At 74.0% G+C, this 57,671-nt stretch carries 51 protein-coding genes (2 of these 51 running past the window's edge); 17 read left to right on the top strand and 34 right to left on the bottom strand.

The genetic code is table 11. The features are described from left to right. Window positions 1-79 carry the 5' portion of a GntR family transcriptional regulator gene (locus AC3YNX_RS10445; protein WP_489995414.1) on the bottom strand. Its footprint begins 611 nt before the window's first position, so the window shows 79 of its 690 coding nt (coding positions 1-79); it begins with the start codon at window positions 77-79; its stop codon lies off the left edge, out of view. Between the two features lie 163 nt (window positions 80-242). Here AC3YNX_RS10445 and AC3YNX_RS10440 point away from each other — a divergent pair, with 163 nt between their 5' ends. Genes AC3YNX_RS10440 through AC3YNX_RS10430 form a run of 3 tightly spaced genes read left to right on the top strand, consistent with a single transcriptional unit; the run spans window position 243 to window position 3,169 of the window. Then, on the top strand, window positions 243-1,169 hold the full coding sequence (locus AC3YNX_RS10440; RefSeq protein WP_489995413.1) for a sulfurtransferase: 927 nt from the start codon (window positions 243-245) through the stop codon (window positions 1,167-1,169). A 30-nt stretch (window positions 1,170-1,199) separates the two neighbouring features. Next, window positions 1,200-2,036, top strand: a complete 837-nt coding sequence (gene thiM, locus AC3YNX_RS10435; protein ID WP_127782514.1) for a hydroxyethylthiazole kinase — start codon at window positions 1,200-1,202, stop codon at window positions 2,034-2,036. A gap of 23 nt (window positions 2,037-2,059) precedes the next feature. After that, window positions 2,060-3,169, top strand: coding sequence for an LLM class flavin-dependent oxidoreductase (locus AC3YNX_RS10430; RefSeq protein ID WP_489995412.1), 1,110 nt, complete (start codon window positions 2,060-2,062; stop codon window positions 3,167-3,169). 20 nt (window positions 3,170-3,189) lie between these two features. Here AC3YNX_RS10430 and AC3YNX_RS10425 read toward each other — a convergent pair whose 3' ends face one another. From AC3YNX_RS10425 to AC3YNX_RS10410, 4 genes are read right to left on the bottom strand one after another with little or no spacing between them, the layout of a single operon-like run. Beyond that, window positions 3,190-3,900 (bottom strand): hypothetical protein, encoded by a 711-nt coding sequence (locus tag AC3YNX_RS10425; RefSeq protein WP_489995411.1) that lies wholly within the window; start codon window positions 3,898-3,900, stop codon window positions 3,190-3,192. 12 nt (window positions 3,901-3,912) lie between these two features. Continuing rightward, window positions 3,913-4,842: an RluA family pseudouridine synthase gene (locus AC3YNX_RS10420; RefSeq protein ID WP_489983975.1), complete on the bottom strand. Its 930-nt coding sequence runs from the start codon at window positions 4,840-4,842 to the stop codon at window positions 3,913-3,915. Beyond that, window positions 4,835-5,566, bottom strand: coding sequence for a signal peptidase II (gene lspA / locus AC3YNX_RS10415; protein WP_489995410.1), 732 nt, complete (start codon window positions 5,564-5,566; stop codon window positions 4,835-4,837). Before lspA ends, AC3YNX_RS10420 begins: the two co-directional genes overlap by 8 nt. Before the next feature lie 16 nt (window positions 5,567-5,582). Next, window positions 5,583-7,121, bottom strand: a complete 1,539-nt coding sequence (locus AC3YNX_RS10410; protein ID WP_127782509.1) for a potassium/proton antiporter — start codon at window positions 7,119-7,121, stop codon at window positions 5,583-5,585. Between the two features lie 79 nt (window positions 7,122-7,200). On the opposite strand from AC3YNX_RS10410, the gene AC3YNX_RS10405 reads away from it, so the two are divergent. Next, window positions 7,201-8,124, top strand: coding sequence for a hypothetical protein (locus AC3YNX_RS10405; protein WP_489995409.1), 924 nt, complete (start codon window positions 7,201-7,203; stop codon window positions 8,122-8,124). 109 nt (window positions 8,125-8,233) lie between these two features. Here AC3YNX_RS10405 and ileS read toward each other — a convergent pair whose 3' ends face one another. The 20 genes from ileS to mraZ form a co-directional block, all read right to left on the bottom strand. Continuing rightward, window positions 8,234-11,350: an isoleucine--tRNA ligase gene (gene ileS / locus AC3YNX_RS10400; protein ID WP_489995408.1), complete on the bottom strand. Its 3,117-nt coding sequence runs from the start codon at window positions 11,348-11,350 to the stop codon at window positions 8,234-8,236. Window positions 11,351-11,593: 243 nt separating this feature from the next. Beyond that, the gene (locus AC3YNX_RS10395) at window positions 11,594-12,409 is read right to left on the bottom strand and encodes a hypothetical protein (protein ID WP_489995407.1); all 816 of its coding nucleotides are present in this window, start codon (window positions 12,407-12,409) and stop codon (window positions 11,594-11,596) included. 13 nt (window positions 12,410-12,422) lie between these two features. After that, the gene (wag31, locus tag AC3YNX_RS10390; RefSeq protein WP_489995406.1) at window positions 12,423-13,448 is read right to left on the bottom strand and encodes a DivIVA-like cell division protein Wag31; all 1,026 of its coding nucleotides are present in this window, start codon (window positions 13,446-13,448) and stop codon (window positions 12,423-12,425) included. A gap of 75 nt (window positions 13,449-13,523) precedes the next feature. Next, window positions 13,524-13,814 (bottom strand): YggT family protein, encoded by a 291-nt coding sequence (locus AC3YNX_RS10385; protein WP_127782504.1) that lies wholly within the window; start codon window positions 13,812-13,814, stop codon window positions 13,524-13,526. Window positions 13,815-13,893: 79 nt separating this feature from the next. Next, window positions 13,894-14,496, bottom strand: coding sequence for a cell division protein SepF (locus AC3YNX_RS10380; protein ID WP_489995405.1), 603 nt, complete (start codon window positions 14,494-14,496; stop codon window positions 13,894-13,896). A gap of 88 nt (window positions 14,497-14,584) precedes the next feature. Beyond that, entirely contained in the window at window positions 14,585-15,343 is a 759-nt protein-coding gene (locus AC3YNX_RS10375) for a YggS family pyridoxal phosphate-dependent enzyme (RefSeq protein ID WP_489995404.1), read from the bottom strand. Beyond that, entirely contained in the window at window positions 15,340-16,053 is a 714-nt protein-coding gene (gene pgeF / locus AC3YNX_RS10370) for a peptidoglycan editing factor PgeF (RefSeq protein ID WP_489995514.1), read from the bottom strand. Before pgeF ends, AC3YNX_RS10375 begins: the two co-directional genes overlap by 4 nt. Window positions 16,054-16,067: 14 nt before the next feature. Continuing rightward, complete coding sequence (ftsZ, locus tag AC3YNX_RS10365; protein WP_127782501.1) at window positions 16,068-17,315, bottom strand: cell division protein FtsZ; 1,248 nt, start codon at window positions 17,313-17,315, stop codon at window positions 16,068-16,070. Window positions 17,316-17,580: 265 nt separating this feature from the next. After that, complete coding sequence (locus tag AC3YNX_RS10360) at window positions 17,581-18,495, bottom strand: cell division protein FtsQ/DivIB (RefSeq protein ID WP_489995403.1); 915 nt, start codon at window positions 18,493-18,495, stop codon at window positions 17,581-17,583. After that, window positions 18,492-19,955 carry a UDP-N-acetylmuramate--L-alanine ligase gene (gene murC, locus AC3YNX_RS10355; RefSeq protein WP_489995402.1) on the bottom strand — a complete coding sequence of 488 codons (1,464 nt, stop codon included), beginning with the start codon at window positions 19,953-19,955 and terminating at the stop codon, window positions 18,492-18,494. The genes AC3YNX_RS10360 and murC overlap by 4 nt, the downstream gene beginning before the upstream one ends. Then, a complete protein-coding gene (murG, locus tag AC3YNX_RS10350; RefSeq protein WP_127782499.1) occupies window positions 19,952-21,058 on the bottom strand; it encodes an undecaprenyldiphospho-muramoylpentapeptide beta-N-acetylglucosaminyltransferase in 1,107 nt (368 codons plus the stop codon). Before murG ends, murC begins: the two co-directional genes overlap by 4 nt. Then, window positions 21,055-22,662, bottom strand: coding sequence for a putative lipid II flippase FtsW (gene ftsW, locus AC3YNX_RS10345; RefSeq protein ID WP_489983963.1), 1,608 nt, complete (start codon window positions 22,660-22,662; stop codon window positions 21,055-21,057). Before ftsW ends, murG begins: the two co-directional genes overlap by 4 nt. Continuing rightward, on the bottom strand, window positions 22,659-24,146 hold the full coding sequence (gene murD / locus AC3YNX_RS10340) for a UDP-N-acetylmuramoyl-L-alanine--D-glutamate ligase (RefSeq protein WP_489995401.1): 1,488 nt from the start codon (window positions 24,144-24,146) through the stop codon (window positions 22,659-22,661). The genes ftsW and murD overlap by 4 nt, the downstream gene beginning before the upstream one ends. After that, complete coding sequence (gene mraY / locus AC3YNX_RS10335; RefSeq protein WP_127782497.1) at window positions 24,143-25,222, bottom strand: phospho-N-acetylmuramoyl-pentapeptide-transferase; 1,080 nt, start codon at window positions 25,220-25,222, stop codon at window positions 24,143-24,145. Before mraY ends, murD begins: the two co-directional genes overlap by 4 nt. Beyond that, window positions 25,219-26,757, bottom strand: coding sequence for a UDP-N-acetylmuramoyl-tripeptide--D-alanyl-D-alanine ligase (locus tag AC3YNX_RS10330; protein ID WP_489995400.1), 1,539 nt, complete (start codon window positions 26,755-26,757; stop codon window positions 25,219-25,221). Before AC3YNX_RS10330 ends, mraY begins: the two co-directional genes overlap by 4 nt. Further along, window positions 26,754-28,337, bottom strand: coding sequence for a UDP-N-acetylmuramoyl-L-alanyl-D-glutamate--2,6-diaminopimelate ligase (locus AC3YNX_RS10325; protein WP_489995399.1), 1,584 nt, complete (start codon window positions 28,335-28,337; stop codon window positions 26,754-26,756). Before AC3YNX_RS10325 ends, AC3YNX_RS10330 begins: the two co-directional genes overlap by 4 nt. 80 nt (window positions 28,338-28,417) lie before the next feature. Next, entirely contained in the window at window positions 28,418-30,250 is a 1,833-nt protein-coding gene (locus tag AC3YNX_RS10320) for a peptidoglycan D,D-transpeptidase FtsI family protein (protein ID WP_489995398.1), read from the bottom strand. Window positions 30,251-30,309: 59 nt separating this feature from the next. Beyond that, window positions 30,310-31,212: a cell division protein FtsL gene (gene ftsL, locus AC3YNX_RS10315; protein ID WP_489995397.1), complete on the bottom strand. Its 903-nt coding sequence runs from the start codon at window positions 31,210-31,212 to the stop codon at window positions 30,310-30,312. Next, window positions 31,209-32,201, bottom strand: coding sequence for a 16S rRNA (cytosine(1402)-N(4))-methyltransferase RsmH (gene rsmH / locus AC3YNX_RS10310; RefSeq protein WP_489995396.1), 993 nt, complete (start codon window positions 32,199-32,201; stop codon window positions 31,209-31,211). Before rsmH ends, ftsL begins: the two co-directional genes overlap by 4 nt. A 201-nt stretch (window positions 32,202-32,402) precedes the next feature. Further along, complete coding sequence (gene mraZ, locus AC3YNX_RS10305) at window positions 32,403-32,834, bottom strand: division/cell wall cluster transcriptional repressor MraZ (RefSeq protein WP_127784700.1); 432 nt, start codon at window positions 32,832-32,834, stop codon at window positions 32,403-32,405. 485 nt (window positions 32,835-33,319) lie between these two features. Between mraZ and AC3YNX_RS10300 the strand changes: the two genes are divergently transcribed. The 3 genes from AC3YNX_RS10300 to AC3YNX_RS10290 are packed head-to-tail and all read left to right on the top strand — an operon-like array spanning window position 33,320 to window position 37,896. Then, window positions 33,320-34,477 carry an AAA family ATPase gene (locus tag AC3YNX_RS10300; protein ID WP_489995395.1) on the top strand — a complete coding sequence of 386 codons (1,158 nt, stop codon included), beginning with the start codon at window positions 33,320-33,322 and terminating at the stop codon, window positions 34,475-34,477. Further along, window positions 34,478-35,650: a DUF58 domain-containing protein gene (locus AC3YNX_RS10295; protein ID WP_489995394.1), complete on the top strand. Its 1,173-nt coding sequence runs from the start codon at window positions 34,478-34,480 to the stop codon at window positions 35,648-35,650. It begins immediately after the preceding gene. Next, complete coding sequence (locus tag AC3YNX_RS10290; protein WP_489995393.1) at window positions 35,647-37,896, top strand: transglutaminase TgpA family protein; 2,250 nt, start codon at window positions 35,647-35,649, stop codon at window positions 37,894-37,896. The genes AC3YNX_RS10295 and AC3YNX_RS10290 overlap by 4 nt, the downstream gene beginning before the upstream one ends. 204 nt (window positions 37,897-38,100) lie before the next feature. On the opposite strand, the gene AC3YNX_RS10285 is transcribed toward AC3YNX_RS10290, so the two are convergent. From AC3YNX_RS10285 to AC3YNX_RS10270, 4 genes are all read right to left on the bottom strand, one after another. Next, window positions 38,101-38,514 carry an SCO2097 family morphological protein gene (locus tag AC3YNX_RS10285; protein WP_489983954.1) on the bottom strand — a complete coding sequence of 138 codons (414 nt, stop codon included), beginning with the start codon at window positions 38,512-38,514 and terminating at the stop codon, window positions 38,101-38,103. A 161-nt stretch (window positions 38,515-38,675) separates the two neighbouring features. Further along, window positions 38,676-39,917, bottom strand: coding sequence for a DNA polymerase IV (gene dinB / locus AC3YNX_RS10280; RefSeq protein WP_489995392.1), 1,242 nt, complete (start codon window positions 39,915-39,917; stop codon window positions 38,676-38,678). 14 nt (window positions 39,918-39,931) lie between these two features. Continuing rightward, window positions 39,932-40,702, bottom strand: a complete 771-nt coding sequence (locus tag AC3YNX_RS10275) for a class I SAM-dependent methyltransferase (RefSeq protein WP_489995391.1) — start codon at window positions 40,700-40,702, stop codon at window positions 39,932-39,934. A gap of 80 nt (window positions 40,703-40,782) precedes the next feature. Then, window positions 40,783-41,274 carry an SAV_6107 family HEPN domain-containing protein gene (locus tag AC3YNX_RS10270; RefSeq protein ID WP_489995390.1) on the bottom strand — a complete coding sequence of 164 codons (492 nt, stop codon included), beginning with the start codon at window positions 41,272-41,274 and terminating at the stop codon, window positions 40,783-40,785. Window positions 41,275-41,473: 199 nt separating this feature from the next. Between AC3YNX_RS10270 and AC3YNX_RS10265 the strand changes: the two genes are divergently transcribed. The 5 genes from AC3YNX_RS10265 to AC3YNX_RS10245 are packed head-to-tail and all read left to right on the top strand — an operon-like array spanning window position 41,474 to window position 46,348. Beyond that, entirely contained in the window at window positions 41,474-42,040 is a 567-nt protein-coding gene (locus tag AC3YNX_RS10265; RefSeq protein WP_489995513.1) for a GNAT family N-acetyltransferase, read from the top strand. Between the two features lie 19 nt (window positions 42,041-42,059). Then, on the top strand, window positions 42,060-43,661 hold the full coding sequence (locus tag AC3YNX_RS10260; RefSeq protein WP_489995389.1) for a phytoene desaturase family protein: 1,602 nt from the start codon (window positions 42,060-42,062) through the stop codon (window positions 43,659-43,661). Then, window positions 43,658-44,554, top strand: coding sequence for a carotenoid biosynthesis protein (locus tag AC3YNX_RS10255; RefSeq protein WP_241249799.1), 897 nt, complete (start codon window positions 43,658-43,660; stop codon window positions 44,552-44,554). The genes AC3YNX_RS10260 and AC3YNX_RS10255 overlap by 4 nt, the downstream gene beginning before the upstream one ends. Further along, complete coding sequence (locus tag AC3YNX_RS10250) at window positions 44,517-45,206, top strand: LppM family (lipo)protein (RefSeq protein WP_489983949.1); 690 nt, start codon at window positions 44,517-44,519, stop codon at window positions 45,204-45,206. The genes AC3YNX_RS10255 and AC3YNX_RS10250 overlap by 38 nt, the downstream gene beginning before the upstream one ends. Beyond that, the gene (locus tag AC3YNX_RS10245; protein WP_489995512.1) at window positions 45,203-46,348 is read left to right on the top strand and encodes a glycosyltransferase family 2 protein; all 1,146 of its coding nucleotides are present in this window, start codon (window positions 45,203-45,205) and stop codon (window positions 46,346-46,348) included. The genes AC3YNX_RS10250 and AC3YNX_RS10245 overlap by 4 nt, the downstream gene beginning before the upstream one ends. Here the strand turns inward: AC3YNX_RS10245 and AC3YNX_RS10240 are convergent. From AC3YNX_RS10240 to metF, 3 genes are all read right to left on the bottom strand, one after another. Beyond that, complete coding sequence (locus AC3YNX_RS10240; RefSeq protein WP_127782483.1) at window positions 46,336-47,004, bottom strand: CDP-alcohol phosphatidyltransferase family protein; 669 nt, start codon at window positions 47,002-47,004, stop codon at window positions 46,336-46,338. The two genes, AC3YNX_RS10245 and AC3YNX_RS10240, sit on opposite strands and share 13 nt — an antisense overlap. 26 nt (window positions 47,005-47,030) lie before the next feature. Beyond that, window positions 47,031-47,843 carry a potassium channel family protein gene (locus AC3YNX_RS10235; RefSeq protein ID WP_489995388.1) on the bottom strand — a complete coding sequence of 271 codons (813 nt, stop codon included), beginning with the start codon at window positions 47,841-47,843 and terminating at the stop codon, window positions 47,031-47,033. An 89-nt stretch (window positions 47,844-47,932) separates the two neighbouring features. After that, window positions 47,933-48,841 (bottom strand): methylenetetrahydrofolate reductase [NAD(P)H], encoded by a 909-nt coding sequence (gene metF / locus AC3YNX_RS10230; RefSeq protein WP_489995511.1) that lies wholly within the window; start codon window positions 48,839-48,841, stop codon window positions 47,933-47,935. Window positions 48,842-48,994: 153 nt separating this feature from the next. On the opposite strand from metF, the gene AC3YNX_RS10225 reads away from it, so the two are divergent. From AC3YNX_RS10225 to AC3YNX_RS10210, 4 genes are all read left to right on the top strand, one after another. After that, window positions 48,995-50,068 carry a polyprenyl synthetase family protein gene (locus AC3YNX_RS10225; protein WP_127782482.1) on the top strand — a complete coding sequence of 358 codons (1,074 nt, stop codon included), beginning with the start codon at window positions 48,995-48,997 and terminating at the stop codon, window positions 50,066-50,068. Further along, a complete protein-coding gene (gene crtI, locus AC3YNX_RS10220) occupies window positions 50,068-51,582 on the top strand; it encodes a phytoene desaturase family protein (RefSeq protein WP_489995387.1) in 1,515 nt (504 codons plus the stop codon). Before AC3YNX_RS10225 ends, crtI begins: the two co-directional genes overlap by 1 nt. Before the next feature lie 191 nt (window positions 51,583-51,773). Then, entirely contained in the window at window positions 51,774-53,240 is a 1,467-nt protein-coding gene (locus tag AC3YNX_RS10215) for an alpha-(1->6)-mannopyranosyltransferase A (RefSeq protein ID WP_241249798.1), read from the top strand. 26 nt (window positions 53,241-53,266) lie between these two features. After that, window positions 53,267-54,199 carry a phytoene/squalene synthase family protein gene (locus AC3YNX_RS10210; RefSeq protein ID WP_489995510.1) on the top strand — a complete coding sequence of 311 codons (933 nt, stop codon included), beginning with the start codon at window positions 53,267-53,269 and terminating at the stop codon, window positions 54,197-54,199. Here the strand turns inward: AC3YNX_RS10210 and AC3YNX_RS10205 are convergent. Then, window positions 54,168-54,536, bottom strand: coding sequence for an Rv2175c family DNA-binding protein (locus AC3YNX_RS10205; protein WP_127782478.1), 369 nt, complete (start codon window positions 54,534-54,536; stop codon window positions 54,168-54,170). The genes AC3YNX_RS10210 and AC3YNX_RS10205 overlap by 32 nt on opposite strands. 217 nt (window positions 54,537-54,753) lie before the next feature. Between AC3YNX_RS10205 and pknB the strand changes: the two genes are divergently transcribed. Then, window positions 54,754-56,895 (top strand): Stk1 family PASTA domain-containing Ser/Thr kinase, encoded by a 2,142-nt coding sequence (pknB, locus tag AC3YNX_RS10200; RefSeq protein ID WP_489995386.1) that lies wholly within the window; start codon window positions 54,754-54,756, stop codon window positions 56,893-56,895. Between the two features lie 37 nt (window positions 56,896-56,932). Here the strand turns inward: pknB and AC3YNX_RS10195 are convergent, their stop codons facing one another. Continuing rightward, on the bottom strand, window positions 56,933-57,671 hold the 3' portion of the coding sequence (locus AC3YNX_RS10195) for a CynX/NimT family MFS transporter (protein WP_127782476.1). The gene runs 548 nt beyond the window's last position; only the last 739 of its 1,287 coding nucleotides appear in the window; the start codon falls outside the window, past its right edge; the stop codon is at window positions 56,933-56,935.

Here is a 57,671-nt window from a genome sequence, read left to right as displayed (position 1 = left end):
ACGTCTGGTCGGAGCGACCCTCCACCGACTCGGGCACCAGTGCCTCCAGGGCGGCCATCGGGTTGCCGTCTGCGTCCATGGCTCCTCACCGCTCGTGGATGGATCCCGCGTCGGGGACCGATCATTATGCAGCGCTGTCCGACTCGTCCGCGGGAGCGCACCGAAAAGGCTGCGCATCCCAGCGTATACACTCGTCGACACTGCCGCCACGGCAGGCCTGAACCCCCTCGAGGAGGACCCGCATGACTCCCCCGTCGCCACCGGCCGACCAGTCCCCGCTGGTCAGCGCCGCTGAGCTGGCCGACCAGCTCGGCCGGCCCGGGCTGGTGGTGCTGGACGTCACGGTGGAGCTGCCCGCGCCCCGCTTCGACGGCGACTACCGGGCCGTCTCCGGTGCCGCGGGCTGGGAGCGCGCCCACCTGCCCGGCTCCCGCCACGTCGACCTGCTGCACCACCTCTGCGACCCCGCGGGCCCCCGCCACCACACCCGGCCCGCCGCTGCTCAGCTGGCCGCCGACCTGGCCGAGCTGGGCATCGACGCCGACGCCACCCTGGCGCTCTACGACCGCGGCGCCACCACCTGGGCCGCCCGCGCCTGGTGGGTGCTGCGCAACGCCGGGATCAGCGCCCGCGTGCTCGACGGCGGGCTCACCGCGTGGACCGCGCAGGGGCTGCCGGTGGAGCACGGCGCTGCCACCACCACAGCCGCCCAGCCCGTCCCCGGGCACCCCGCGCAGCTGACCGATCTCGGCCTGTGGGCCGACCGCGACGACGTGCAGGCCCTGGCGCAGGGGCGGGCGCCGGGCAGCCTGGTGTGCGCGCTGTCGGCTGAGCACTTCGCGGCCACCATCCCCACTCGCTACGCCCGGCGCGGCCACATCCCCCGCAGCGTGAACCTGTCCGCCCGGACGGTGCTGGACGCCGAGGGGAGGCTGCTCGCGGCCCCACAGCTGCGCACCCTGGCCGAGACCGCGCCGGCGGCAGCCGGAGCCACCGCGCTGACCGGCGCCGAGCCGGTGGTCGTGTACTGCGGCGGCGGGGTGTCGGCCTGCCTGACCGCGCTGGCGCTCACCGTCGCCGGAATCAGCCCCGTGCGGGTCTACGACGGCTCGCTGGAGGAGTGGAGCGCCGACCCGTCCCTGCCGCTGGAGACCGACCCGCCCGTCTGACCCGCCCCACCCCGACCCGTGAGGAACTCGATGTCCGCCACCCCTGTCGCCGTCACCGCCGACGACCTGGCCGCCGCGCTGGAGAACCTGCGCGCCACCACTCCCCTGGTGCAGTCCCTGACCAACGTCGTCTCGGCCAACATCGTCACCAACGTGCTGCTGGCCGCCGGCGCGAGCAACGCCCACATCGACAACGTGCACGAGGCAGCCGGGTTCGCGCAGGTGGCCAGCGCGGTGCTGGTCAACCTGGGCACCCCGGACGACGGCACCGCCGCCGCGTTCACCCTGGCCGCCGAGGCCGCCCGTGTGGCGGGCACTCCCTGGGTCCTGGACCCGGTGGGCGTGGGCGGACTGCCGTGGCGCACCGAGCTGGCGGCCGGGCTGCTGCGCCAGGGCCCTACCGCCATCCGCGGCAACGGCTCGGAGATCACCGCCCTCGCCGGGCTGGGCAGCTCCACCCGCGGCGTGGACAGCGGCTCCGACTCCGGTTCCGCCGTGCCCGCCGCGGTGGCCCTGCTGGAGCACGCCGCGGCGGTGTCGGCCTCGGGCCCGGTGGACTACGTGGTGGGCCGCACCGCCGCCGGCGAGCTGGCCGGCGTGCGGGTGCTGGGCGGCAGCGCCCTGCTCACCAAGGTCACCGCCACCGGCTGCTCCCTCGGCGGGCTGGCCGCCGCCTACCTCGCCGCCGCGCCCACCCCGCTGGTCGGGCTGGTGACCGCGCACGCCCACGTCGCGGTGGCCGCCGAGCGGGCCGCGGCCACCGCGTCCGGGCCCGGCTCGTTCGCCGTGGCCTACCTCGACGCGCTGGACAGCGTGGGTCCGGACGACCTGCGCACCCACGCCCGCGTCGAGGCCCTCTCCCTCTGACCCTCCACCCCGGAAGACGGCACATGAGCATCAAGACCCTCTGGTACCTCACCCCCGCCGACGGCGACCTGCCGTGGAGCCCCGGCGGGCTCTACCCGGTGGAGCTGCAGCGCTACCTCACCCTGGCGCGCACCATCGACGACGGCGGCTTCCACGGCGCCCTGGTGGCCACCTGGCCCAACGACCCGTTCGTCTCCGCCAGCTTCGCCGCCGCCCACACCACCCGGATGCGCTTCCTGGTGGCGGTCTACGCCAACATGATCCCCGCGCGGCTGCTGGCCGAGAAGGCGCTGGCCTTCGACACCTTCAGCGGTGGCCGGCTGATGATCAACTCGGTGAACGGCCGGGAGAACATCCTCACCAAGTACGCGATGGACGTCGCCCACGACGACCGCTACCGCCTGGGCGAGCAGTACTGGGCCGACTTCCGCCGGTACTACGCCGAGGGGTCGCACTCCAACTTCCCCAACACCCCGCTGAGCCTGCACCCCACCCAGGCCGAGGGCATCGAGCTGTGGGGTGCCGGGGACTCCCCCGCCGGTCTGCAGAACTCCGGCCGGGTGCTGGACTCCTACCTGACGATGCTGCGGGAGACGTCGTTCATCGAGTCCAAGTTCACCGCGGCCCGCGCCGCCGCGGCCGAGGAGGGGCGGCAGTTCCGCGACTTCGGGGCCCTGTCCGGGGTGATCGTGCGGCCCAGCCGCGACGAGGCGCTGGCCCGGTTCCGCCACCTGTTCGAGAAGGCCGGCATCGACCAGGTGACCGACGTGCTGGACAAGGCGGTGCGCCGACGCACCCACGGCGCGCAGGACCTGCGCACCTTCACCGCACCGGACCCGCAGCGGCAGGGCTGGGTGGACACCATCGTGGCGGGCAAGCTGCCCGAGCCCGACGACCTGTACCTGGGCGACGGCCTGCACGCCGGCATCACCGCGTGGTCACCGCTGGACATCTTCGGCACCGGCTCCTCGGCGGTGTACTACGTGGGCACCCCGGACGAGATCACCGACTCGGTGACCACGCTGCGCCGGCGCACCGGGCTGACGTCGCTGATCCTGGCCGGCTGGCCGCTGATCGACGAGGCCCGCAACGTGGCCGAGCACCTGCTGCCGCGCTTCGCCGCCATCGACTGAGCCGGCTCTCGCCCCGGCGTTCAGGGTGCGGGGACGTCCCCGTCGTCGGGGCCCGGCTCGGCCACCTCGGTCTGCTCGGGCAGCAGCGCCCGCACCGACACGCGCTGCACGGTCACGTCGGCATCGGTCATCTCCACCGCCCGCACCGCCGGCTGCTGGGCCACTGCGCGCAGCTGGTCGGCGGTGCCGCGCAGCAGCAGCGACAGCACGCACGCGCAGCCCGAGCGCAGCCGCGCCGCGGAGAGCTGGTCCACCGCCTGCTCGCGTCCGGTCTCGTCGCGGGCCAGGGTGTCCAGCTCGCTGGCCGCCACGTTCTGCAGCGCCCGCAGCTCCTGCGCACGGTCGCGCTGGTCCACCACGCTCACGGTGACCTGCGGGGTCTGCACGCGCTCCACCGGCACCCGGAAGATGGCTTGCGCCAGCCGGGCGTCGCCGGGCAGGGCGGCGGCCTCGGCGGTGGTCAGCTCGGCCCGCAGCGACACCAGTCCCCAGCGCGCCTGGTCAGCCTCCCCGGCACCGGCCAGGGAGCTCTCCGCGCGGAGGAGGTACTCGCCGACCGGCTCCCCGCTGGCCGGGCCCAGCCCCACCCCGGAGGTGCCGGCGCGGCGGACGTCGCTGCTGGCGCCGAGCACCAGCACCACCACCAGCAGCACCACCACGGCTGCGGCCCAGCCGGCCAGGGGGCGCAGCGCGTCCCACTGCTGCCGCCGGCCCGACTGCTGCGAGGTCATGACCAACCGGCCTCAGGCGCTGGCGCGCAGCAGGTCCAGGGCGTGCTGCAGGTCGTCGGGGTACTCGCTGGTCACCTGCACCCAGTGGCCGTCCACCGGGTGGGCGAAGCCCAGCGAGTGCGCGTGCAGCCACTGCCGGGTGAGGCCCAGGCGAGCGGAGAGGGTGGGGTCAGCGCCGTAGGTGATGTCGCCGCAGCAGGGGTGGCGCAGCGAGGCGAAGTGCACCCGGATCTGGTGGGTGCGCCCGGTCTCCAGGTGCACGTCCAGCAGGCTCGCGGACGGGAACGCCTCGACGGTGTCGTAGTGGGTGACGCTCTCCTTGCCGTCGGCGATCACCGCGAAGCGCCAGTCGTGCTTGGGGTGGCGGCCGATGGGCGCGTCGATGGTGCCGCTGCTCGGGTCGGGGTGGCCCTGCACCACCGCGTGGTAGCGCTTGTCCACGGTGCGCTCCTTGAACGCCCGCTTGAGCACCGTGTAGGCGTGCTCGGAGGCGGCCACCACCATGACGCCGGAGGTGCCCACGTCCAGGCGGTGCACGATGCCCTGCCGCTCGGCCGCACCGGAGGTGGCGATGCGGTAGCCGGCGGCCACCAGCCCGCTGATCACGGTGGGGCCGGTCCAGCCGGGGCTGGGGTGCGCGGCCACGCCCACCGGCTTGTCCACCACGATGATGTCGTCGTCGGAGTGCAGCACGGTGAGCCCGTCCACCGGCTCGGCGTGCGGGATCGGCTCCCGCTCGGGCTCGGGCAGGGTCACCTCCAGCCAGGAGCCGGAGACCAGCCGGTCGGACTTGCCCGCGGGGCTGCCGTCCAAGGTCACGGCGCCGGCGGCGGTCAGGGTGGCCACGGTGGTGCGGGAGAAGCCGAGCAGCCGGGCCAGGCCGGCGTCCACACGCAACCCGTCCAGGCCGTCGGGCACAGGCATGGAGCGGGTCTCAGCCACGGGTGGAGCCATTCTCGTCGGTGTCAGGATCGATATCGGTCGTCGTGTCGCCAGAGCTGGTCTCGCTGGGCTCGGTCTCGCTGGGCTTGGTGTCACTGGCCTGGGTGTCGCCGGCCTTGGTGTCACTGGCCTGGGTGTCACTGGCCTTGCTGTCGCTGACGCGGGTCCCGTCGGGCTCGCGGCCCAGCACCGCCATCAGCACCAGCAGGGCACCACCGACGACGATGCAGGAGTCGGCCAGGTTGAACACCGGCCAGTACTCCCCTCGGTCGGAGAACACCGACACGAAGTCCACCACGTGGCCCTGCAGCACCCCCGGCGCCCGGAACAGGCGGTCGATCAGGTTGCCCAGCGCGCCGCCGAGGATCAGCCCCAGCCCCCAGGCCCAGCCTGTCGAGCGCAGCCGGCGCGCCATCCGGATGATGACCACCACCACGATCGCGGCCACGATGGTGAGCAGCCAGGTCATGCCCGTGGCCAGGGAGAACGCCGCACCGGGGTTGCGGACCAGCACCAGGTACACCGACCCGCCGAGCAGCCGCACCGGCCGGCCCGGCTCCACGTTGGCCACCACCGCGATCTTGGAGGCCAGGTCGCCGAGCACGATCAGCGCCGCCACCGTCACCAGCAGGCCGATGCGCTTGCGGCCCGCCGCCACCGGCGGCTCGGCAGACTTCTCGTCCACGGCCGGGGGACTTTCCTTCGCGCTCACAGCGCCCATCATCCCCGATGCCCGCGCACTACCCGGTCACACCCCGCCAGCGGGCCAGGCGTCCACCTGCGTCGACGGCGCGGATGCGCTGCTCGGTGGCCTCCCGCACGTCCGACGTGGCCACCACCAGCACCTGGTCACCGCGGCGCAGCCGGGTGCCCGGCTCGGGGGTGAACGCCTCCCCGTCGCGCACGATGAGGCTCACCGAGGAGCCCTTGGGCAGCCGCAGCTCGCCCAGGTACACCCCGTGCAGCTTGGACCCGGGCGGGATCTGCACCTGCATCAGGTCCGCACCCATGGCCTCCAGGGGCGCGGCGTCGATGGAGATCTCCTGCAGCTCGCCGGTGACGGTCACCTTGAGCCACTTGGCCACCCAGGGCAGCGACCAACCCTGCACCAGGGTGAACACCACCACCAGCACGAACACCACGTCCACCAGCCGCTCGGCCCCGGGCACCCCGTTGACCAGCGGGATGGTGGCCAGCACGATCGGCACCGCCCCGCGCAGCCCGGCGAAGGCCAGGAAGCCCTGTTCTCGCCACGGCACCCGCAGCGGCCAGGCCGCGGCCAGCACCGACAGCGGCCGGGCCAGCACCAGCAGCACCAGGCCGATGAGCAGCGCGTCGCCGACGGCGCTGGGCAGCCGGCTGGGGTCGACGTAGAGGCCGAGCAGCACGAACACGCCGATCTGGGCCAGCCAGCCGGTGCCCTCGGCGAAGGAGCGGGTGGCACCACGGTGGGGCAGGTTGGTGTTGCCCAGCACCAGCGCGCAGACGTAGGCAGCCAGCAGCCCCGACGTGTGGGCGGTCTGCCCGGCCGCGAAGCTGAGCACGCAGAAGGCGATGGCGGCGAGCGGGTAGAGGCCGGTGGAGGGCAGCGCGATGCGGCGCAGCACCCAGGCAGCGGCGAAGCCCAGCGCGGCCCCCACCGCCGCACCGCCCGCCAGCTCGAAGACCACCGTCAGCGGGAAGTACCAGGGAATGGTCTGGGTGCTGGCCAGCAGCGACACCGCGATGACCACGGGCGCGTCGTTGAGCCCGGACTCCAGCTCCAGGGCACCCACCAGCCGTCGGCGCACGGCCAGGTTGCGCAGCACGCTGAACACTGCGGCCGCGTCGGTGGAGGACAGCACCGCACCCCACAGCAGGGCGATCCGCCAGTCCAGGCCCAGCAGGTAGTGCACTGCCACACCCACCACGCCGATGCTCACCGCCACGGCCACGGTGGACAGCGACACCCCGAGGCCGAGGTTGGGGCGCACCGACTTCCACCGCGTGCTCAGCCCGCCCTCGGTGAGGATCAGCACCAGGGCCGCGATGCCGAGCTCCTCGGTGAGCACCGCGTTGGAGAACTCCACGCCGAGCCCGTCGGTGCCGATCAACAGACCGATGCCCAGGAACAGCAGCAGCGCGGGCATGCCCACCCGGGAGGACGCCTGCACCCCGAGGATTCCCACCAGCAGCACCAGTGCACCTGCGCCGAGGAGGTACTCCAGGTGCACGCGGATACCGCCCTCCGGTTCGGGGATCACACAATTTGTCGTTATTATCCCTGCCGCAGCGGTCATTCGTCCAAATTGAGGTGCCGACACGGCGTACCGCGGTGCACTGCCCGACCCGGCAGCGACGGTCACTACCGTGGGTCGGGTGAGCACTCCCCGCACGGCCCTCGTCGCCGTCCTCGCCTGCCTGAGCCTGCTGACGGCCTGCTCCTCCTCGTCCAGCCCGCCCGCGCCCAGCAGCAGCGCGGCGCCGGCCACCAGCGAGGTAGCCGTCCCGGTGCCCGGGGTGTCGGTGACGGTGCGCAACCCGGGCGCCGAGCCGCGCACCACCCTCACCACCCGCACCACCGACCAGACCCGCCAGCAGGTGTCCATGACCGCCACCTCGTCGGTGGTGCAGACCGTGGGTGACAGCGAGCCGCTGGACCAGACCGTCCCCGACGTCACCCTCCCCCTGGAGGTCAGCCAGCAGGGCCCGGCCGACGCCACCCACACGCTGCTGCTGCGCAACGGCACCCCCACCTCCCCCGACGCCACCCTGGCCAGCACGCTGGCCAAGGCCGCGGGCAGCACCTCCAAGCTGGAGGTGGGCACCGACAACGCGCCGAAGCAGCTGGTGCTCGACCCACCGGCGGAGCTGGACGACGCGGGGCGCTCGGCCCTGGAGCAGGCCCTGCGCCAGCTCACCCAGTTCATGCCGGTGCTGCCCACCACGCCGGTGGGGCCGGGCGCGGTGTGGACGGTGAGCCTGCAGGTCAACAGCCTGGGTCTGCTGCTGCGCCAGGACACCACGTTCGCCCTGCAGCAGGTGAACGGCTCGGTGCTCACCCTCGGGGTGGAGCTCGCCCAGGTGCCGACGTCACCGGCGTGGCAGCTGCCCGACGGGCAGGGCACCCTGGACATCACCTCCTACCAGGTGGGCGGCACCGGCTCGCTGACGATGGACCTGGCCAAGCCGCTGCCCACGGCCGGCACGATGCGGCTCGCCGGTGACCAGGTGTTCACCCGGGCCACCGACAACCTCAAGCTCGGCCAGCGGGTGGACAGCAGCGTGAGCTGGCAGAGCTGACCTGCAGCTCGGCGACGACCGCCGCCGCAGGCGAGGTGATCTGGGGCACGACCGCGCCGGGGGGTGGCCTGGTCGGCGCAGCTGGCGCCGCACCGACCAGGCCCGCCCGCTACCGGGCCGCCAGCTCCAGCCGGGCCCGCACCCCGTCACCGAGGTCCACGCCCTCGGCCAGCTCGTCCACCAGCTCCAGCTCCACGGCCAGCACCTCGGCCGTGATCAGGTCGCGGTGGCGCTGCGCCCACTCGCGCCGGCCGGCCGGCACCGCCAGCTGCAGCCGAATGCGGTCGGAGACGGCGAAGTCGGCGGACCGGCGGGCCTCCTGCAGCTCGCGCACCCGGTCCTTGGCCCAGCCCTCGGCCTCCAGCTCCTCGGTGACGTTGGTGTCCAGCACCACCAGCCCCTCCCCGCCGGGCAGCGCCGCGGTCGAGCTGGGCTCCACGGCCACCAGCCGGTCGGTGTACTCCCCCGGCAGCAGCTCCACGCCACCGGCAAGCACGGTCCCGTCGGCGCGCTGGGTCCAGTCACCGGCCTTCACCGCCTTGATGACCTGCTGCACCTGCTTGCCGATGCGCGGGCCGGCCGCGCGGGCGTTGACCACCAGCTCGAAGCGGCCGTGCTGCTCCACGTCGCTGCTCAGCTGCACGTCCTTGACGTTGACCTCCTCGGCCACCAGGTCGGTGTACGGCGCCAGCCGGGCCGAGTCCTTGGCCGCCACGGTCACCGAGGGCAGCGGCAGGCGCACCCGCAGCTTGTTGGCCTTGCGCAGGCTGAGCACCGTGGAGCACACCGCGCGGACCTCGTCCATGGCCGCCACCAGGTCGGGGTCGGCGGGCAGCTCGGTCTCGGTGGGCCAGTCGGTGAGGTGCACCGAGCGCTCGCCGGTGAGGCCGCGCCAGATCACCTCGGTCATCAGCGGCAGCAGCGGCGCCGCGAGGCGGCAGACCACCTCCAGCACCGTGTGCAGGGTGTCCACCGCGTCGGTGTCACCGGCCCAGAACCGCGGTCGGGAGCGGCGCACGTACCAGTTGGTGAGCGCGTCGCAGAAGCCGCGCAGCTCCTCGCAGGCACCGGCGATGTCGTTGGCGTCCAGCGCCGCGGTCATCTCGGTGCGGCAGGCCGCCAGCTTGGCCAGCACGTAGCGGTCCAGCACGTGCGGGGAGGTGGTCCGCCAGGTGCCCGGCTTCTCCGCGTACAGCTGCAGGAAGCTCCAGGCGTTCCACAGCGGCAGCAGCGCCTGGCGCACCCCCTCGCGGATGCCCTGCTCGGTGACCACCAGGTTGCCGCCGCGCAGCACCGGGGAGGCCATCAGGAACCACCGCATGGCGTCGGAGCCGTCCCGGTCGAACACCTCCCGGACGTCGGGGTAGTTGCTCTTGGACTTGCTCATCTTGGCGCCGTCGTCGCCCAGCACGATGCCGTGGGCGAGCACGGCGCGGAAGGCCGGCCGGTCGAAGAGCGCGGTGGCCAGCACGTGCAGCGTGTAGAACCAGCCGCGGGTCTGGCCGCTGTACTCCACGATGAAGTCGCCCGGGTAGTGGCTCTCGAACCACTCGCGGTTGTCGAACGGGTAGTGCACCTGGGCGAAGGGCATGGAGCCGGACTCGAACCAGCAGTCCAGCACCTCCGGCACCCGGCGCATCGTCGAGCGGCCCGTGGGGTCGTCGGGGTTGGGCCGGGTGAGCTGGTCGATGTGCGGGCGGTGCAGGTCGGCCGGGCGCACGCCGAAGTCGCGCTCCAGCTCGTCCAGGGAGCCGTAGACGTCGGTGCGCGGGTAGGTGGGATCGTCGGAGACCCACACCGGGATGGGGCTGCCCCAGTAGCGGTTGCGGCTGATGGCCCAGTCGCGGGCGCCCTCCAGCCACTTGCCGAACTGGCCGTCGCGGATGTGCTCGGGCGTCCAGCTGATCTGCTGGTTGAGCTCCACCATGCGGTCGCGGATCTCGGTGACGGCCACGAACCAGGACGACACCGCCTTGTAGATCAGCGGGCTGTCGCAGCGCCAGCAGTGCGGGTACGGGTGGTCGTAGGTCTCCTGGCGCAGCAGCCGGCCAGCCGCCTTGAGGTCGCGGATGATCGGGGTGTTGGCCTCGAACACCTGCAGGCCCTCGTACGGGGGCACCTCGGCGGTGAAGCGGCCGCGGGAGTCCACCGGGACCACGGGCGTGATACCGGCGGCGTCGGTGACCACCTTGTCCTCCTCGCCGAAGGCCGGGGCGATGTGCACGATGCCGGTGCCGTCGGTGGTGGTGACGTAGCCCGCGGACAGGATGCGGTGGGCGTTGTCCTGGCCGGCGAAGAAGCCGAACGGCGGCTCGTAGGCCAGGCCGAGCAGCTCGGTGCCGGGGTGCTCGGAGAGCACCTCGGGGTCCTCGCCCAGCTCGCGGGCGTAGGCGCCCAGGCGCTCCTTGGCCAGCACGTAGCGCTGCCCGTCCACGGCTACCTGCACGTAGGTGATCTCCGGGTTGACCGCCATCGCCAGGTTGGACGGCAGCGTCCACGGCGTGGTGGTCCACACCAGGGCGCTGGCCCCCTCGAGCGGCGAGCCCGGGGCGTGCAGCGGCATGGCCACGGTGACGGCGGGGTCCTGGCGCTGCCGGTAGACGTCGTCCATCTTGGTCTCGGTGGCGCTGAGCGGGGTCTCGCAGCGCCAGCAGTAGGCCAGCACCCGGAAGCCCTCATAGACCAGGCCCTTGTCCCACAGCGACTTGAACGCCCACATCACCGACTCCATGTAGTCGGTGTCGAGGGTCTTGTAGTCGTTGTCGAAGTCCACCCAGCGGGCCTGCCGGGTGACGTAGGCCCGCCAGTCCTCGGTGTACTGCAGGACGGAGGTGCGGCAGGCATCGTTGAAGACGTCGATGCCCAGCTTCTCGATCTCGGACTTGTGGGTGATGCCGAGCTGCTTCTCCACGTGGATCTCGGCGGGCATGCCGTGGCAGTCCCAGCCGAAGCGGCGGTCCACTCGCCGGCCCCGCATGGTCTGGTAGCGCGGGACCACGTCCTTGACGTAGCCGGTGAGCAGGTGGCCGTAGTGCGGCAGGCCGTTGGCGAAGGGCGGGCCGTCGTAGAAGACGTAGTCCTCGGCACCGTCGCGCTGGGCGATGGAGGCGCGGAAGGTGTCGTCGACGTCCCACTCTGCCAGCACCCGCTGCTCGAGCTGCGGAAAGCTGGGGCCCGTGCCGGGCTCGCGGTCGCCTGCGGCCAGGTCCACCTTGGGGTAGGTCACCGGTGTGTGCTCCTCGTGCCGTCGCGGCACGGGGACGACACCAGCGCACTGTGCGCTCCTGCCGCGGTACCACCCCGCTTGTGCCCCGGAAAAGCCCGGTGACACCACTCGTTGCAGGCTGTGACGGGCCTACCCGTCCGGTTCTACTGGGCCCACGCTGCGGGCTGTTCTTCCGGAGGCTCCCCGGTGATGGCCGGATCAACGCCTGACGTGCGTGCGGCCCTGGTGAGGGCCAGGTTGATTCTAGCGCTCGCGGGCCTGGGCGGCGAGCACCCGGGAGGGAGCGCAGCGGGCGCAGCCGGTGAAGCCCAGCTCCATCGCCTCGGCGACCGGCAGGCCCAGCGTGGGCTGGTCCCGCAGCCACGAGCAGGACCCCAGGTGGAAGCGCGGGTGCTCGTCGATCACCAGCACCTCCTCGCGCAGGCTGCCGACCACCAGGATGTCCGCGGCGTCCACGTCCTCCTCGTCGGGCTCGCGGTCGGTGCGCAGGTCGTCGTGGGCCTGCAGGTCGGCGGCGGTCACGGCCGGCTGCACTGCGGTCGCGCCCAGCAGGGCCTCTGCGGCGGCGTCCTTCTCCCGCTGCTCAGCCTCCACGGCGGCGCGGTCCCGGGCCTGCTTGGCCCGGGCGGCCGCCGCCACGCGGGCCTCCTCGTCGCGTGCCGCCCGCTCTTGCTTGGCCGCGGTGCGCCGGGCACGCCAGCCGGCCTTGGTCTCCGCCGGCTCCTCGCTCGCGTGCTCCGCAGGCACCGCCGCCACCGCGGTGGTGGGAGCGTCGTCGGCGGACGGCTCGGCCACCGGGGCGGTCGCCGTGCTGGCCTGGGCGGGCGTGCTGGTCTGGGCAGTGCTGGTGCGGGTGACGGTCGGCTGTTCAGCCGCCACTGCGGTCGCCGCGGTCTCGACGCTCGCCCGGTTGCGCCGGACGGTGTCCACCAGCAGCACGATGGCGGCCACGCCGCAGGCGACGATGCAGCCCCAGGCCCACCCGGTGTTCTCCGTCAGGAAGGAGATCACCAGGAAGATGCAACCGACGAGGACGCTCCCCAGCGCCAGGATCAGCACGTCAGCTCAGAGCTCAGCTGTCCTGGACGGCACGCGCGCTGTTCGCGCCGGCCTGCACGGTCGAGGACTCCCATCCACGACGACGACCACCGGACTCGGTGTTCTCGCCCTGCGTGAGCTCGGACAGCTGGCCCTCGATGTAGGCGCGCAGCCGGGTGCGGTACTCGCGCTCGAACGTGGTGAGCTCCTCGATGCTGCTCTCCAGGCTGGCGCGCTTGGCCGTGATCGACCCGAGCATCTCGTCGTGCTTGCGCTCGGCGTCGGTGCGCAGCGCGTCGGCCTTCTCCTTGGCCTGGCGCTGCATCGTCTCGGAGCGGGTGCGGGCGTCGGTGAGCATGGACTCCGACTTGGTGCGCGCCTCGGTCACCATCTGCTCGGACTTGCTCTTGGCGTCGGCCAGCAGCTGCGCGGAGCGGGTCTTGGCCTCGGTGAGCATCTGCTCGGACTTGCCGCGGGCACCGGTGAGCAGCTCGTCGGACTCCGCCTTGGCCTCGGCGGTGAGCCGGTCGGCCATCTCCTGGGCCAGGCCGAGGATCTTCGCTGCCCGCAGGTGGTGGTCGGACGGGTCGTTGCCGGCGGGCGCAGCGGACGTGGCCACGGCATTCGTGGGTGCGTCGCTCTTGGGGGCGTCGTTCTTGGGGGCGTCGCTCTTGGGCGCCTCGCTCTGGGGGGCCTGCGCCTTGACGGTGTCCACCTTGGCCGGCGCCTGGGCCGGGGTGACCGTCGCGGGCACCACGGGAGCGGTGGCGGTGGCGGCCTGGGTCACTCCGTTGCCTGCGCCGGCACCGTTGGGCACACCAGCCGCGCCGGAGCTGTTGCCGGCCTGGGCACCGTCGCTCTTCGCTGAGCCGCCGAGGCTGCGAACCTGCTCGGCGTCCTGCAGCCGCTGCTTGAGGTCGTTGTTCTCCTCCAGCAGCCGGGCGAGCTCCTGCTCGACCATGTCGAGGAAGGCGTCGACCTCGTCCTCGTTGTAGCCACGCTTGCCAATCGGCGGCTTGCTGAACGCGACATTGTGTACGTCAGCGGGAGTCAGCGGCATCGAACGATCACCTCAGGCATTCCTCAGCGGTCCATCACGGGTGGAGCAAGGTCCAGAACTGTGCCGCGCGTGGGCTCACGGGCCAACCTGCGCGCCCACTACCTGCATCAGTATGCCCACGCCGAACAGCAGAACCATAATCGATATGTCCAGCCGCACGGCACCCAGCGGAATCGTCGGGATGACCTTGCGCAGCAAGCGCACTGGCGGATCGGTGACGGTGAAGACCGCCTCTAGCACGACGGCGACCACCCCGCGCGGGTGCCAGTCCCGCGCGAGCGAGCGAATCACCTCCACCACGATCCTGGCGATGAGCAGCAGCCAGAACGTGAAGAGGAGGTAGTAGAGGACGGTCAGCACAGCCACGTCCCCACTGTGCCTGATGTCGGGGTCACCGAGCCACCCGCACGAGCGGGGCCGGTGACGTCAGCAGCGTTGGTCGTCATCAGGAGTGGTTGTAGAAGCCGTTCTCCACGATGTGACGCTTCACCTCGGCGGAGACGTCGACGTTGGAGGGCGACAGCAGGAACACCTTGTTGGTGACCTTGTCGATGGAGCCGCGCATGGCGAAGGCCAGCCCGGCCGCGAAGTCCACCAGGCGCTTGGCGTCGGAGTCGCTCATCTCGGTGAGGTTCATGATCACCGGGATGCCCTCGCGGTAGCGCTCACCGATGGTGCGCGCCTCGTTGTAGCTGCTGGGGTTGAGCGTGGTGATCTTGGCCAGCGGGTTGCCCCCCTCGGCCAGGGACTCGCTGCGCTGCGCGCTCGCGGCACGGTCGTCCATGGCCAGTGCACCGCGGGTGGCCCCGGTGGCCGCGGCGCTGGGGCGGCGCGCGCTCAGCGGCTCCAGGCGCGGGCGGGAGCGGGGTGCCTCCACCGCGGGCTCGTAGGCGGCCGAGTCGTAGCCGGCCGGCTCCTCGGCGCCCCGGCGCGAGCTGCCGGAGAACGCGGGGTCGTGCTCGGCGTAGCCGTCGGGGTAACCCTCCTCGTCGTAGTCCTCGCTTGGCACCATGCCGAAGTAAGCCTTGAACTTGTGCAGGGAGCTCATGAGAGGGACCTTCCGTGAGGGTGGATCGTGTGCCCGGGGTAGTGGGCGGGCACGAGAATCAGGTGCGTCGTGTGCAGGTGCATCGTGATCAGGTTGAGATTATCGGCCGCGCGCCCAGCAGGGCCGTACCGACACGCACGCAGGTGGAGCCGTGACGCACAGCCGCCTCCAGGTCGTGGGACATGCCGGTGGAGAGCTGGTCGGCGGACGGGTGCTGCTGCCGGACGGCCTCGGCGAGCTCGGCCGTGGTGGCGAACGCGGTGTCGGGGTCGGCCTCCTGGGGAGCGACGGCCATCAGGCCCCGCAGCCGCAGGTGCTCGGCCGTGGCGGCGCGCTCGACCAGCTCGGGCAGGTCCTCGCGGGGGCAGCCACCGCGGGTGGGGTCGCCGTCCAGGCTCACCTGCACCAGCACCTCCAGCGGCGTGCTGCGCTCCCCCGCACTCGCGGCGTTGCCCGTGGCGCGGTCCAGCGCGGCCAGCAGCCGGGGGCTGTCCACCGTCTCCACCCGGTGCGCCCAGCGGGCCACCGAGCGGGTCTTGTTGCGCTGCAGCCGGCCGATGACGTGCCAGCGCACCGGCGCGTCCGGCCGCAGCTGGGCCAGCTCAGCCACCTTGGGGGTGGCTTCCTGCTCGCGGGCCTCGCCCAGGCTCCGGCAGCCCAGGTCCACCAGGTGGGCGGCGTCGGTGGCGGGGAAGGTCTTGGTGACGGCCAGCAGCTCGACCGCGGCCTCGTCCCGTCCGGCAGCACGGCAGGCGTCGCGGACGCGACCGCGCACCGCAGCCAGGGCGCTGGCGATCTCGGCGGCGCGGCCGGCTCCGCGGTCGCTCCCCGCTCCCGGATCGGTCACCGCGCCACGTCCTCGCTCCAGATGACGCCGGCCAGCCGCCCGGTGGGGGCGCCGCGGCGGTGGCTGAACAGCTCCGCCGACTCCATGGTGCACCGCTGGTCCACCGCCACCCCGGCCACACCGTGCTCCAGCAGGGACCGCCGCAGCCCGGCGCGGATGTCCAGACCCGGCGTGCCTGCGCGGGTTCGGCTGGCGCTGCCCGGCAGGTGCGCCTCCACGTCGTCGCGCATGTGGGCGGGCACCTCGTAGCACTGCCCGCAGGCGGCCGGGCCCAGCAGCGCGGTGATCCGCTCGGTCACCGCACCCGCCGAGCGCATGGCCGCCAGGGTGGCGCCGACGATGTCGATGCGGGCGCCGACCCGGCCGGCGTGCACCGCCGCGATCACCCCGGCGGTGTCGTCGGCGAGCAGCACCGGGGTGCAGTCGGCGGCGAGCACCACCAGCGCGAGGTTGCGCTGGGCCGTGACCACGCCGTCGGTGGCGGGCAGCGGGTGAGCCTGCGGACCGTCCACGACGGTGACGGTGCGCCCGTGCACCTGCTCCATCCAGACCAGCCGGTCCTCGGCCAGGCCGATGCCCTCGGCCAGCCGGTGCCGGTTGGCGGCCACCGCGGCGGGGTCGTCGCCGACGTGGTCACCGAGGTTGAAGGAGGCGTACGGGCCGACCGAGCTGCCACCGGCTCGCGTGGTGACGACCCGGCGCACCCGCAGCGGCGCCGACGGACTCACCGCCGCATGAAGGGAGGAACGTCCACCTCGTCGTCGCCGTCGTCCTCGACGGGGACGGTGCGGCCACCGCCGAAGCCGCTGGCCGGACGCTGGCCCGGGCGCGGCGGAAGGCCGCCGGGACCGTTCTGCACCGGTCCGCGACCGGCCTCGCCCGTGGCACCCGCGCGCGGGTACTCCTGGCGACCGGCGTCGAAGGCGCTGGCCCGGGTGGGCGGCAGGCCCTGCGCGGACTGGCCGGTGTTGCCGGTGGAGTTGCGCGGTGCGACGGCGGTGGGCTCCAGCGACTTGCGCACCGGGCCGGACCCGTCGAAGCCGGCGGCGATCACGGTCACCCGGACCTCGTCACCGAGGGAGTCGTCGATGACCGTCCCGAAGATGATGTTGGCGTCGACGTGGGCGGCCTCCTGCACCAGGGTGGCGGCCTCGTTGATCTCGAACAGGCCGAGGTCGGAGCCACCGGCGATGGACAGCAGCACGCCGTGCGCACCCTCCATGGAGGCCTCGAGCAGCGGCGAGTTGATGGCGGTCTGGGCGGCCTGCACGGCGCGCCCGTCCCCGCGGGCGGAGCCGATGCCCATCAGGGCGCTGCCCGCGCCGGACATGACGCTCTTGACGTCGGCGAAGTCGACGTTGATCAGGCCCGGGGTGGTGATCAGGTCGGTGATGCCCTGCACACCGTTGAGCAGCACCTCGTCGGCGGAGCGGAACGCGTCCATCAGGCTGACGGCGGCGTCGCCGAGCTGCAGCAGCCGGTCGTTGGGGATGACGATGAGGGTGTCGCAGGACTCGCGCAGGCCGGCGATGCCGTCCTCGGCCTGGCCGCCACGGCGCTTGCCCTCGAAGGAGAACGGGCGGGTGACCACACCGATGGTCAGCGCACCCAGCTTGCGGGCGATGCTGGCGACCACGGGAGCACCACCGGTGCCGGTGCCGCCACCCTCGCCGGCGGTCACGAAGACCATGTCGGCCCCCTTGAGGACCTCCTCGATCTCGTCCTTGTGGTCCTCGGCGGCGCGACGGCCGACCTCCGGGTCGGCGCCGGCGCCGAGACCGCGGGTGAGCTCGCGACCGACGTCGAGCTTGACGTCGGCGTCGCTCATCAGCAGCGCCTGGGCGTCGGTGTTGATGGCGATGAACTCCACGCCCTTGAGGCCGACGTCGATCATCCGGTTGACCGCGTTGACACCGCCGCCGCCGATGCCGACGACCTTAATTACGGCGAGGTAGTTGTGCGGAGGCGTCATGGGTGGGTCCTCACAGGCTTTCGTGTGTCCGTCGGGTGCAGGGGTGGAGCTGGTGTGTCTGGGAGCTGGTGGTGTCTGAGTGCTGGTGTGTCTGGGTGCTGCTGGCGCGGGCGCCGGGGCGGGGTCAAAACCCTCACCCTAAACTGCAGGCTTAGAGTTATGTCAAGTTGTTCGACGAGGAGACGCTATGCAGCCGCTCCACCTGGGTCCAGCAGGCGCGCCGCACGCGCCCATCATTTTTGTGTGACCCACTCCGCGCCCCTGGTCAGCTGATGGTCGGCAGGTCGGGGCTGGAGACGTCGTACACCTTGCCAGGCTGGGTGAGCACCGCTGCCAGCACCTGTGCCTTGCGGCCCAGGTTGTCCGGTGTCCCCCAGACCACCACGCGGTCCGCGCCGAGGGTGAACCGCACGTCAGCGGCCGAGCCCGGGTTCACCAGGGTGACCTGGGCGCGCACCGGCGCCGGAAGCGAGGTGATCACGGTCAGCGCCGCGGTGGTCACCGGGTCGCTGCGCCCGGGGCGCTCCGTCACCAGGCGAGGCACGCCGGGCGGGGGCACCGCGGCGGCGAAGTCCACGCCGGTGGCGTCCAGCAGGTGCGGGCCGTCGGCCTTGTCCACGTAGACCACCGGCACCCGCTCCTCCACCAGCACGCGCAGGTCGGAGGGGAAGTGCCGGTCGACGGTCACCCGGGCGGCGCGGGGCAGCATCGCCACCCGGCCGGCCGCCTCGGTGAGGTCCACCTGCAGCAGCGGCGTGCCGTCGGCCACGTCCAGCGCCGCGGTCACCTCCTCGGCGGTGAGCACCTGCGCCCCCTCCACCTGCACGCTGCGCACCGACAGCAGCGGGCTGAACCACGCCACGGCGCCCAGCACCACCACCAGCACGACCGCAACGGCCAGCACCATCTTCTGCCGGCTGCCGACCTGCAGGCCCAGCCTGGGCAGCCGCGCCCGTCCGGCCCCGCTGCGGCTGGCAGCACTGCTGCGGGCACCACCGCGCCGGGCACTGCGCCGGGCGCTGCGGCCGGCACGGCCGCCCGGCTCGGCGGCCGTGGTGTCCGTGGTGCGCCGGGAGCGGGTGGCTGCGCGGGCGGCGGCCGAGCGGGCACCACGGTGCGTGGCCGTCCTGCGGCTGCCACCCCGAGCGGTGGGCCGTGGAGAGCGACCAGCCGGGCTCACGGCAACGACCCACCCGCACGCAGGCGCAGGCTCCGCAGGATCTCCGGACCGAGCATGGTCACGTCGCCGGCGCCCATGGTGAGCACCAGGTCGCCGGGCCGGGTCAGCGCGGCCACCTGCTCGGGGGCCGCGGCCAGGTGCGGCTGGTAGTGCACCGGGCAGGTCACCGCCTCGGCGACGATCGCCCCGCTCACTCCGGCCACCGGTTCCTCGCGGGCGGCGTAGACGTCGAGCACCACCACCTCGTCGGCCAGCGACAGGGCGGCGCCGAACTCCGTGGCGAAGGTGAGCGTGCGCGAGTACAGGTGCGGCTGGAACAGCACGACCACCCGGCCGGGTCCGTCCGGCTGCTGCTCGACCACGGCGCGGGCCGCGCGCAGCACCGCCTGCACCTCGGTGGGGTGGTGGGCGTAGTCGTCGTAGACGCGCACCCCGGCCTCGCTGCCGGTGAGCTGGAAGCGCCGGTGCACCCCGCCGAAGGAGGTGAGCCCCTCCAGCGCCCGGGCCGGGTCGGCGCCCACCGCCAGGGCGGCCAGCAGCGCACCCAGGGCGTTGAGGGCCATGTGCTCGCCGGGGACGTTGAGCCGCATGGGACGCGCGGTGCTCTCCCCCGCCAGCGCCACCTCCCCCGCGCCGCCACCGTCGGCCGCCGACCAGCTGAGCAGGCGGGCGTCGGCGCCCTCGGCGCGGCCGTAGCGCTGCACCCAGAGGCCGGCGGCCTCGGCCCGGTCGGCCAGCGCGGCCGAGCCCGGGTCGTCGGCGCAGGCGATGAGCACACCATCGGGGTCGATGCGCTCGAGGAAGGCGTCGAACACCGCCACGTAGGCCTCGACGGTGCCGAAGTAGTCCAGGTGGTCGTAGTCGACGTTGGTGACCACCACGACGTGCGGGCTGTACTCCAGCAGCGAGCCGTCGCTCTCGTCGGCCTCGGCCACGAAGACGTCGCCGCTGCCGTGGTGGGCGTTGGTGCCCGACTCGTTGAGCTCGCCGCCGATGGCGAACGACGGGTCGAAGGCGCAGCGCTGCAGGGCCACGACCAGCATCGAGGTGGTGGAGGTCTTGCCGTGCGTGCCGGCCACCAGCACGTTGCGGGTCTCGGTCATCAGCGAGGCCAGCACCTTGGGCCGCACCGTCACCGGGATGCCGCGCCGACGCGCCTCGACCAGCTCTGGGTTGTCCTTGGGAATGGCGGCGGTGGTGGTGACCACCGTGGTGGGCCCACCCGGCAGCAGGTCCAGCGCGGAGGGGTCGTGGCCCAGCCGCACCTGGGCGCCGCGGGCGCGCAGCGCCAGGACGCCGCGGGACTCCTTGGCGTCGGAGCCGGAGACCTGCCCACCGCGGGCGAGCAGGATCCTCGCCACCCCGCTCATGCCGGCACCGCCGATGCCCACCATGTGCACCCGCGCCAGCTCGGCCGGCAACCCTTCGCTGAGCTCGTTCGGCTCGTCGAGCGGGGTCATCGGGCTACCTCCAGGACGATCTCGGCGATGCGGGCGGCCGCGCTGCGGTGCCCGGACGCGGCGGCGGCGGCCCCCATGGCCGCCAGCCGCTCGGGGTCGGTGAGCAGCGGCACGACGGTGGTCGCCACCAGCTCGGGAGTGAGGTCGGCGTCGCGGACCAGCAGTCCACCGCCGGCGTCGACCACCGGCCGGGCGTTGAGCTCCTGCTCGCCGTTGCCGTGCGGCAGGGGCACGAAGATGCCCGGCAGGCCGACCGCGGAGACCTCGGCGACGGTCATCGCGCCGGAGCGGCAGATGGTGGCGTCGGCGGCGGCGTAGGCCAGGTCCATCCGGGACAGGTACGGCACGGCCACGTAGCGCGGCGCGCCCTCCGGCGAGTGCACCTCGACGGTGTTGCGCGGGCCGTGCGCGTGCAGCACGCCGATGCCGGCCCGGCCCAGGGCCTGCGCCGCACCGGACACGGCGTCGTTGATGCTGCGGGCGCCCTGCGAGCCACCGGTGACCAGCAGCACCGGCCCGTCGGGGTCGAGGTCGAAGTGCTTGCGTGCCTCGGCGCGCAGCGCGGCGCGGTCGAGGTCGGTGATGGACTGCCGCAGCGGGATGCCCACCACCTCGGCGCCACGGAGCCCGCTGCCGGGCACGGCCGCCAGCACGCGGCGCGCCACGCGGGCACCCACCTTGTTGGCGACGCCGGCGCGGGCGTTGGCCTCGTGCACCACCACCGGCACCCCGCGGCGCCCGCGGGCGGCGAGGTAGGCCGGCAGCGCGACGTAGCCGCCGAAGCCGACCACCACGTCGGCGTCCACCGCGCGCAGCACCGCCCGGGTGGCGCGCACCGAGGCGACCACGCGGGCCGGCAGCCGGAGCAGGTCGGCGGAGAGCTTGCGCGGCAGCGGGACCGGCGGGATCAGCTGCAGCGGGTAGCCCCGCTCGGGCACCAGCGTGGTCTCCAGCCCGCGAGCGGTGCCCAGGGCAGTGACCCGCACGTCCGGCCGCACCAGGCGCAGGGCGTCGGCGACGGCCAGCGCGGGCTCGACGTGTCCGGCCGTGCCACCTCCGGCCACCACCACCGAGAGCGGGCGCTGGTCAGCAGCAGTGCTCACCTGCGACCTCCGCGTCCGGTGTCGGTGCCGCGGCTGGTGCCGGGACGCCGCGGCGGCTCGGGGGTGCGGCTGCGCGGACCACGGGCGGGCTGGCGGGACTGCCCGCGGGGGGCGGAGCGCAGCGGCTCGGTCCTGCGGTCGCCGGCGACCCCCTCCGGCCCAGCACGCTCGGCGGTCGGGCGGGCACCACCAGGTGCCGGGTGCGCGGTGCGCGCGCGGCGCGCCTGCTCGCCGGTGCGCACCACCCGGGAGCTGGGGCGGGCGCGGTAGGGCTCAGGCGCCGGCAGCCGCAGCAGCCGGCCGAGCGGGCCCTCCCCCTGGGTGCGCAGGGCGGCCACGGCGGGTGGCTCGTGGCGCGCGGCGTTGGCCAGCAGTCCGAACACGAACATGGTCACGGCGGTGGAAGTACCTCCAGAGGACACCAGCGGCAGGGTGAGCCCGGTGACGGGCAGCAGCCCGATGACGTAGCCGATGTTGATGACGGCCTGACCCACCAGCCACAGCGTGACGGTGGCGGTGAGCAGGCGCAGGAACGGGTCGATGGAGCGGCGGGCGATGCGCAGCCCGGTGTAGGCGAGGGCGCCGAAGAGCAGCAGCACCGCGGCGGCGCCGACGAAGCCCAGCTCCTCGCCGAGGATGGCGAAGATGAAGTCGTTGTGCGCCTCGGGCAGGTAGCTCCACTTGCCGCGGCTCTGCCCCAGGCCCACGCCCCACAGCCCGCCCCCGGCCAGGGAGTACCGGGCCTGCATGGCCTGGTAGCCCGCCCCCTGCGGGTCGGCCCCGGGGTCGAGGAAGGAGGTGATGCGCTCCAGGCGGTAGCTCGCGGTCAGCGCCACCACCACGAAGACCACACCGGCCAGGGCCAGCAGGGTCAGGAACAGCTTGACCGGGGCCCCGGCGAACCACAGCAGTCCCAGCACCACGATGGCCAGCGAGATGCTGGTGCCCAGGTCGGGCTGCAGGAAGATCAGCACCAGCACGATGGCCGCCGCCGGCAGCAGCGGCATGAGCATGTGCCGCAGCGAGTGCAGCTGGCCACGCTTGATCGACAGCAGGTGCGCGCCCCACACGGCGATCGCGATCTTGGCCACCTCGGAGGGCTGCAGGGACACCGGCCCGAGGACGAACCACGACCGGGCGCCGTTGGACATGCTGCCGATGCCGGGCACCAGCACCAGCACCAGCATCGCCACGCAGCCCAGGAACGCCGGCAGCGACCACCTGCGCAGGGTGGCTACCTTGACGCGCATGCCCACGTAGAACAGGCACAGGCCCAGCAGCACGAAGATGACCTGCCGGGTGAAGACGCTGTAGGCGGAGCCGTCCTGGGCGTAGGACTCCACGCTGGAGGCCGAGAGCACCATGGTGAGCCCGAGCCCGCTGAGCAGCAGCAGCAGGCTGACCACCAGGTGGAACGAGGTGAGCGGCCGGGAGAGCCAGCCGGTGAGCCGCTCGCCCACCTGGCGGGCCGTGGCGGAGACCCCCGCCGACGCCGACGAGGCCCCGCGCCGGGGGCGTCGGTCCTCGGCGGCGCCCCGGGTCCCGCGGCTGCCGGTGCGCGAGCCGGTGCTCCGGCGCCCGGCGGCGTCCTTGCTGATGGTCACCGCTCCGTCCCCGGCGCGGTCGCACCGGTGGCCAGCGCCTGGGCTGCCGCGGCGAAGGCATCTCCGCGGTGGCCGTAGTCGGTGAACATGTCCATGGAGGCCGCGGCCGGGGCGAGCAGCACCACGTCGCCGGGCTGGGCCAGCCGCGCCGCCTCGCCGACCACCGCGGACATCGCAGCGTCAGCCGACAGCACCTCGCTCATGGGTCCATCGTGGCCCTTGCCCACCTCCACCACCGGGATCTGCGGCGCGTGTCGCCGCAGTGCGTCGGCGATCACCGCACGGTCGCGACCCAGTAGCACCGCACCCACCAGCCGGTCGGCGACCGCCTGCACCAGCGCGTCCACGCTGGCTCCCTTGAGCAGCCCGCCGGCCACCCAGACCACCCGGGGGTGGGCGGTGACGGAGGCGAGCGCGGCGTGCGGGTTGGTGGCCTTGGAGTCGTCGACGTAGTCCACGCCGTCGTGGGTGGCCACCAGCACCGCGCGGTGCGCACCCTGCTGCACGGCCCGCAGCCCCGCCGCCACCGACTCCGGCGCCACCCCGGCGGAGCGGGCCAGCGCGGCCGCCGCGAGGGCGTCCAGCAGCCCGGGCGGGCCGGCCGGGGTGACGTCAGCGGTGTGCGCCAGCACGGTGTGCGCCTCGGGGCCGTCGCCGAAGGCCCGGTCCACCAGCGCGTCGCCGACGACGCCGAGCTGGTCTGCCGTGGGCTCGCCCAGGGTGAAGCCCACGGTGCGCCCGGCCCGGGGCTGCTCGCCCAGCGCGGCCGCGGCCGGGTCGTCCACCCCCACCACCGCCACGTCGCCGGTGAGGACCTGCGCCTTGGCCGCGGTGTAGGCGGCCATCCCGCCGTGCCAGTCCAGGTGGTCCTCGGCGATGTTCAGCACGGCACCGGCTGCGGGGCGCACCGACGGCGCCCAGTGCAGCTGGAAGGAGGACAGCTCCACCGCGAGGTGGGTCAGCGCCGGCTCCGCCAGCAGCACGTCCAGCACCGCGCGCCCGATGTTGCCGCAGGCGGTGCTGGCCAGGCCGTCGGCGGTGAGGATCGCGTCCAGCATGGTGGTGGTGGTGGTCTTGCCGTTGGTGCCGGTGACCACCAGCCACTGCTTGCGGGGGCCGAACACCTCGGCCTGGTCGCACCACCAGGCCAGCTCGACGTCGCCCCACACCGGCAGCCCCGCGGCCGCCGCGGCCCGCAGCAGCGGCGCGTCGGGGCGGAACCCGGGCACGGTGCACACCAGCTCGGTGCCCGCGGGTGGCTCCTGCAGGTCCAGGTGCGCCTCCGCACCCAGGGCGGTGAGCTGGTCGAGCATGGCGGGGTTGGAGTCGGTGGCCACCACCCGGGCGCCGAGGCGAACCAGGGCGCGCACCATGGCCAGGCCGCTCACCCGGCCGCCGGCCACCAGCACCTGCCGACCGGTCAGCTCGCGCACGTCCAGCGCCGGGCGCGGGGCCGCAGCGCTCGTGCCGCCGGGACCGGTCACGGCCCGATCGCCGAGAGCCACTCGCTGTAGAACAGCGCCAGGCCCAGGGCGCAGGAGATCGCGGCGAGGATCCAGAAGCGGATGATCACCGTGGTCTCCGCCCATCCGGCGAGCTCGAAGTGGTGGTGGAACGGGGCCATCCGGAACACCCGTCGGCGGCTGGTGCGGAACACCGCCACCTGCACCACCACGGAGGCTGCCTCCATCACGAACAGCGCGCCCAGCACCACCAGCAGCAGCTCGGTGCGGGTGACCATGCTGATGCCGGCGAGCAGCCCACCCAGGGCCAGCGAGCCGGTGTCGCCCATGAAGATCTTGGCCGGCGCGGCGTTCCACCACAGGAAGCCGACGCAGCCACCCATCGCCGCAGCGGCGAGCAGGGACACGTCCAGCGGGTCGCGCACCTCGTAGCAGCCGGCCAGCGCGGTGGTGCCGCAGTCGTTGCGGTACTGCCAGAAGCAGATGATGACGTAGGTGGCCAGCACCATCGCCATGGAGCCGGCGGCGAGCCCGTCCAGGCCGTCGGTGAGGTTCACCGCGTTGGACCAGGCGCTCACCAGCAGGTAGCAGAACAGCACGAAGCCGACCGTGCCGAAGGACACCGTGGCGATGTCCCGCACGAAGGACAGGTTGGGCGTGGCCGGGGTGAGGCCCTCCTCGTTGGCGAAGCGGAGCGCCAGCACCCCGAACAGCACCGCGGCGACCAGCTGGCCGACGAGCTTGGCCGTCTTGTTCAGGCCGAGGTTGCGCTGCTTGCGGATCTTGATGAAGTCGTCGAGGAAGCCCACCAGCCCGAGGACCGAGGTCAGTCCCAGCACCAGCAGCCCCGACGCTGTCGGCCCCTCCGCCTCCAGGCCGGCCCCGATGGCGTGGGAACCCCAGTAGCCGGCCCACAGCGCCGCGATGATGGCCACCCCACCCATGGTGGGGGTGCCGCGCTTGGCCTGGTGGCTGGCCGGGCCCTCCTGGCGGATCTCCTGGCCGAAGCCCTGCCCGGAGAAGACCTTGATCAGGTAGGGGGTCAGCAGGATGGAGACCGCGAACGCGATGCCCGCGGCGATGAGGATCTGTCTCACTGCTGTCCCTCCTCTGCCTGTTCGCTGTTGCTGTTGCTGTCCTGGTCGGGGCCGGGCCTGGGCCCGTCGTCGGCCAGCAGCGCCTCGGCCACCCGCCACAGGCCCTGGGACTGCGACGCCTTCACCAGCACCACGTCACCGGGTTCGACCTCGCGGCGCAGCAGGTCGATCGCCGCGGCCACGTCGGGCACGATCACCGACTCCTCTCCCCACGACCCCTCCTGCACGGCGCCGGTGTGCATGGCCCGGGCGGACTCGCCCACCACCACCAGCCGGTGCACGTCCAGCCGGACCGCGAGGCGACCGATGCCGTCGTGCGCGGCAACGGTATCCGCCCCCAGCTCGGCCATCTCGCCGAGCACCGCCCAGCTGCGGCGCGGAACCGCGGCCCGGGCACCCCGGGACATGCTGACCAGCGCCTTCAGCGCGGCGCGCACCGAGTCGGGGTTGGCGTTGTAGGAGTCGTTGATGACGGTGACGCCGTCGGCGCGGGTGCGCAGGTCCATCCGGCGCACCGAGGCCGCGCGCGCACCGGCCAGCGCGGTGCGCACCTGGCCCAGGCTGGCCCCGGCCTCCAGCGCCACCGCGACGGCCGCCAGCGCGTTGCCCACGTTGTGCTCGCCGTGCACGGCCAGCTCCACCTGGGTGTGCCCCTGCGGGGTGTGCAGGGTGAACCGCGGCCGGGCCTGCTCGTCCAGCTCGATGTCGGTGGCCCGGATGTCGGCGCTGGTCGAGGTGCCCACCAGCACCACCCGGGCAGTGGTGCGCGAGGCCATGGCGGCCACCAGGGGGTCGTCGGCGTTGAGCACGGCAACCCCGCCGTCGGCGGCGGCGGGCAGGGCCTCCACCAGCTCGCCCTTGGCCTGGGCGATGGCCGCGCGCGAGCCGAACTCGCCCAGGTGCGCGGTGCCCACGTTCAGCACCACGCCGATCTGCGGTGGGGCCACCTCGCACAGCGCCGCCACGTGGCCGACGCCGCGGGCGGAGAGCTCCAGCACCAGGAAGCGGGTGTCCGCGTCGGCGCGCAGCACCGTCCAGGGGTGGCCCAGCTCGTTGTTGAACGATCCCGGGGGCGCCACCACGGTGCCGAGCGGGGCGAGGACGGCGGCGAGCAGGTCCTTGGTGGAGGTCTTGCCGGAGGACCCGGTCACGCCCACCACCCGCAGGCCGGGCAGCGCGTCCACCGAGGCGCGGGCCAGCCGCGCCAGGGCGGCGAGCACCGCGGCGCCGGAGCCGTCGGTGTCGGCGGCCAGGGCCATCGCCCGGCGGTCGTGCGCACCGGCGGCCGGCACCACCACGGCGGGCACGCCCACCGGTCGGGCAGCCAGCACGCCCACCGCACCCTGGGCGACGGCGGCGGCGGCGTGGTCGTGGCCGTCCACCCGCTCGCCGGGCAGGGCCAGGAACAGCCCGCCCGGCACGATCTTGCGGCTGTCGAACTCCACCCCGGCGGTCACCTGCACGGTCGGGTCGGGACAGTCGTGCAGCGTCCCGCCCACCACGTCGGCCACCTGCTGCAGGCTCAGCGCGATCATGAGCGGGTCCGCGTGATGGCAGCTGCCAGCACGTCTCGGTCGTCGAACGGGTGCTTCACGCCGTTGATCTCCTGTCCGGTCTCGTGGCCCTTGCCGGCCACCAGGACCACGTCCCCGGGCTGGGCCCAGCGGACCGCCCGGTCGATGGCCGAGGCGCGGTCGAGGGCCTCGACGACCTCGGCTCGCACGTCGGCGGGCACCTGCTCGGTGCCGGCCAGCACCGCGGCCCGGATGGTGGCCGGGTCCTCGCTGCGGGGGTTGTCGTCGGTGACCACGAGGAGGTCGGCGCCGCGGGCGGCCGCCTCGCCCATCATGGTGCGCTTGCCCGGGTCGCGGTCTCCCCCGGCGCCGACCACCACGGCCACCCGGCCGGACACCTGCTCGCGCAGCGCCTCGATCACGGCCTGCAGCGCGGCGGGCTTGTGCGCGTAGTCCACGACCGCCAGGAAGGGCTGGCCGACGTCGACCCGCTCCATCCGCCCCGGCACGTCCACCGCGGCCACGCCGGCGGCCGCGTGCTCGGCGGAGACGCCGGCGCAGGTGAGCATGGCGATGGCGAGCAGGGCGTTGGCCACGTTGTAGCGGCCGGGCAGGCGCAGGTGCGTGGGCAGCCGCACGCCCGCGGGTCCGCAGGCGGTGAAGTGCTGGCCGCCGTCGTCAGTGGCGGAGACGTCCTCGGCCCACCAGCTGGCGGCGGAGCCGGTGGCGCTGACGGTGACCGCGTCCGGGCCGTAGAGCTCGGCGATGCGCCGGCCCCACTCGTCGTCCACGCACACCACCGCCCGCTCGCAGCGCACCGCGGAGCCGGGGGCGAACAGCCGGGCCTTGGCCGCGAAGTAGTCCTCGAAGGTGGGGTGGAAGTCCAGGTGCTCGCGGGAGAGGTTGGTGAAGCCGCCCACCGCGAAGCGGGTGCCCTCCACCCGGCCCAGGGTGAGCGCGTGGCTGGAGACCTCCATGACCACGGCGTCGACCGCGCCCTCATCCATCCGTCCCAGCAGGGCCTGCAGGTCCGGCGCCTCCGGCGTGGTGAAGCTGCTGGGGATGCGCCGACCGGCCACCCGCGTCTCCACGGTGCCGATGAGGCCGGGCACCAGCCCAGCGGCGCGCAGGCCGGCCTCCACCAGGTAGGCGGTGGTGGTCTTGCCCGAGGTCCCGGTGATGCCGAGCACGGGCACGTGCGCCGACGGGTTGCCGTAGAGGTGCGCGGAGAGGATGCCCACGACCGAGCGGGGGTCGGGGTGCACCAGCACCGGCACGTCGACCAGGGCGGGCCGGGTGGCACCGGCGGCGTCGGTCAGCACGGCCACCGCACCGGCGGCCAGGGCGGTGGCGGCGAAGTCGGCACCGTGGGCGCGCGCACCCGGCAGCGCGGCGAAGAGGTCGCCGGGGCGCACCGTGTCGGCGCGCAGGGTGGCTCCGGTGACCGTGATCTCGGCGCTGGTGCTGCGCAGCTCGGCACCGACCAGGACGGCCAGCTCGGTCAGCGTCGTGGGCACGCTCGCGGTGGGGCGCTCGTCCTCGGCTGGTGGAGCGGCGACCGGCGTCTGACCGGGGGTCTGCGGGTGGATCCGGTCGGGCACCGGGGAACTCTCGGACTCGGGGGCGGGAAGCTCAGGGGGCGGCGGCACGTGCGATGAGGTTACCGGCTCGCGTGGGGCGCTCACTCCTTCACGAAGGGCATGACCGGCGTGGGGCCGCTGGAGAGCGGAACCCGGTTGCGCAGCAGCAGCCAGGAGGCGATGTCGTGGAAGAGCGGGGCGGCGGAGGCACCCGGCTTGCCGTCGGTGGACCGCTCGGGGGCGTCGAGCATGATGCCGATGACGTACTTGGGGTTGTCGGCCGGAACCATGCCCGCGAAGGTGATGTTGTACTGCGAGTTGGAGTAGCAGCCGCACTTCGGGTCGACCTGCTGGGCGGTGCCGGTCTTGCCGGACACCTGGTAGCCGTCGATGCCCGCTGCCACTCCGGTGCCGCGCTCCTGGTTCGGCTCGTCCTGCACCACCGCGCGGAACATGTCCTTGACGGTGCTGGCCGTCTGCTCGCTGACCACCCGCACGCCCTCGGGCTCGGGCGTCTCGGTGCGGTTGCCGCTGGCGTCGACGGTGGCGGCCACCACGCGGGGCGGGATGCGCACGCCGCCGTTGGCGATCGCCTGGTACATGCCGGTCATCTGCAGCAGGGACATGGACAGACCCTGCCCGATGGGCAGGTTGGCGAAGGTGCTGCCCGACCACTGCGGCTGCGGCGGCACCGAGCCGGCCGTCTCGCCGGGCAGGCCGACGTTGGTGAGCTGACCCAGCCCGAAGCGGCTGACCATGTCGGAGAAGCGGTCGGCGCCCACCCGCTGGGCGAGGACCAGGGTGCCGATGTTGGAGGACTTCCCGAACACCCCGGTGGTCGTGTACTTGACGTCGCCGTGGCCCCACGCGTCGCGCACGGTGGCGCCACCCATGGTGATGCCGGCGGGGATGTCCAGCACTTCCTCCGGCGTGGTCACGCCGTACTCGATGGCGGCGGCGGCGGTGACGATCTTGGCCACCGAGCCGGGCTCGAACGGGGTGGTGACGGACGGGTTGCCCAGCGCGGCGGCGGGCGCGGTCCCGGTCTCGGTGCCCGGGTCGAAGGTGCCGTCGTTGGCCATCGCCACGATCTTGCCCTTGGTGTCCATGACCACCACCGAGGCGTGCTTGGCCCCGGAGAGGTCCTTGGCGCGCTGGGTCATCTCCTGCACCTGGTACTGGGCGTCGGCGTCGAAGGTCAGCTGGATGGTGTCGCCGTCCTGGGCCGGCTGCTCGTCGCGGGTGCTGCCCGGGATGACGGCGCCGTCGGAGCCGACCTCCACGGTGCGGGTGCCGTCGGTGCCCGCCAGGGTGGCGTCCATCGAGCCCTCCAGGCCGAGCAGGCCGTGGCCGTCCCAGCCGGTGCCGCCGATCATGTTGGCTCCGGTGCGACCGGTGGGGTACTGCCGGATGTCCTGGCGCTCGGCGCCGACCTCCGGGAAGCTCTCGGTGATCTGGGTGGCCAGGGCCGGGTCCACGCCCCGGGCCAGGTAGGTGAAGGTGGTGTCCGCGCTCATCGCCTGCACCAGCTTGGCCACCGGGGCGGCCGGGCCTAGGACGTCGTGCACGCCGACGGCGATCTGCTGGATGCGGTCGGCCGGCGTGGGTGCGGCGGGGTTGGCCTCGCGGGCCTTGACCAGGTCCGCCTTGACCGCCTGCGGCTGGAAGGTGAGGGCCTTGGCCTGCAGGGTGAACGCCATCTTCTTGCCGGTGACGTCGGTGATGGCGCCGCGGTTGGCCACCAGTGTCTGGGTGGAGGTGCGCTGGGCGTCGGCCCGGGCGGACAGCCCGGCGGCGTCCACGCCCTGCACGCGGATCAGCTGGAGGCCGGCAATGACCAGCGCCGCCACCATCAGCATGGCGCTGACCTGGTGGCGGCGGTAGTCGGCGGGACGGACGGTGCGTGGGCCGGTGTCACGTCGCCGCAGGCTCATCCTGCGGGTGGAGCTCCGAGCTGCCGAGGCCGATCGCGGTGCGCGTCGATCGTCGGGCATCAGGCTCCTCCACCGGCAGTGGCCGGGGCCGCCCCCGGCTGGATCTGCTCAGAGTGTGCCTGCGGCGCAGCGGGAGCCGCGGGAGGCGCGCCCGGCGTGGTGGCGGCCTCGGCCACCGGGGGCACCGGGGTCGCCGGGATGGTGGCGACCCGGGTCGGGGCGGCCGGAGCGGGGGCCTGGGTCGCAGGGGCTGCCGGGCGGCTGTCGGCGGCGGGGGCGCTGGTGCCGGCAGGAGCGCTGCTGGTCGGCCGGGTGGCGCGCGGGGTGGTGGCGCTCGGGGTGGTTGGGGTGGTGGCGTCCGCGGTAGGGGTCTCGGCACCGGCGCGGGTGGCCGGGGCGATCTGCTGGGTGGCCACCGGCGACGGCGCGGCACCCACCGGCGGCACGCCGGCCACCTGCGGGGCGGGGGGCGGGCCGGCGGGCGGCGCGGCCGGGGCCGGGCTGCCGACCACGGTGACGGCGCCGTCCGGACCCACCGACAGGCGGGCGACGTTGGTGCTGGGCACCATGCCCAGCTGCTTGGCCCGGGTGGCCAGCGCGGCGGCGGAGTCCATGGTGGCCACGTCGCGCTGCAGGGCTTCCACCCGCTCGGAGAGCAGCCGGTTCTCCTTCTGCGCGTCGGTGATCTGGTAGGAGCTGGCCGCGGAGTTGGTGGACAGCCACAGCGTGCTCACGAGGCCGAGGCCGAGCAGGGCGATGACCAGCACCACGAAGGGCACCTTGCGGGCCACGGCCACGCTGGCCAGCTGCTCCGGCACCAGGTGGTTCCACCGCTGCGTGCGGTCGACCTTGCGCTCGTAGGCGCGCTGCGCGGCCACCGAGCGTCCACCACGCCGGGTGGGCGGTGCGTTGCGCGGGGCGCGACGGGTGGGGGCCGGACGGGTACGGGTGGGTGCGGTCATGCCGGCCTCCTGGAGATGCGCTGCACGGCACGGAGTCGTACCGGTGCAGCCCGCGGGTTTTCCTCGATCTCGGTCTCGCTCGCGCGCTCGGCGCCCCGGGTGAGGGACTCCAGCTCGGGGCCCTGCCCGGGCAGCTCCACGGGCAGTCCCTCGGGGGTGTTGGAGCGCAGTCGCGGGGCCAGCTCGTGCTTGGTCACCCGGTCCTCCAGCGACTGGTAGGACATCACCACCATGCGCCCGCCCACGCCGAGCGCGTCGATGGCCGCGGGCAGTGCGGCGCGCAGCGCGTCCAGCTCTCCGTTGACCTCGATGCGCAGGGCCTGGAAGGTGCGCTTGGCGGGGTGTCCCCCGGTGCGGCGGGTGGCGGCGGGGACGGCGGCGTAGATGGCCTCCACCAGGCGGGCGCTGGTGGTGAAGGGCTCGCGCTCGCGCTGGCGCAGCACCTCCGAGGCGATCCGTCCGGCGAAGCGCTCCTCGCCGTAGGTGGACAGCACCCGGGCCAGCTGGCCGTGGGAGTAGGTGTTGAGCACCTCGGCGGCGGTGATGCCCGTGGTCGGGTCCATCCGCATGTCCAGCGGGGCGTCCTTGCTGTACGCGAAGCCCCGCTCGGTGGCGTCGAGCTGCATGGAGGACACGCCCAGGTCGAACAGCACGCCCTGCACCAGGCCGCCGCGGCCCAGCCCGGCCTGCTCGAGCGCGTCGTAGATGCCGTCGTAGACGGTGTGCACCAGGGTGATCCGGTTGCGGTAGGGCGCCAGCCGCTCCCCCGCCATCGCCAGGGCGTCGGGGTCGCGGTCCAGGCCGATGAGGCGGATGCCCGGGTTGCGGGCGAGCAGGTGCTCGGCGTGCCCACCGAGACCGAGGGTGGCGTCGATGAGCACGCTGCCGGGCACCAGGGCCGGCTCGAGCAGCTCGGTGACACGGTCGCGGAGCACGGGGACGTGCCGGTGCTGCTCGGGCTGCTGCTGGTCGTCTGGCTCGGGTGCCACGGTGTCCTCCTCGTCTGCTCGCTGGGTGTTGGGGCGCTGGGGTGGGCCGGGGTAGTGCGGGGCGGTGCTGAGCTGGCTGGCTGATCGCGGTGGCGACGGATGTCGGGAGGTCCCCGTCCGAACGAAGGTGACCTGACGCCGGGGAAGTGCGTCAGGGCCAACCTCGGACGGAGGCCTCGGGACACCCGTGGGTGCCGCTGCTCAGAGGATGTCGCCCAGCGCCTCCTCCCGTCCTTGGGAGAAGCTCTCCTCGTTGGCGTCCAGGTAGGTCTGCCAGGCCTGGGCGTCCCAGATCTCCAGGAAGTCCACCGAGCCGACTACTACGCACTCCTTGGCCAGGCCGGCGTAGCGGCGGTGGTCGGCCGAGAGGCTGATGCGACCCTGCCCGTCCGGGTGCTGCTCGTCGGTGCCGGCGGCGAGGGCCCGGACGAAGGCCCGGGCCGTCTCGTTGGTGCGGGAGGCCTCGGCCGCCTTGCGGGCCCGCACGATGAACTCCTCGCGCGGGTAGACGGCGAGGCTGTGGTCCTGACCCTTGGTGACCATGACTCCACCGGCCAGGGCGTCGCGGAACTTGGCCGGCAGCGTGAGCCGGCCCTTGTCGTCCAGCTTGGGGGTGTAGGTGCCCAGGAACATCGGCTTCATCTCGACCATGTCCGCACCTCCCCACTCCCCCGCCGCCCGGCTCGTCCGCGAGGGTGGTGCTGCACATCACCCCACTTCGCACCACCTTACCCCACCACGGCCCACTATCAAGCCGACACAACCGGGAAAAACCGGGCGCTTCACGGCGTTTTCGCAGGTAGCAGAAGGTGGTTCGCGGTGGGGGGCGAGTGGGGCGACCGCCCTGCCCTCGGCCGCGCAGCGACCCCTTCCGGCCCCGTTCACCCGGTCGCAGAGCGCCCTGGCGGGGTCCGCCCCAGCTCGCTGACGGTCATGGTGGGGCGTGGTGGGTGGTGGGGAGCGGGAGCACCGGACGCCCGGCACCCGGGCGGGCCCCGCGCTCGTCCGAACACGCCACCCGCAGGTTTGGCACACTCGTGGAGAGACCTGGGACGTCACCGTCACTGCCCGCCGTGCGGCGCAGCCGGCGGCCGCCCGCACCGCCGGGAAGGACACACGTGAGCAGACCGCGGACCACGGGCGGCTTCGACGGCGCCTGGGAGCAGGAGCTCGCGCGACCGGGGTCGTCGGCGCACGGCCTGGACGGGGCGCCCGACGGCTCCGCGCACCAGACCAACGGGCGCCACGCCACCACCCAGCAGACGGCCACGGCGCAGCAGACGGCCACCCAGTCGACGGCCACACAGTGGACGGTGAGCGAGGTGGCCGAGACGGCCGAGCGGGTGGTGGCCACCGTCGAGCAGGTGCTGGTGGGCAAGACGGCAGTGGTGCGCACGGCCGTGCTCACCCTGCTGGCCGGCGGCCACCTGCTGCTGGAGGACGTTCCGGGCGTGGGCAAGACCGCGCTGGCCAAGGCGCTCGCCCGTGCCGTCGACTCCTCGGTATCCCGCATCCAGTTCACTCCGGACCTGATGCCCAGCGACGTCACCGGGGTGTCCATCTACGACCGCCAGAACGGGGAGTTCGAGTTCCAGCCCGGACCGGTGTTCGCCAACCTGCTGGTGGCCGACGAGATCAACCGGGCCTCGCCCAAGACCCAGTCGGCCCTGCTGGAGTGCATGGAGGAGCAGCAGGTCACCGTGGACGGTCACACCTACCAGCTCGCCGAGCCGTTCATGGTGCTCGCCACCCAGAACCCGGTGGAGATGGAGGGCACCTATCCGCTGCCCGAGGCCCAGCGCGACCGCTTCACCACCCGCGTGTCGCTGGGCTACCCCTCGGCCGAGGCCGAGCTGATGATGATCGACACCCACTCCGGCCACGACGCGGTGGGCCAGCTGGTGCCCGCCTGCTCGGCCGCCGAGGTGAGCCGGATGATCGACGCCGTCCGCGACGTGCACGTCTCTGCCGAGCTGCGCCGGTACGTGGTGACCCTGGTGAGCGCCACCCGCACCTCTCCGCTGGTGCGCCTGGGTGCCTCGCCGCGCGCCACCCTGCACGTGGTCCGCGCCGCCCGGGCCCACGCGGCGATGGCCGGTCGCGCCCACGTGCTGCCCGACGACGTGATCGCCGTGGCCGAGCCGGTGCTGGCCCACCGCCTGCTGCTCTCCGGCGAGGCGGTGGCCGCCCGACGCGACGCGGCCGCGGTGGTGCAGGAGATCGTCGGCCGCACTCCCGTGCCGCGAGGCGGTCCGGCTCCGCGCGCGGCGCGCTGAGTGAGCTCGCCGCTGTCGGGCCTGACCACCCGCGGGCGCTGCCTGGTCGCCGCGGGGGTGGCCTGCATGGTGTGCGCACTGGTCCTGGACGAGCGCGACCTGCTCCGCGCCGGTGTGCTGCTGCTGGTGCTGCCCGTGCTCACCGCCCTGCTGCACACCCTGCTGCCGCTGCGGCTGGAGGTCAGCCGGTCGGTGGGCCCGGAGCCGGCGTCGGTGGGGCAGCCCTGCCCGGTCACCACCGAGGTGCGCGCGGTGGCCCGGCAGCCCGCCGGTGGGCTGCTGGTGCTCGACCCGGTGCCCGTCGAGCTCGGCCGCGACGCCGTGCTGGCGCTGCCCCGGCTGCGCGCCCGGGAGAGTGCGGTGCTGCAGCACGCCCTGCTGCCCACCCGCCGCGGCGAGCACCGGGTGGGACCGCTGCGGGTGGCGCTGACCGACGCGCTGGGCCTGGTGCAGGTGCAGCGCCCGGTGGGCGCGGCCACCCCGGTGCTGGTGCGGCCCCGGGTGGAGCCGCTGCAGCCCGTGGTGCTGGGTGGGGCGGCGGGCGCCGAGACCGCCGCCCGGGCCAGCAGCGGCCACGCCGTCCGCGACACCCAGCTGCGCGGGTACGTCCCCGGCGACGAGATCCGCAGCATCCACTGGCGCAGCTCCGCGCGCCGCGACGAGCTGATGGTGCGCACCGCCGAGCAGGGCCAGCGCGCCCGGGTGACGGTGCTGCTGGACAACCGGGACTCCGCCTTCGGCGGGCCTGCGGGTGAGCCGGCCTTCGAACGCGCCGTGAGCCTGGCGGCCAGCCTCGCCGAGCACCTGCGTCGCACCAGCACCCCGGTGCGGGTGGTCACCGCCGACGCCGCGGTGCTGGCACCGGGCGGGTCCGGCCTGGACCAGCTGGCCGTGCTTGGCCTGTCCGCCACCACCGAGCTGGGCCCGGCGCTGGCGGTGGCCGGGAGCGACGAGCTGGTGGCGGTGCTCGGCGAGCCCGGCGCCGCCGACGCCACCGTGCTGCTCGAGCACCGCGCACGGGTGGGGGCAGCCGGCACGGTGGCCCACCTGCTGCCCGGCGACGGCGTCCCCCTGCTGACCGGTGCGGGTTGGCTGGTGACGGCCGTGGGCGGCAGCACCCCGCTGGCGGACCTGCTGCCGGCGTTCTCCGCCGCCGGGTCGGTGGGGCGGTGACGTTCCGCGACGCCCGGCCGGCGCAGGCCCTGGTGGGTGCGCTCGCCCTGCTGCTGGCCAGCGCAGCGCTGGCCACCCTGTTCACCTCCAGCCGCTGGGTGCTGCCCGTGGCGGGCACCTTCGCCACCGTCGCGGCCGTGGGTGTGGTGCTGCGGCTGGTGCGCGTCCCGCACTTCCTGGTGCCCGTGGGGCAGCTGCTCGCCCTGGGGGTGCTGCTGTGTGCCTCCTTCGCCGGCACCGCGCTGCCCGGCCCCGCGGCCCTGACCCGGCTGCGCGAGCTGCTGTCCGGCGCGGGTGCGCAGATCGCCAACGAGCAGTCGCCGGTGGCCGTCACCGACGAGATGCTGCTGCTGCTGGTGCTGTGCCTGGGGTGCGCGGCCGTGCTGGTGGACCTGCTGGTGGCGGGCATCCAGACGCCGGCGGTGGCTGGACTGGTGCTGCTGTGCGTGGTGGCGGTGCCCGCGTCGCTGTCCAGCACGCTGCTGGCGTGGTGGTCGTTCGCGCTCGGTGCGCTGGGGGTGCTGCTGCTGCTGCTCTCCGACGGCAGTCGACGCGCTGCGCTGGCCGGTCCGTCGGCGGGCATGACCGGGCTGCGCTCACCGTTGGTGGCGGTGTCGGTGGCCGGCGCCCTGGCCTGCGCGCTGTGGGTGGGCACGGCCGCCACCGGGGTGGGCACCTCCGCCCGGCTGCAGGGCACCAGCGGCGGCTCCGACGGGGTGGCGCTCAACCCCTTCACCGAGCTGCGCGGCGACCTCACCCGCGAGAGCATCCCGCTGTTCACCGTGGAGGGGATGACGGCGCCGACCTACATGCGGGCGGTCACCCTGGACACCTTCGTCAACGACCGGGGCTGGGTGGTCGAGGAGCTGCCCGCGGGCACGCCCGCCGGCGACCGGCTGGCCCAGCAGGGGCTGGTGGGCAGCCCGCAGGACGTCACCATCCGCGGGTTGGGCTACAACGACCGCTGGCTGCCCTCGCCCGGCATCCCGGTGGCCCTGCGCGGCCTGGACGAACAGCTGCGCGGGTACCGGTACAACGCCGAGGCCGGGGTGCTGCAGGCCAGCCAGCGCCAGCAGCTGCCGAGCTACGTCGTGCAGGCGGTGGACCCGGGCACCTCCGTCGAGCGGCTGCGCGCAGTGGGGGCCGGGCAGCAGAGCCAGGCCGGGGTGGACGCGCGGTGGCGCCAGCTCGACGGGGTGGACCCCCGGGTGTCCGCGCTGGCCCGGCAGGTGGCCGGCTCCGCCCCCACGACCTTCGACGCAGCGGTGCTGCTCAGCGACTTCTTCACCAACCGGGCCAACGGCTTCACCTACGACCTGCGCGCCGGCGACGGCACGGTCGGCGAGGACGCGCTGGTGGACTTCCTCACCCGCAGCAGGCGCGGGTTCTGCGAGCAGTACGCCTCCGCCATGGGCGTGATGCTGCGCGAGCTGGGCATCGCCTCCCGGGTGGTGCTGGGCTACACCCCCGGTACCGGCGACGCCAGCCAGCGGACGGTGACCACCGACGACGCCCACGCCTGGGTGGAGGTGTACTTCACCGGGGTGGGCTGGGTGCGGTTCGATCCCACGCCGCTGGCCCAGGGACGCAACAACGTGCCCAGCTACGTCCGCGAGGCCACGGCCGGGGACGCCGCACCGGAGAGCGCCGCCCCCGCGGCCGCCCCGGCACCCGCACCCCAGCCGGCGCCAGCAGCTCCGACCGAGACGCCCCCGCCCCCCACCCCCGCTCCGGAGGACGAGCCGCAGCCGGCGGCGGCTCCCCCGGCCACCTCCTCCAACCTGGCCGCTGCCGTGGGGTGGACGGTGCTGGCGGTGACGCTGCTGGGCACCATCTGCTGCGTGCCGGTGGTGCTGCGCCGCAGCCGGCGCTCCCGGCGGATGGCGGTGGGCAGCGCGGACGCGGCCTGGGCCGAGCTGGTCGACGTCGCCGCTGACCACGGGCTGCAGCTGAGCAGCTCCGACACCGCGCGCACCAGCGGACAGCGCCTGAGCGACGAGCTCGGCCTGGACGAGCCGGGCCGTGCCGCCGTCGCCGGGCTGGTGGAAGCGGTGGAGCTCGCCTGGTACGGCGACCCCAGCGCGGCGGCCGGGACCGAGCGCTCGTGCCGGGAAGCCCTGCAGAGGCTGACCGCCGCCGAGCGCCGCTGCGCCCCGCTGCCCTGGCTCCGGCGCGCGCTGCCGCTCTCGGTGCTGGGCCCCCGCTGGGCCGGCCGCGCACCCCGGGAGCTCGAGCACACCGGGTAGGGGTCGGCCCCGGGTCCGGGGAGTCCACCCTGGACAGTCAGCTCCGGCCGCGGGCACCGGGCCGCCAGGAGCCGGGGTCGGCTGGGGCACAGGGCCGGCTGGGGCACGGGGCCGGACACAGGACGAGGGCTGCCGGACGATGTCTCGTCCGGCAGCCCTCGTCGTGGTCGTGCCTGGCCAGCTGGCGGCGGCCTGTGCTGCCGACTACTCCTGGTCGAAGCGACGCTTGAAGCGCTCTTCCATCTTGGCGGAGAACCCACCACCGTCGGAGCGATTGGTGCTGCGGGTCTCGCGGCGGCCGTGCCCGGAAGCACCGTCTCCCGCACCGGGTGCGTCCGACCGACCCCTGCCGAGGAGCAGCAGGACGCCCGCAGCGAACATCACCAGGAAGCCGAGCACGCTCACCACGGGGACGCCCCCGGGCTTGAGGGGCAGCGCAATTCCACCGACCAGCAGGACCAGCCCGAGGAGGAACACCGCGACTGACTGAACACCGCGTCGATGGCCAACACGCAGCCCTCGACCCGTTCGAACGTTGGAGGCAAATTTCGGATCTTCCGCGTACAGCGCGGACTCGATCTGATCGAGCAGTCGCTGCTCGTGCTCCGAGAGTGGCACTGTCCCTCCCCCGGCACTGAGGTCTTGGGCTGTCGGCTCCCCGTCGGAGTCAACGAATGCCCGACCTGCCGGGCATCTACTCGACATCGTACGAGTCTGGCGGGCGGGAGACCACCCAAAGTCAGGGCAGGGGTGCAGCCGGCTGAAGTTGATCTCTTCGGTCAGTGCTCGCGCTCTCGACCCTGGAGGAGGGCGGCGGGGCGCAGCACGCTGTCGCCGAAGCGGGAGCGCAACCGGTCGGCCGCCTTCTCCGCGTCGCGCCAGCCGTGCTCGGGGGCACCGAGCTCGAGCTGTTCCACCACGGCGGAGGCTGCCACGAGCTGCTCCGCCCGCACCCCCACGAGGCGCACGGCCTGAGCACGAGGCCCCAACCCGTCCAACAAGTCGCAGGCGCACTGATACACCTCGTGGGCCACGTCGGTGGGCACCCGCAGCGTCCGGGACCGGGTGAGGGTGGTGAAGTCGGCGTAGCGGACCTTGATGGACACGGTGCGCGCCCGCACGTTCTTGCGGCGCAGCCCCGCCGTGGTCCGCTGGGCCAGGCGCAGCAGCTCGCGGCGCAGCGCGGCGGTGTCGTGGAGGTCGGTGCTGAAGGTCTCCTCCGCGCCGACGGACTTCTCCACCGAGTCGGGCACCACGGAGCGGTCGTCCTGGCCGTTGGCCAGGGCGTGCAGGTGGGCGCCGCTGGCCCGGCCCACCCACTGCTGCAGCACGTGCAGGTCGGTACCGGCCAGGTCGCCGACGGTGCGCAGCCCGTGGCCGGTGAGCACCTCCCCGGTGCGCGCGCCCACCCCGTACAGCGCCCCCACCGGCAGCGCGTGCAGAATCTCCCGCTCCCGCACCACGGGGACGACCATCACCCCGTCCGGCTTGGCCATGGCCGAGGCCAGCTTGGCCATGGACTTGGTGCGCGCCACCCCCACCGAGCAGGTCAGCGCAGTGGTCTCCTGCACCTGCCGGCGGATCTGCGCGGCGACCCCGGCTGGCGTGGTGCCCAGCCGGCGCAGCGCCCCGGAGACGTCGAGGAAGGCCTCGTCCAGGCTCAGCGGCTCCACCAGCGGCGTGATCCCCCGGAAGATGTCCATCACCAGCCGGGACGCCTCGGTGTAGAGCGGGAAGCGGGGCGGCACGAACACCGCCCGCGGGCACAGCCGCCGAGCCTGGCTGGTGGGCATGGCCGCACGCACCCCGTAGCGCCGCGCCGGGTAGGTCGCCGAGACCACCACGCCCCGGTTGTCGCCGCCGGCCACCACCACCGGCAGCCCGGCCAGGTGCGGGGCCTCGCGCACCTCGACGGAGGCGTAGAAGGCGTCCATGTCCACGTGCAGCACCGGGCAGCCGGCGTCGTCGGCGCCCGCCGCGTCCCGGTCGGGGTGGCTGGCCAGGTCGCCGCTGCGGCCCATGGCGCTGCGGCCCCCTAGACGTTCAGCGGCAGACGGGCCAGGGCGTGCAGCCGACTGGCGATCTCCCGCAGCGGGCTCGTGCCGCTGGCCAGGGCGTCCAGCTCGTGCAGCTGGACGGCGGCCTGCGAGCCGGCCTCCAGCGACGCGGAGGGCACCAGGTCGCTGAGCGCGGCGTCACCCTGCACCAGCTCCACCACCAGTCCCGACGAGGTGAGCAGCGTGGTCAGCCCGGGCAGGTCGAAGCGGCGCAGCAGCGGGTCGTGCTCGCCGAAGCGGCCGTCGGGGTCGGTGAGCACCCGAGCGGCGTCGGCCAGCCGTCCGGCCAGCGCGCGGTGCAGCACCGCCGCGGCCCGGCTGGCCACCAGCACCGAGAGCACCCCACCGGGGGCCAGCGCGGTGACCAGCGCGTGCATGGCGGCGGGCACGTCCTCGACCACCTCGAGCACCCCGTGGGCCAGGACCACGTCCGCGGTGCCGGGGGCCACCAGCTCGCCGAGGCAGTCCATGTCCCCCTGCACCGCGGTGACCTGCGCGGTCGCGCCGGTCTCTCGGGCACGGCGCGCCAGGGAGGCCAGCGCGTCCGGGCTGGGGTCGACCACGGTGACGTCGCAGCCGAGCTCGGCCAGCGGCACCGCCCACCCGCCGGAGCCCCCGCCGACGTCGAGCACGCGGCACGGCTGCCCGGCCTCGCGGCGCAGCACCTCACGGCGGATCGCCCCGTGCACCAGGACGTTCCGGTCGCCCTCGGCAGTGGCGCCCCGGTGCCTGGACTGGCGCTCGGTCACCGGGACATCCTCGCAGGTCTTTTCACGGCTCCGCACTCTAGTGGCACCCGCGCGGCGGGCCGGGGCCGAGCGGCCCAGGCTCACCGGTGGCCCCGGTTGCGGCAGGCGGCGGCGCGGGCCAGGCCGAGGAACTGCTCCGCCTGGCGCAGCAGGTCGTCGGCGTCGCGGGTGGTGATGCTGCGGGTGACGGCCTGCGCGGCGAAGAACTCCGCCCACTCCCCCAGCTCCGGCGCCACCCGGCCCAGCAGCAGCCAGACGCTGTTCGGCCGGGAGCGCACCGGGGCAGCACCGGCGCAGGTGGGCTGCGCGCGGGTGGCCAGCACCGCCGCCCCGGCCCGCAGCGCGGCCAGCTGGGCCTGGGAGAAGCGGAGCTCCACCGCCGCCGCCCGCCGGGCCTGCTGCAGGCCGGCCTCAGCCTGCTCCAGCAGCGCGGCCGCCGCGCGGGCGCCCTGCACGGCCGAAACCTGCCCGGCCGCCCGCTGTCCAGCTGACCGCTGCGCAGCCGTCCGCTGCCCAGCTGGCCGTCGCATCCCGGCCCGGACCTTCTCCACCGCCGTCATGACCTCAGCCATCGCGCACACCTCCACCACTCGCACCCGCTCACCACCAAGGCACCCAGACCAAACCGGCACCCAGATCGCTGTTCGAACACTTGTTCGACAGCGCCACTGTAGCGCCCCCGCCGCCCCCGGCGTCAAGACCAGCTCGTGGTGTGATGGCGCGGTGAGCGTGACCGTGGTTGACCTGTCTCGGGACGCACTGCACGCCAGGATGGGCGAGGCGCTGGGGATCTACGTCGCAGCCATGGGTTATCCGCGCGGAACCGAGCGGCAGCGCGCCCCGATGTGGGCCGAGCACGCGCTGCGCGTGGGGTGGCACGCGGTGGCCGCAGTGGGCGATCCGGGCCCCGGCGAGCGGGAGAACCGGGAGGCCGGCCGCGCGGCGGGCCCCGTCCCCACCGGCCAGCTGCTCGGCATCGCCTACGGCTACCGAGGGGCCCGGCGGCAGTGGTGGTGCGAGGAGGTGCGCGGCGGGCTGCTGGCTCGCGGCATCCCCCCGCACGAGGCCGACGTGCTGCTGGGCGAGTACTTCGAGCTGACCGAGCTGCACGTGCTGCCCAGCGCACAGGGCCAGGGGCTGGGCGAGGCGATGCTGCGCCGGCTGCTCACCGGTCGCCCGGAGCAGCGGGTGCTGCTGTCCACCCCGGAGGTGGCGGAGGAGGAGAACCGGGCCTGGCACCTCTACCGGCGGCTGGGCTTCACCGACGTGCTGCGGCAGTTCAGCTTTGCCGGTGACTCACGCCCCTTCGCAGTGCTTGGGCGCGACCTGCCGCTGTGAGGGCCGCTACGGTCGGGGCGTGCATGACGTCATCGTGGTGGGCTCCGGCCACAACGCCCTGGTCAGTGCCTGCTACCTCGCCCGCAGTGGCCTGGACGTCACGGTGCTGGAGGCCGACACCGTGCTCGGCGGCGCCGTCTCCACCGTCGAGCGCTTCCCCGGCCACCAGGTCGACCGCGGCTCCTCGGCCCACCTCATGGTCCGCCACCTGGGCATCATCGAGGAGCTCGACCTCGCCGCGCACGGCCTGAGCTACGCCGACTGCGACCCGTGGGCCTTCGCCCCCGCCCCGGCCGGCAGCGACGCCCCCGCCCTGGTCTTCCACCGCGACCTGGACGCCACCTGTGCCTCCATCGAGGCCGCGTGCGGGGCGTCCGAGGCCGACGCCTACCGGCGCTTCGTCGCCGAGTGGGGCCCGCGCAGCGTGCGGGTGCTCGCCGCCTTCGCCGGGCCGCCCACGCCCGGGCACCTGCTGCGCTCGTTCTGGGGCATGGACTCCCAGGGCAACCCCGCGCGGCTGTCCCGGGAGTTCCTCACCTCCGGCGACGCGCTGCTGGAGGAGTGGTTCGACGACGAGCGGCTGCGCGCCGCGCTGGCCTGGTTCGGTGCGCAGTCCGGCCCGCCCACGTCCGAGGTGGGCACCGCGCCGATGGTGGGCTTCGCCGCCGCCATGCACTCCATCCCGCCGGGCCGGGCGATCGGCGGCAGCGGCGCGCTCACGAAGGCCCTGGCCTCCCGGCTGCGCTCCGACGGCGGCGAGATCTGCCTGGGCGACGCGGTCACCTCGCTGCGCCGGGGCATCGACGGCTGGCAGGTGCGCACCGCCAGCGGGCGCCGGCTGCAGGCTCGCACCGTGGTGGCCGGCTGCCACGTGCTCACCACGCTGGACCTGCTGGCCGCCGGCGGCGAGCGCACCGCCGAGCAGGCCCGCTGGCGCCGTGGGGTGCGGGTGGGCCCGGGCATCGGCATGGTGGTGCGCCTGGCCACCTCCGGGCTGCCGCAGTACAGCAGCGCCTCCCCGCACGACTCCCCGCACGCGGGCCTGCAGCTGCTGGTCAGCGACCGCCGCCAGGTGCACGCCGCGCACGGTGCGGCGCTGGCCGGTGAGCTGCCGCCCAAGCCGGTGGTGCTGGCCATGAGCTTCTCCACCCTCGACCGCAGCACCGTGCCCGAGGGTGAGCAGCAGCTGTCGCTGTGGGCGCAGTGGCACCCGTACCGGCTCAGCGGCGGGCGCAGCTGGGACGACGTCGGCCAGGCCGAGGCGGACCGCATCATCGCCGAGGTGGACGCGCTGGCCCCTGGCTTCGCGGCCACCGAGCTGCACCGGCACGTGCAGACGCCACTGGACCTGGAGCGCGAGCTGCGGCTGATCGGCGGCAACGTCATGCACGTGGAGATGTCGATGGACCAGATGATGCTGTGGCGTCCTGCGCCGGAGCTGGCTGGCTACCGGGTGCCCGGCCTGGACGGGCTCTACCTGACCGGGGCCTCCACCCACCCCGGCGGCGGCGTGGCCGGGGCCAGCGGGCGCAACACCGCCGCCCTGGTGCTCAAGGACGCCAGGGGCGGGCTGCTGCGCCGCACCGTCACCGCCGCCCAGCAGCGCCTGGGCCAGCGGTGAGCGCTCGCTCGGCTCGGCTCGGTCGTCGCGCCGCGTGGGTGCTGGGTGGGGTGGCCGTGCTCGCCCAGATCACCTACCCGCTGACCCAGGGCTCCGCCCGCGACGACGTGAGCGTGGCGGTGGTGCTGCTGCTCGCGGCGGCCTGCACCGTGCACGCCGCGTCCACCCGCGGGCTGCAATGGACCGCCGGCCTGCTGGCCGTCACCGCGGTGGGCGGGTTCCTGGTGGAGATGCTGGGCACCGCCACCGGCTTCCCCTTCGGCGCCTACGACTACGCCACCGGCCGCCTGGGCCCCACCGTCTCCACCGTGCCGGTGATCATCGGGCTGGCCTGGACCGCCGGCGCCTACCCGGCCTGGTGCGCGGCCAGCACGGTGGCCGGGGGCGCTCGGGGCCGGCGGCTGCTGCTGGCCACCGTGGGCCTGGCGGCGTGGGACCTCTACCTCGACCCGCAGATGGTCGCGGACGGGCGGTGGACGTGGATGCCGGGCTCGGCCACGCTGCCCTTCCTCGACGACATCCCGGTGAGCAACTACCTGGGCTGGGTGCTCACCGCCGCGGTGATGGTCGCGGCGCTGGAGGCGCTGCCGCAGACCCGACCGGACCGCCTGCAGCCCGACGAGCTGCCGCTGGCGCTGTACCTGTGGACCTGGCTGGGCTCGGCGCTGGCGCACGCGGTGTTCCTGGACCTGCCCGCCTCGGCGGTCTACGGCTTCGTGGCGATGGGCCTGCTCGGTGTCCCGCTGCTGCGCGCCCTGCTCCGGGGTGGCGCGACTCACGGCGGCGGCCAAGATCACCGGCGCGCCGAAGTCGCACGCCCGGCTCGCCGCGGCGGCCGACTGGCACGATGGGCCCGTGCACCTCTCGAAGACCCGGCAGCCCCGCATCCGTAGGTCGGCAGCCGTGGCGCTGCTGCTGCTGGTGATGCTTCCCCTGCTCAGCGGGTGCCTGCGGGCCAGGATGACGATGGGTGTCTCCGGCGACGACAAGGTGACCGGCGAGATCATCATCGCCACCCAGGGCGGGGCCCAGGCGCCCAAGGTGGAGGCACCCTCGGCGATCGCCGACCGGGTCAGCGTCCGCAGCTACGACCAGGACGGCTACCAGGGCAGCCAGGTGTACTTCAGCAACCTCTCCTTCTCGGAGCTGCAGCAGCTGACCACCATGACCAGCTACAGCGGCAACCAGTACCGGCTGAACGTGCGCCGCTCGGGCGAGGTGGTGAACCTGGACGGCTCGGTGAACCTCACCTCCCTGCGCAAGGAGGGCGCCGACGTGCAGCTGCGGGTGAACTTCCCCGGCGAGGTGACCAGCACCAACGGCGAGCGCGACGGCAACACCGGCGTGAGCTGGAACCTGCCCGCCGGCGAGCTCACCAACATCCAGGCTGCCGCCACCTACCAGGATCCGGGCACCCGCGGCTACTTCACCTGGTTCGTGGTGATGATCCTGCTGGTGCTCGGCGCCTCGGCGCTGGTGGTGTGGATGGCCCTCAAGGACCGCAACTACACCGCTCGGCTGCAGCGCGAGCGCGAGCTGCGCTGAGCGTGCGCCGCGCTCCCCTGCTGCTCCGCTGCGGGACGGCGCTGGCCTGGTCCGGGCTGCTCACCGCGGCGCTGAACAGCCTGGTGCTGCCGCGCCCGCGCCGACCCGTCGCCCCGGTGCAGCACCCGGTGACGGTGTGCGTGCCGGCCCGCAACGAGGCCGCCCGGCTGCCTCAGCTGCTGGCCGACCTGCGGGCCCAGCAGCACGTGCCGCGGCTGCGGGTGCTGGTGCTCGACGACGACTCCACCGACGGCACCTCCGCCGCGGCGACCATCGCCGCCGGTGGTGACGAGCGGGTGTCGGTGCACCGCCGCACCGACGGTCCGCCACCGGGCTGGCTGGGCAAGTCCGCCGCCTGCCACCGGTTGGCCGAGCTGGCCCTGGCGGAGCCGGCCCACCGCCCCGAGGTGCTGGTGTTCGTCGACGCCGACGTGCGGCTGGCCCCGGACGCGGTGGCCGCCGGGGTGGCCCTGCTGCACGACACCGGCACCGCGCTGGTGTGCCCGTGGCCGGTGCAGGTGGCCGAGATCGCAGCCGAGCGGCTGGTGCAGCCGCTGCAGCAGTGGAGCTGGCTGAGCACGCTGCCGCTGCCGGTGGCCCTGCGCTCGCACCGCCCGTCCATGGCTGCGGTGTGCGGGCAGCTGCTGGTGGTGGACACCGCCGCCTACGCCGCGGTCGGTGGGCACTCCGCGGTCGCCGGCGCGGTGCTGGAGGACCTGGAGCTGGCCCGGGCGCTGCGTCGGCACGGCTACCGCACCACGCCGGCCGACGGCTCGGAGCTGGCCAGCTGCCGCATGTACACCAGCACGGCCGAGCTGCGCGCGGGCTACGGCAAGTCGCTGTGGACGGCCTTCGGCACACCGGTGACGGCGGTGGCGCTGTTCGCGGTGCTCGGCGCGGCCTACGTGCTCCCACCCGCGGCGGCGGTGCTCGGCCGCGGCGCCACCCGGCGCTGGGGGGTGGCCGGGTACCTGGCTGCGGTCGGCTCGCGGGTGATCGCCGCCCGCGTCGGTGGCAGCCGAGCCTGGCCGGACGCGCTGACCCAGCCGCTGGGCGTGCTGGCGCTGGCGGGGATGACGGCCGCCTCGCACCGCGACCACCGCCGCGGGCGGCTGAGCTGGAAGAACCGCTACCTGGCGTGAGCCCGCCGGGCGTGAACCAGGTGCGCCGCACCCAGCACCGCCAGCACCACGCCCACCCAACCGGTGGCCGGGCCGGTGAACCCGGTGGCGTCCCACTCCACCGCCACCAGCCCCACCACCGCCAGCACCGCACGGGAGGGGCGCTCCCACACCGTGATCGCGCCGTAGCGACCGCCGCGGGCCCGGCTGGCCTCCATGCCCAGCGCCAGCGCCCCGAACACCACCACCTGCCACACCGGCACCCCCGCGGTGAGCACCAGCGCCACCCACCAGGCCAGCTCGGAGAAGCGGTCGGCGACGGAGTCCAGCGCCCGCCCGTAGCGACTGACCCGGCCGGACAGCACGGCGACCGCGCCGTCGAGACCGTCCATCGCCACCGACACCAGCACCGCCACGGCTGCCACCACGGGCAGCCCGGCCTCGGCGAGCACCGGCACCGCCAGCGACACCAGCAGCCCCACCGCAGTCAGCACGTCCGGCGTGACGCGCAGCCGCACCAGCGGCACGGCGAGGACGTACATCACCCGCAGCCAGCCGGACAGCAGCGGCACGTCGTCCGGGGTGATTCCCTGGTGCTGGGCCGACCACCCGTCGAGGTAGGCCTGCACGCCGCCGACCGGGGTCCGGCGGGGGCGAGGTCCACGCTCGGTCGCCACGCCCCGACGGTAACCGAGCGCGCCGGTCACGGCGGGCCGGCGTCGGGCGCCGCGCGCGCCCGGGACGGATCGAGGTCGTCACGCAGCGCCGCCACCTCCCGACGCAGCGCCTCGACCTGCTCGGTCAGGGCCAGCACGTCTCGGCGGGTCGCCGCCTCTGCATCCTCCTGCACCTCCCGGACCCGGCTGATCAGCCACGACGCCAGCGACGCGGTGACCACACCCAGCAGCGCGATGCCGGCGAGCATCAGACCGGCCGCGACGAGGCGACCGGTCACCGTCACCGGGTACCGATCGCCGTAGCCGACGGTGCTGACCGTGGTGATCGCCCACCAGAGAGCGTCCGGCAGGTTCACGATGGTGGCACCCGGCTGGTCGCGCTCGGCATCCAGCACCGCCAGTGCCGAGACGAGCAGCACGACGACCGTCGAGCCCCCGACGTACACCGCGACCCGCCCGCGCAGGCTCCCACCGGCCCGCCGGTTGAGCACGTCCAGCGCGGTGAGCAGCCGCAGCAGCCGAAGCGGGCGCAACAGGGGAAGCGCGATCACCACCAGGTCGAGGAGGTGGGTGCGCACGAACTCCTTGCGGGTGCGCGACAGCCGCAGACGGACGAGGTAGTCCACCGCGAACGCCGCCCACGTCGCCCAGGTCACCACCGAGCACACCACCACCCACCGGTGGTCCAGGGTCGGCTCGACGATGGGCCAGGCGTAGGCCACGAGGAAGGCGACGGCGCTGGCCGTCAGCACTCCCTCGGTCGCGCGGCGCCATCGCTGCTCGGACAGCTCACCGCGTGCCGTGCCGCTGCCGATCCTGTTGTCTCCCCCGGCTCGCACCGCGCCAGCGTGCCAGCAAACGGACTGTCGTGGTGGCTGGCGCGGGTGGTGGCTGGCCCGCCTGTCACGGCGGGCCGGCGTCGGGCGGGCTAACCCTGCTTGGGCTGCACCATGCCCAGCTCGGTGAGCACCTCGAGCGTCGCCCGGGAGAAGTTCAGCGTGTAGAAGTGCAGGCAGGGCACACCCTCGTCGATCAGCCGCTGCGAGAGCTCCGCGGCGATGGCCACGCCCTCACGGCGCACCGCGTCCTTGTCCTCCACCTCGCCGGTGCCGGCGGCGCGCTCCAGCCGCTGCACCACCTCCGGCGGCACCTCCTTGCCGGACAGCTCGGCCATCCGCTTCACCGAGCGCAGCGAGGTGATGGGCATGATGCCCGGCACGATCGGCTTCTCGCCCTGCTCGGGGTCGAGCTTGACCACCCGGTCGCGCAGGCCCAGGTAGTCCTCCGCCCGGAAGAACATCTGGGTGATGGAGTACTCCGCGCCGGCACGCAGCTTGTTCACGAAGTGCCGAGCATCGTGGTCGAGGTCGGGCGAGCGGTGGTGGCCCTCCGGGAAGGCGGCCACGCCCACGGTGAAGTCACCGAGGCTGCGGACCAGGCGCACCAGGTCGGAGGCGTACTCCAGGCCGTCGGGGTGCTGCTGCCACTCCCCCAGCGGGTCGCCGGGCGGGTCGCCGCGCAGCGCCAGCACGTTGCGGATGCCGGCGTCGGCGTAGGCCCCGATGACGCTGCGCAGCTGCTCGGCGGAGTGCGACACCGCGGTCAGGTGGGCCACCGGCAGCAGCGTGGTCTCCGTGGCCAGCTGGCCGGTGATCCGCACGGTGCGGTCGCGGGTGGAGCCGCCCGCGCCGTAGGTCATGGACACGAACGCCGGCTGCAGCTGCTCCAGGATCCGCACCGTCCGCCACAGCTGCGCCTCGCCCACCTCGTCGCGCGGCGGGGAGAACTCGAAGGAAAAACTGGGACGTCCGTCACGTCCGGAGCGGATGCGCTCCACCACCGACGGGGTGCCGGAGGAGTCCTCGGGGACCCCTGACAGCTGGTTCTCCGAGGTGGGGACGGGTGTCGGGCTCTGCGCGGTAACCACCGAACCAGCATAGAGAGCCCCCGGTCACGTGCGATCATTAGCACGTCGTGACACTCTCAGCCCATGTCCGTTTCGACCCTCGCCACCGCGGTGGAGCACGAGCTCACCACCTTCTTCGCGAGCCGCCGCGCCCAGACCACGCGGGTCGATCCGCTCTTCACCGAGGCCGCCCGCGCCCTCGAGGAGTTCGTCCTGCGGGGCGGCAAGCGGGTGCGTCCCAGCTTCGCCTGGTGGGGCTGGCGCGGCGCCGGCGGTGATCCCGACGGCCCGGAGGCCACCCGGGTGCTGCGGGCCTGCTCCGCGCTGGAGCTGATCCAGGCCTGCGCGCTGGTGCACGACGACCTGATGGACGACTCCGACACTCGCCGCGGCTTCCCCACCGTGCACACCGAGTTCACCCAGCGCCACCGCGACATGGGCTGGCACGGCGACGCCGAGCGCTTCGGCCTGGCCGCGGCGGTGCTGCTGGGCGACCTGGCGCTGGCCTGGGCCGACGACATGCTCCGCGCGGCCGACCTGCCCGCCCCCGCGCTGGCCCGGGCGCTGCCGTTCTGGGAGTCCATGCGCACCGAGATGCTGGGCGGGCAGTACCTGGACGTCTCCGCCGACGCCCGCCGCGACGAGACCCCCGAGGCCGCGCTGCGCATCGACCGCTTCAAGACCGCGGCGTACACCATCGAGCGACCGCTGCACCTCGGCGGCGCCCTGGCCGGTGGCTCCCCGGAGATGATGGCGGCCTACAGCTGCTTCGGCGCCGACATCGGGGTGGCCTTCCAGCTGCGCGACGACCTGCTCGGGGTGTTCGGCGACCCGGAGGTGACCGGCAAGCCCGCCGGTGACGACCTGCGAGAGGGCAAGCGCACCCTGCTGGTGGCGCTGGCCCTGCAGCGCGCCGACGCCACCGAGCCCGCCACCGCCGCGCTGCTGCGCCGCTCCCTGGGCCGCACGCTCGACGCCGACACCATCGCCGAGCTGCGCCGCGCGCTGGTTCGCCTGGGTGCGGTGGACGAGGTGGAGCAGCGCATCACCGAGCTCACCGCCAGCGGCCTGGCCGCCATGGACACCGACCTGGTGGAGCCGCTGGCCCGCAAGGAGCTGCAGGCCATGGCCGAGTCCGCCACCAGCCGGAGCTACTGATGCGCACCGTCGCCGGCCCCACCGACCACGTGGTCGTCGTGGGGGCGGGGCTCGCCGGGCTGTCCGCGGCCCTGCACCTGCTCGGCGCCGGCCGCGCGGTCACCCTCCTCGAGCGCGACGACCTGCCGGGTGGGCGGATGGGGCGCCTCGACGTCGACGGCTACCGCATCGACACCGGGCCCACCGTGCTCACCATGCCCGAGCTGATCGACGACGCCCTCTCCGCGGTCGGCGCGTCCCTGCACGACACCGTGCGGCTGCACCGGCTCGACCCCGCCTACCGGGCCCGCTACGCCGATGGCACCACCCTGGACGTGCACACCGATCCCGACGCCATGGAGGCCGAGGTGCGCGCCAAGATGGGCGCGGCCGACGCGGCGGGCTACCGGCGGCTGCGCACCTGGCTCACCGCCATGTACGACGCCGAGATCGACCGCTTCATCGGCGGCAACTTCGACTCCCCGCTGGACATGGTGTCCTCCCGCGCCGCGCTGGCCGACCTGTCGCGGTTCACCCGGCTGGGTGGGCTCGCCAGCCTCGCCGCCAGGGTCGGCGCGCACGTCACCGACGAGCGTCTGCGCCGGATCTTCACCTTCCAGGCCCTCTACGCCGGTGTGGCGCCGCAGCGGGCGCGGGCGGCCTACGGCGTCATCTCCTACATGGACACCGTGGCCGGGGTGTACTTCCCCGAGGGCGGCATGCACGCCGTCGCCCAGGCCATGGCCGACGCCGCGGTCACCGGTGGCGCCAAGCTGCAGCTGGGCACCGAGGTGGCCGAGCTGGAGCACGACGGCGACCGGGTCAGCGCGGTGCGCACCGCCGCCGGCGAGCGCATCGCCTGCGACGCCGTGGTCCTCACCCCCGACCTGCCGCTGGTGGACGAGCTGCTGGGCCGCCCGCACCGCCGCCGGCTGCCCACCCGCTGGGCGCCCTCGGCGGTGGTCCTGCACGGCGGGGTGTCCCGGGAGGTCACCGCCGGCTGGCCGGAGGCCGCGCACCACACCATCGACTTCGGCGCCGCCTGGAAGCAGACGTTCAGCGAGATCATCGCCGGCGGCCGACCCGGCCGCGGCCGGCTGATGAGCGACCCGTCCCTGCTGGTCACCCGCCCCAGCCTCACCGACCCCACGCTCGCCCCCGACGGCCAGGAGCTCTGCTACATCCTGGCCCCGTGCCCCAACCTGCGCACCGCCCCGCTGGACTGGGACACCCTGGGCCCGGCCTACCGCGACGAGCTGCTCTGCGTGCTCGAGGCCCGCGGCTACGCCGGCATCGCCGAGCACCTCACGGTGCACGAGCTGGTCACCCCGGCCGGGTGGGCCGCGCAGGGCATGGCGGCCGGCACCCCCTTCTCGGCCGCGCACACCGTCACCCAGACCGGGCCGTTCCGCCGCGGCAACCTGGTGCCCGGGCTGGACAACGCGGTGCTGGCCGGCTGCGGCACCACCCCCGGCGTCGGCGTGCCCACCACCGTCATCTCCGGTCGGCTTGCGGCCCAGCGCGTCACCGGGTGAGTGGTACAACGGGAAGTACGGTCACGAGACGGCAACATCACTCGATTCGCGCGTCGTTGCCCACGGGCCATGGGGGATGATGCTCGGTGATGACAGCGCCCACCAGTCTTCGCGAACGATCTCGAAGCGGCAACGGACAGGATCTCCTGAACCGTGGCCGCGTTTTTCTGCGTGGGCCGGCGGCCCCGGACGTGTACCTCGGACTCGTCGCCAGCCTGCTGATCCTGGCGGGCGGGCTCGGGGCCGGCAGCGTCCGCGTGCGCGACCCGCTGCTGGAGTCGGTCAAGCTGTCCTGGCTGCGCTTCGGCCACGGCCACGACCTGTCCACCGCCGCCATCTACGTCGGCGTGCTGGCCATGTTCTTCGCCTGGATGCGCATCGGGCGCCGGGTGCTGCGCGACGAGCTCAGCCCCACCGCGCTGCGTGGCGTGCTGGTGCTGTGGATGGCCCCGCTGCTGGCCTCGCCACCGCTGTTCAGCCGCGACGCCTACTCCTACCTCGCCCAGGGCGCGCTGCTGCGCGACGGGTTCAAGCCCTACGAGGTGGGGCCGGTGGCCAACCCCGGGGTGCTGCTGGACAACGTCAGCAGCGTCTGGACCACCACCACCGCCCCCTACGGCCCGCTGTTCCTGCTGCTGTCGGACCTCATCACCCGCATCTGCGGTGACAGCGTGGTCGCCGGCACCATCCTGCTGCGGCTGGTGATGCTGCCGGGCATCGGGCTGCTGGTGTGGGCGCTGCCCCGCCTGGCTGCGCACCTGGGTGGCAACCACGCCGTGGCGCTGTGGATCGCGCTGCTCAACCCGCTGGTGCTGGTGAACCTGGTGGGTGGCGTGCACAACGAGATGCTCATGGTCGGCCTGCTCGCCGCCGGCACCGTGCTGGTGCTCAACCGCAGGCACGTGGCGGGGTTCGCCGCGGTCGCCGTGGGCATGGCGATCAAGGCCACCGCCGGGCTGGCGCTGCCGTTCCTGGTGTGGGTGTGGATGGTGCACCGGCGCGAGGACGCCCTGGCGCGCGGCGAGCAGCCGGCGCACCCGCTGCGGGTCTTCGCGGTGACCGCCGGCGCCGGTGTGGCCATCGTGGTGGCGGTCTTCCTCGGTCCGTCGGTGCACCCCAACCTGGGCCTGGGCTGGATCACCGCGCTCAGCGGCTCCGGGTTGATCATCAACTGGCTGTCGCTGCCCACCGCGATGGCGCACATCATCACGCTGGTGTTCGGCTGGCTGCTGAACTTCCAGCTGGTGGCGGTGCTGCCCTACACCCGGATGCTGTGCGCGCTGGCACTGGTGGGCATCGTGGTGTGGCTGTGGTGGCGCAGCCGGCACTCCGCCGTGGCGGCCACCCGGTCCCTGGTGCTGGCCCTGGTGGCCGTGGTCATCCTGTCGCCCGCCGCGCTCACCTGGTACTACGCCTGGCCGCTGGCGCTGGGCGCGGCGCTGCCGTGGCGGCCGCGGCCGATGGCGCTGGTGGTGGGCCTGTCGGTGGGGCTCATGCTGCTGTTCCGCCCCTCGGGCGTCACCGGCATGTACAACTGGCTGGACGTGGCCGCCGCCCTGGGCCTGGGCGTCCTCACCGGCGTCTCGCTGCTGCGCCCGGACCCGCTCCGCCTGCGCGCACACTCCCCCGTCCACGCCCCGCTGCCCACCCAGCCGTGAGCGTCGCCGTGGTGGAGCGGGCACCGATGTCGCCGGACCTGGCCGAGTGCTACCGCCAGTGCCGCGAGCTCAACGCCCAGCACGGCCGCACCTACTACCTGGCCACCCGCCTGCTGCCGGCCTCCCGTCGCCCCGCGGTGCACGCCCTGTACGGCTTCGCCCGGCTGGTGGACGAGATCGTCGACGCCACCGACGACCCACGGCCCTGGCCCGAGCGTGCCGCCGAGCTGGACGCGGTGGCCGCCGAGCTGCGGTCCGGGCTGACCGGCAGCGGCCCGGCGCCGGTCACCCCCGTGGTGCGCGCGGTCTGCGACACCGCGCAGCGCTACACCATCGAGCCGCGGCTGTTCGAGGACTTCCTGAGCTCCATGCGGATGGACGCGGTGGGGTCGGACACCCAGGTGGACGAGTACGCCGACCTGGCCCAGCTGACCACCTACATGTACGGCTCGGCCTCGGTCATCGGGCTGCAGATGCTGCCGGTGCTGGGCACCGTGGTGCGCCGCGAGGTGGCCGCCCCCTTCGCCAGCGACCTGGGCATCGCCTTCCAGCTGACGAACTTCCTGCGCGACGTGGGCGAGGACCTCGACCGCGGCCGGGTGTACCTGCCGGCGGACACCCTGGCCGCCTTCGGCGTGGACCGCCAGCTGCTGGCCGAGCTGCGGGCCAGCGGGCGCAGCGACCCGCGGGTGCGCCGTGCGCTGGCCCACCTGGTGGCACTCACGCGCAGCACCTACCGGGCCGCCGAGCCCGGGGTGGACATGCTGCAGCCGGACGCCCGCCGCTGCGTGCGGGCGGCGTTCACGCTGTACTCCGACATCCTCGGCGAGATCGAGCGCGCCGACTACGACGTGCTCAGCCACCGGGTGGTGGTGCCGCGGCGCCGTCGGCTGCGGGTGGCGGCTCCGCTGCTGGCCCGCAGCCTGGTCAGAGCGCCATCGCTTGGGCGCGGCGCGTGACCTCCTTGCCCCGGTTGCCGTGCAGGGCGTCGATGGGGGTGCCGGGCAGGGTCTCGTCCTCGGTGAACAGCCACTCCAGGATCTCCTGGTCGCGGTACCCACCGTCGCGGAGCACGCTGATCAGGCCGGGCAGACCCTTGAGCACCCGGCCCTCCTCCTCCAGGAAGATCTCCGGCACGCTCACCACGCCGTTGCGCCACACCGCGAACATCGCGCCGTCACGGAGCAGCTGCTCCACGCTGGTGCGAGGTCGGTTGAGCTTCTTGGCCACGTCGGACAGCTGCAGGACCGGGACGTCAGGATCGAGGACGTCGTCCAGGTAGGGAATCGCGCTCACGACCACCACGGTAGCGGGCGGTGTCCGGCGGCTCGTCGGCCCGTCCGTCGCCGGTGCTGGGACGGGGCGCGTGGAACCGCTCGCAGGCAGGTCCGTCGCTACGATTGACTCGCTCCCACCGGTCTACCCGGGACCCTCCCAGCACCACCCCGTGCCCCCTGACAGACCAGATTGAGGTGTTGACGAAGTGCGCAGCAGCGGCTCCGAACTGCTTGGCGTGCTGCTCGACGGGCGCTACCGCATCGACTCCCCGATCGCCCACGGTGGGATGTCCACGGTGTACCGCGGCGTCGACCTGCGGCTGGACCGCCCGGTGGCCATCAAGGTGATGGCCCCGCACTTCGCCGACGACCCCGCCTTCCTGGCCCGCTTCGAGCTGGAGGCCCGCTCGGTGGCCCGGCTCAGCCACGCGGGGCTGGTGGCGGTGTACGACCAGGGCCGCGACGACGGCCACGTGTTCCTGGTGATGGAGCTGGTGGAGGGCGGCACGCTGCGTGGCCTGCTGCAGCAGAACGGCGCGCTGTCGGTCCCGGTGGCCTTCGCGGTGATGGAGCCGGTGCTGGCCGCGCTGGCCACCGCCCACCGGGCCGGCCTGGTGCACCGCGACGTCAAGCCGGAGAACATCCTCATCGCCGAGGACGGGGCGGTGAAGGTGGCCGACTTCGGGCTGGTGCGTGCTGCGGCTGCCGCCGGTGTCACCGCCAACAACGGCGTCATCCTGGGCACCGCCGCCTACCTCTCGCCCGAGCAGGTCTCCCCCGGCACCGCCGACGCCCGCAGCGACGTCTACTCCACCGGGATCCTGCTCTACGAGATGCTCACCGGCACCCCGCCCTACACCGGCGACAGCGCGCTGTCGGTGGCCTACCAGCACGTCAACAACGACACGTCCGCCCCGAGCCTGCGGGTGCGCGGGCTGGCGCCGGAGCTGGACGACCTGGTGCTGCGGGCCACCCGGCGCGACCCTGCCGCCCGCTTCGTCGACGCCGGCCAGATGCTCGCCGAGGTGCTGGAGCTGCGTCGCTGGCTGCACGTCCCCTCGGTGCGGGTGCCGCTGCCCCAGCCGGTCAGCCCGCACGCGGTGGGCGTGCGTCCCCCGGTGCCTGCTGGCCCTGCCAAGGGGACTGAGGGGGCACCCGACGAGCCCACCGTGCCCGCCCGGCGGACCACGGTGATGTCCGGCGCGATGCCAGGGGCCACGTCCACCCGCGGCTATCCGCGCACCGGCTCGGCGGCCATGGAGGTGCCGGTCAACGACAGCGAGTACTCCTTGCTGCGCCAGCGCGGCCGCCGGGTGGCGCTGGTGTGGGTGCTGGTGGTGCTGCTGCTGGCGGTGGCGGTCGGCGTCGGTGGGTGGTGGCTGGGCTCGGGCCGGTTCACCACGGTCCCCAACCTCACCGGCCTGTCCCACGGCGAGGCCCAGCAGGTGCTCGAGGACGTGGACCTCAAGGCCGAGGCACGCGACGGCTACGACAACACCGCCCCCATCAGCCAGGTGCTCGCCGCGCGACCGGCCCCGGGCGCCAAGGTCGCCAAGGGCTCCACCGTGGTGCTCACCGTGTCCCTGGGCCGGCCCGTGGTGCCCACCATCGTCAGCGGCACCATCTCGGCCGCGGTCAGCGAGCAGCTGCGCCAGCACGGGTTGCTGCCCGTGCTGGCTCCCGGCGCACACAGCGAGACCGTGGCCGAGGGCGGCCTGCTGCGGCTGAGCCCCGAGCCCGGCACGGTGCTCACCGTGGACGCGCCGGTGCAGGTGACCCTCAGCCTCGGCCCGCCGCCGGTGCGGGTGCCCGACGTCGCCGGTCGCAGCGCCGAGGAGGCCACCGCCGCGCTCGGCGACAGCGGACTCACGGTGGGCGGCACCATCCCGGTGTACAGCTCCGCGGTGCCGGCCGGGTCGGTGGTGGGCTCCGAGCCCGCCGCCGGTGCCGAGTCGCGACGCGGGTCGGCGGTCACCCTGCAGGTGTCCAACGCCCTCTCCGTCCCCGACGTCACCGGCACCTCCCCGGCCGAGGCCACCGCCCGGCTGAGCGCCGCCGGCTTCGCCCCCGTCATCGGCGCCACCGTGTTCGACCCCGCGGCCGACGCAGGCTCGGTCGCCTCCACCGTCCCGCCCGCGGGCACGCTGGTCGACCCGGCGACGCCCCAGGTGCAGGTGCAGATCTCCGACGCCGTCACGGTGCCCGGCGTGCGCGGGCGCACGGTGGACAGCGCCCGGGCCGCGCTGGCGGAGCTGGGGCTGCGGGTGAAGGTGCAGCAGCTGGTGCCCTTCGACGGGTCACTGGTGGTGGGGCAGTCCGCCGAGGGCGGCAGCCGGGTGGCCCCGGGCGCCGAGGTCACCATCACCGCCCTGCCCTGAGCGGGAAACCCCGCCCTGAGCTGGCGCCCTGCCCGAGCTAGGCGGCCTTGCGGTCCCAGCTGTCCTCGAGCATGCGCGGCTTGCAGGCGACGTAGCCGCCCACCAGCAGCACCGCCACGGCGCAGCCGAGCATGCTGAACGGCAGCCCCCACCCGCCGGTGGCCTCGTGCAGCAGGCCGAACAGCAGCGGGCCCAGGCAGGCCACCGTGTAGCCCACGCCCTGGCTGAACCCGGAGAGCGCGGCCGAGCCGGCCGGGGTGCGGGTGCGCAGGTTGATGAGCGTGAGCGCCAGCGGGAAGGTGCTGGGGCCCAGACCCACCAGGCTCACCCAGAGCAGGGGCAGCTCCATCGGCGCCAGGTACAGGCCCACGTAGCCCACGGCGAAGAAGGCGGCGCAGAGCACCACGATGAAGTACGGGTTGGCCACCCGGGTGGCCAGCACCGGCATGGTCAGCGCACCCACCAGGCCCAGCGCGGAGAAGAGTCCCACCATGTTGCCGCCCAGCTCGGCGCTGCCGCCGGCCTCGGTGAGGATCTTGGGGATCCAGGTGAACATGGCGTAGGTGTTGAGCGAGGTCATGCCGAACATCGCGGCCATCCCCAGGCCCACCGGTGAGCGCCAGGCCCGGCCCTCGGCCCGCACCACCGGCAGCCCGTCGTCCCCGGTGCCGTCACGCCCCCGCCTGCCGCGCTCCAGCAGCAGCACCGCCGTCCACGGCACCGCGGCGGCCAGCGCCACCAGGGTCCAGGAGCCGGTGGACACCCGCCAGTCGCTG

This window comes from Rhodococcus sp. Z13_19A, assembly GCF_058133575.1.
The sequence above is the reverse complement of the archived record's forward strand: the minus strand, read 5'-3'. Positions and strand labels throughout refer to the sequence as shown.

What these genes read in the sequence shown, in the direction of transcription:
- AC3YNX_RS10440 (WP_489995413.1), top strand. Translation starts at nt 243, where the DNA reads ATGACTCCCCCGTCGCCACCGGCCGACCAGTCCCCGCTGGTCAGCGCC.
- thiM (WP_127782514.1), top strand. Translation starts at nt 1,200, where the DNA reads ATGTCCGCCACCCCTGTCGCCGTCACCGCCGACGACCTGGCCGCCGCG.
- AC3YNX_RS10430 (WP_489995412.1), top strand. Translation starts at nt 2,060, where the DNA reads ATGAGCATCAAGACCCTCTGGTACCTCACCCCCGCCGACGGCGACCTG.
- AC3YNX_RS10425 (WP_489995411.1), bottom strand. Translation starts at nt 3,900, where the DNA reads ATGACCTCGCAGCAGTCGGGCCGGCGGCAGCAGTGGGACGCGCTGCGC.
- lspA (WP_489995410.1), bottom strand. Translation starts at nt 5,566, where the DNA reads ATGATGGGCGCTGTGAGCGCGAAGGAAAGTCCCCCGGCCGTGGACGAG.
- AC3YNX_RS10410 (WP_127782509.1), bottom strand. Translation starts at nt 7,121, where the DNA reads ATGACCGCTGCGGCAGGGATAATAACGACAAATTGTGTGATCCCCGAA.
- wag31 (WP_489995406.1), bottom strand. Translation starts at nt 13,448, where the DNA reads ATGCCGCTGACTCCCGCTGACGTACACAATGTCGCGTTCAGCAAGCCG.
- AC3YNX_RS10380 (WP_489995405.1), bottom strand. Translation starts at nt 14,496, where the DNA reads ATGAGCTCCCTGCACAAGTTCAAGGCTTACTTCGGCATGGTGCCAAGC.
- ftsZ (WP_127782501.1), bottom strand. Translation starts at nt 17,315, where the DNA reads ATGACGCCTCCGCACAACTACCTCGCCGTAATTAAGGTCGTCGGCATC.
- murC (WP_489995402.1), bottom strand. Translation starts at nt 19,955, where the DNA reads ATGACCCCGCTCGACGAGCCGAACGAGCTCAGCGAAGGGTTGCCGGCC.
- AC3YNX_RS10330 (WP_489995400.1), bottom strand. Translation starts at nt 26,757, where the DNA reads ATGATCGCGCTGAGCCTGCAGCAGGTGGCCGACGTGGTGGGCGGGACG.
- AC3YNX_RS10320 (WP_489995398.1), bottom strand. Translation starts at nt 30,250, where the DNA reads ATGAGCCTGCGGCGACGTGACACCGGCCCACGCACCGTCCGTCCCGCC.
- ftsL (WP_489995397.1), bottom strand. Translation starts at nt 31,212, where the DNA reads ATGACCGCACCCACCCGTACCCGTCCGGCCCCCACCCGTCGCGCCCCG.
- mraZ (WP_127784700.1), bottom strand. Translation starts at nt 32,834, where the DNA reads ATGTTCCTGGGCACCTACACCCCCAAGCTGGACGACAAGGGCCGGCTC.
- dinB (WP_489995392.1), bottom strand. Translation starts at nt 39,917, where the DNA reads ATGGGCCGCAGCGGCGACCTGGCCAGCCACCCCGACCGGGACGCGGCG.
- AC3YNX_RS10270 (WP_489995390.1), bottom strand. Translation starts at nt 41,274, where the DNA reads ATGGCTGAGGTCATGACGGCGGTGGAGAAGGTCCGGGCCGGGATGCGA.
- AC3YNX_RS10265 (WP_489995513.1), top strand. Translation starts at nt 41,474, where the DNA reads ATGGGCGAGGCGCTGGGGATCTACGTCGCAGCCATGGGTTATCCGCGC.
- AC3YNX_RS10225 (WP_127782482.1), top strand. Translation starts at nt 48,995, where the DNA reads ATGTCCGTTTCGACCCTCGCCACCGCGGTGGAGCACGAGCTCACCACC.
- crtI (WP_489995387.1), top strand. Translation starts at nt 50,068, where the DNA reads ATGCGCACCGTCGCCGGCCCCACCGACCACGTGGTCGTCGTGGGGGCG.
- AC3YNX_RS10210 (WP_489995510.1), top strand. Translation starts at nt 53,267, where the DNA reads ATGTCGCCGGACCTGGCCGAGTGCTACCGCCAGTGCCGCGAGCTCAAC.